44 protein-coding genes and 1 tRNA gene (2 of these 45 cut by a window edge) are annotated in these 57,671 nt (G+C 40.9%); 24 read left to right on the top strand and 21 right to left on the bottom strand.

Features of this window, described 5'->3' with window-relative positions:
- Positions 1-346, bottom strand: partial view of an SDR family oxidoreductase gene (locus JFC10_RS08255; RefSeq protein ID WP_198332443.1) — the 5' portion only. The gene continues 440 nt to the left of window position 1, outside the view; 346 of the gene's 786 nt are visible here — the first part of the coding sequence; it begins with the start codon at positions 344-346; its stop codon lies off the left edge, out of view.
- A 245-nt stretch (positions 347-591) separates the two neighbouring features.
- Between JFC10_RS08255 and JFC10_RS08250 the strand changes: the two genes are divergently transcribed.
- Positions 592-1,968: a DUF2868 domain-containing protein gene (locus tag JFC10_RS08250; RefSeq protein ID WP_198332442.1), complete on the top strand. Its 1,377-nt coding sequence runs from the start codon at positions 592-594 to the stop codon at positions 1,966-1,968.
- A gap of 250 nt (positions 1,969-2,218) precedes the next feature.
- Complete coding sequence (locus JFC10_RS08245) at positions 2,219-3,697, top strand: DUF3482 domain-containing protein (RefSeq protein WP_406947338.1); 1,479 nt, start codon at positions 2,219-2,221, stop codon at positions 3,695-3,697.
- 27 nt (positions 3,698-3,724) lie between these two features.
- Here JFC10_RS08245 and JFC10_RS08240 read toward each other — a convergent pair whose 3' ends face one another.
- From JFC10_RS08240 to JFC10_RS08230, 3 genes are all read right to left on the bottom strand, one after another.
- Complete coding sequence (locus tag JFC10_RS08240; RefSeq protein ID WP_198332440.1) at positions 3,725-4,759, bottom strand: ArsA family ATPase; 1,035 nt, start codon at positions 4,757-4,759, stop codon at positions 3,725-3,727.
- A gap of 33 nt (positions 4,760-4,792) precedes the next feature.
- Positions 4,793-5,086 carry a cory-CC-star protein gene (locus tag JFC10_RS08235; protein WP_045454674.1) on the bottom strand — a complete coding sequence of 98 codons (294 nt, stop codon included), beginning with the start codon at positions 5,084-5,086 and terminating at the stop codon, positions 4,793-4,795.
- Positions 5,087-5,209: 123 nt separating this feature from the next.
- Positions 5,210-6,889 carry a carbon starvation CstA family protein gene (locus tag JFC10_RS08230; RefSeq protein WP_193011344.1) on the bottom strand — a complete coding sequence of 560 codons (1,680 nt, stop codon included), beginning with the start codon at positions 6,887-6,889 and terminating at the stop codon, positions 5,210-5,212.
- Positions 6,890-7,185: 296 nt separating this feature from the next.
- Here JFC10_RS08230 and JFC10_RS08225 point away from each other — a divergent pair, with 296 nt between their 5' ends.
- Together JFC10_RS08225 and JFC10_RS08220 are read left to right on the top strand one after the other, a co-directional pair.
- The gene (locus JFC10_RS08225) at positions 7,186-7,854 is read left to right on the top strand and encodes a hypothetical protein (protein WP_198332439.1); all 669 of its coding nucleotides are present in this window, start codon (positions 7,186-7,188) and stop codon (positions 7,852-7,854) included.
- Between the two features lie 102 nt (positions 7,855-7,956).
- Entirely contained in the window at positions 7,957-8,520 is a 564-nt protein-coding gene (locus tag JFC10_RS08220; RefSeq protein WP_193011342.1) for a hypoxanthine-guanine phosphoribosyltransferase, read from the top strand.
- 80 nt (positions 8,521-8,600) lie between these two features.
- Here JFC10_RS08220 and JFC10_RS08215 read toward each other — a convergent pair whose 3' ends face one another.
- The 4 genes from JFC10_RS08215 to JFC10_RS08200 form a co-directional block, all read right to left on the bottom strand.
- A complete protein-coding gene (locus JFC10_RS08215; protein ID WP_198332438.1) occupies positions 8,601-9,119 on the bottom strand; it encodes a MepB family protein in 519 nt (172 codons plus the stop codon).
- 34 nt (positions 9,120-9,153) lie between these two features.
- Complete coding sequence (gene recD / locus JFC10_RS08210; RefSeq protein ID WP_198332465.1) at positions 9,154-11,361, bottom strand: exodeoxyribonuclease V subunit alpha; 2,208 nt, start codon at positions 11,359-11,361, stop codon at positions 9,154-9,156.
- Positions 11,362-11,433: 72 nt separating this feature from the next.
- Positions 11,434-15,915, bottom strand: coding sequence for a UvrD-helicase domain-containing protein (locus JFC10_RS08205; RefSeq protein WP_198332437.1), 4,482 nt, complete (start codon positions 15,913-15,915; stop codon positions 11,434-11,436).
- A gap of 60 nt (positions 15,916-15,975) precedes the next feature.
- Positions 15,976-20,442, bottom strand: coding sequence for an exodeoxyribonuclease V subunit gamma (locus JFC10_RS08200; RefSeq protein ID WP_198332436.1), 4,467 nt, complete (start codon positions 20,440-20,442; stop codon positions 15,976-15,978).
- 457 nt (positions 20,443-20,899) lie between these two features.
- On the opposite strand from JFC10_RS08200, the gene JFC10_RS08195 reads away from it, so the two are divergent.
- From JFC10_RS08195 to JFC10_RS08110, 18 genes are all read left to right on the top strand, one after another.
- The gene (locus tag JFC10_RS08195; RefSeq protein ID WP_198332435.1) at positions 20,900-21,421 is read left to right on the top strand and encodes a hypothetical protein; all 522 of its coding nucleotides are present in this window, start codon (positions 20,900-20,902) and stop codon (positions 21,419-21,421) included.
- Between the two features lie 67 nt (positions 21,422-21,488).
- Entirely contained in the window at positions 21,489-22,286 is a 798-nt protein-coding gene (locus JFC10_RS08190; protein WP_198332434.1) for a hypothetical protein, read from the top strand.
- Positions 22,287-22,359: 73 nt separating this feature from the next.
- A tRNA-Arg gene (locus JFC10_RS08185) sits at positions 22,360-22,435 on the top strand.
- A 212-nt stretch (positions 22,436-22,647) separates the two neighbouring features.
- Complete coding sequence (locus JFC10_RS08180) at positions 22,648-24,120, top strand: tyrosine-type recombinase/integrase (protein ID WP_198332433.1); 1,473 nt, start codon at positions 22,648-22,650, stop codon at positions 24,118-24,120.
- Between the two features lie 224 nt (positions 24,121-24,344).
- Positions 24,345-25,205: a hypothetical protein gene (locus JFC10_RS08175; RefSeq protein ID WP_198332432.1), complete on the top strand. Its 861-nt coding sequence runs from the start codon at positions 24,345-24,347 to the stop codon at positions 25,203-25,205.
- A gap of 106 nt (positions 25,206-25,311) precedes the next feature.
- Positions 25,312-25,593 (top strand): helix-turn-helix transcriptional regulator, encoded by a 282-nt coding sequence (locus tag JFC10_RS15120; RefSeq protein WP_198332431.1) that lies wholly within the window; start codon positions 25,312-25,314, stop codon positions 25,591-25,593.
- Between the two features lie 2 nt (positions 25,594-25,595).
- Complete coding sequence (locus JFC10_RS08165; RefSeq protein ID WP_198332430.1) at positions 25,596-27,020, top strand: DUF3631 domain-containing protein; 1,425 nt, start codon at positions 25,596-25,598, stop codon at positions 27,018-27,020.
- A gap of 256 nt (positions 27,021-27,276) precedes the next feature.
- Complete coding sequence (gene mads1 / locus JFC10_RS08160; RefSeq protein ID WP_198332429.1) at positions 27,277-27,465, top strand: methylation-associated defense system helix-turn-helix domain-containing protein MAD1; 189 nt, start codon at positions 27,277-27,279, stop codon at positions 27,463-27,465.
- A gap of 2 nt (positions 27,466-27,467) precedes the next feature.
- Positions 27,468-27,851: a hypothetical protein gene (locus JFC10_RS08155; RefSeq protein ID WP_198332428.1), complete on the top strand. Its 384-nt coding sequence runs from the start codon at positions 27,468-27,470 to the stop codon at positions 27,849-27,851.
- A gap of 59 nt (positions 27,852-27,910) precedes the next feature.
- Entirely contained in the window at positions 27,911-30,055 is a 2,145-nt protein-coding gene (locus tag JFC10_RS08150) for an HsdM family class I SAM-dependent methyltransferase (protein ID WP_198332427.1), read from the top strand.
- Positions 30,055-31,596 (top strand): restriction endonuclease subunit S, encoded by a 1,542-nt coding sequence (locus JFC10_RS08145; RefSeq protein WP_198332426.1) that lies wholly within the window; start codon positions 30,055-30,057, stop codon positions 31,594-31,596. Before JFC10_RS08150 ends, JFC10_RS08145 begins: the two co-directional genes overlap by 1 nt.
- Before the next feature lie 2 nt (positions 31,597-31,598).
- Positions 31,599-32,855, top strand: coding sequence for a hypothetical protein (locus JFC10_RS08140; protein WP_198332425.1), 1,257 nt, complete (start codon positions 31,599-31,601; stop codon positions 32,853-32,855).
- Complete coding sequence (locus JFC10_RS08135) at positions 32,852-37,141, top strand: hypothetical protein (protein ID WP_198332424.1); 4,290 nt, start codon at positions 32,852-32,854, stop codon at positions 37,139-37,141. Before JFC10_RS08140 ends, JFC10_RS08135 begins: the two co-directional genes overlap by 4 nt.
- 50 nt (positions 37,142-37,191) lie before the next feature.
- A complete protein-coding gene (locus tag JFC10_RS08130; protein ID WP_198332423.1) occupies positions 37,192-37,992 on the top strand; it encodes a hypothetical protein in 801 nt (266 codons plus the stop codon).
- Positions 37,992-39,140 carry a hypothetical protein gene (locus tag JFC10_RS08125; RefSeq protein ID WP_198332422.1) on the top strand — a complete coding sequence of 383 codons (1,149 nt, stop codon included), beginning with the start codon at positions 37,992-37,994 and terminating at the stop codon, positions 39,138-39,140. The genes JFC10_RS08130 and JFC10_RS08125 overlap by 1 nt, the downstream gene beginning before the upstream one ends.
- The gene (locus JFC10_RS08120) at positions 39,130-40,815 is read left to right on the top strand and encodes a helicase HerA domain-containing protein (protein WP_198332421.1); all 1,686 of its coding nucleotides are present in this window, start codon (positions 39,130-39,132) and stop codon (positions 40,813-40,815) included. Before JFC10_RS08125 ends, JFC10_RS08120 begins: the two co-directional genes overlap by 11 nt.
- A complete protein-coding gene (locus tag JFC10_RS08115; RefSeq protein WP_198332420.1) occupies positions 40,808-41,365 on the top strand; it encodes a hypothetical protein in 558 nt (185 codons plus the stop codon). Before JFC10_RS08120 ends, JFC10_RS08115 begins: the two co-directional genes overlap by 8 nt.
- Positions 41,362-42,831, top strand: a complete 1,470-nt coding sequence (locus JFC10_RS08110; protein WP_227685979.1) for a serine/threonine-protein kinase — start codon at positions 41,362-41,364, stop codon at positions 42,829-42,831. Before JFC10_RS08115 ends, JFC10_RS08110 begins: the two co-directional genes overlap by 4 nt.
- A gap of 1,093 nt (positions 42,832-43,924) precedes the next feature.
- Here the strand turns inward: JFC10_RS08110 and JFC10_RS08105 are convergent.
- The 4 genes from JFC10_RS08105 to JFC10_RS08090 all read right to left on the bottom strand — a co-directional run bounded on the left by JFC10_RS08105 (position 43,925) and on the right by JFC10_RS08090 (position 50,415).
- On the bottom strand, positions 43,925-47,092 hold the full coding sequence (locus JFC10_RS08105) for a tyrosine-type recombinase/integrase (protein WP_198332419.1): 3,168 nt from the start codon (positions 47,090-47,092) through the stop codon (positions 43,925-43,927).
- A complete protein-coding gene (locus JFC10_RS08100; RefSeq protein ID WP_198332418.1) occupies positions 47,085-49,397 on the bottom strand; it encodes a hypothetical protein in 2,313 nt (770 codons plus the stop codon). Before JFC10_RS08100 ends, JFC10_RS08105 begins: the two co-directional genes overlap by 8 nt.
- Positions 49,384-49,953 carry a hypothetical protein gene (locus JFC10_RS08095; RefSeq protein WP_198332417.1) on the bottom strand — a complete coding sequence of 190 codons (570 nt, stop codon included), beginning with the start codon at positions 49,951-49,953 and terminating at the stop codon, positions 49,384-49,386. The genes JFC10_RS08100 and JFC10_RS08095 overlap by 14 nt, the downstream gene beginning before the upstream one ends.
- Before the next feature lie 243 nt (positions 49,954-50,196).
- Positions 50,197-50,415: a helix-turn-helix domain-containing protein gene (locus tag JFC10_RS08090; protein ID WP_198332416.1), complete on the bottom strand. Its 219-nt coding sequence runs from the start codon at positions 50,413-50,415 to the stop codon at positions 50,197-50,199.
- A 250-nt stretch (positions 50,416-50,665) separates the two neighbouring features.
- Between JFC10_RS08090 and JFC10_RS08085 the strand changes: the two genes are divergently transcribed.
- Entirely contained in the window at positions 50,666-50,986 is a 321-nt protein-coding gene (locus tag JFC10_RS08085; RefSeq protein WP_198332415.1) for a hypothetical protein, read from the top strand.
- A gap of 277 nt (positions 50,987-51,263) precedes the next feature.
- On the opposite strand, the gene JFC10_RS08080 is transcribed toward JFC10_RS08085, so the two are convergent.
- Complete coding sequence (locus tag JFC10_RS08080; RefSeq protein WP_198332414.1) at positions 51,264-51,440, bottom strand: hypothetical protein; 177 nt, start codon at positions 51,438-51,440, stop codon at positions 51,264-51,266.
- A gap of 539 nt (positions 51,441-51,979) precedes the next feature.
- Here JFC10_RS08080 and JFC10_RS08075 point away from each other — a divergent pair.
- Entirely contained in the window at positions 51,980-52,297 is a 318-nt protein-coding gene (locus tag JFC10_RS08075; RefSeq protein ID WP_198332413.1) for a hypothetical protein, read from the top strand.
- 69 nt (positions 52,298-52,366) lie between these two features.
- Here JFC10_RS08075 and JFC10_RS08070 read toward each other — a convergent pair whose 3' ends face one another.
- From JFC10_RS08070 to JFC10_RS08035, 8 genes are all read right to left on the bottom strand, one after another.
- A complete protein-coding gene (locus JFC10_RS08070) occupies positions 52,367-52,777 on the bottom strand; it encodes a type II toxin-antitoxin system HicB family antitoxin (protein WP_105245849.1) in 411 nt (136 codons plus the stop codon).
- A gap of 143 nt (positions 52,778-52,920) precedes the next feature.
- Complete coding sequence (locus JFC10_RS08065; protein ID WP_198332463.1) at positions 52,921-53,103, bottom strand: type II toxin-antitoxin system HicA family toxin; 183 nt, start codon at positions 53,101-53,103, stop codon at positions 52,921-52,923.
- Positions 53,082-53,732 carry a hypothetical protein gene (locus JFC10_RS08060; protein WP_198332412.1) on the bottom strand — a complete coding sequence of 217 codons (651 nt, stop codon included), beginning with the start codon at positions 53,730-53,732 and terminating at the stop codon, positions 53,082-53,084. The genes JFC10_RS08065 and JFC10_RS08060 overlap by 22 nt, the downstream gene beginning before the upstream one ends.
- Entirely contained in the window at positions 53,710-53,865 is a 156-nt protein-coding gene (locus JFC10_RS08055) for a hypothetical protein (protein ID WP_198332411.1), read from the bottom strand. Before JFC10_RS08055 ends, JFC10_RS08060 begins: the two co-directional genes overlap by 23 nt.
- A gap of 184 nt (positions 53,866-54,049) precedes the next feature.
- Positions 54,050-54,730: an arylamine N-acetyltransferase gene (locus JFC10_RS08050; RefSeq protein ID WP_198332410.1), complete on the bottom strand. Its 681-nt coding sequence runs from the start codon at positions 54,728-54,730 to the stop codon at positions 54,050-54,052.
- Complete coding sequence (locus JFC10_RS08045) at positions 54,727-56,148, bottom strand: asparagine synthetase B family protein (RefSeq protein ID WP_198332409.1); 1,422 nt, start codon at positions 56,146-56,148, stop codon at positions 54,727-54,729. Before JFC10_RS08045 ends, JFC10_RS08050 begins: the two co-directional genes overlap by 4 nt.
- A 2-nt stretch (positions 56,149-56,150) precedes the next feature.
- A complete protein-coding gene (gene ribA / locus JFC10_RS08040; protein ID WP_227685981.1) occupies positions 56,151-57,209 on the bottom strand; it encodes a GTP cyclohydrolase II RibA in 1,059 nt (352 codons plus the stop codon).
- Between the two features lies 1 nt (position 57,210).
- Positions 57,211-57,671: the final stretch of a glycosyltransferase family 2 protein gene (locus JFC10_RS08035; RefSeq protein WP_198332407.1), read on the bottom strand. The gene runs 2,887 nt beyond the window's last position; 461 of the gene's 3,348 nt are visible here — the last part of the coding sequence; its start codon lies off the right edge, out of view — the gene reads right to left on this strand; its stop codon occupies positions 57,211-57,213.

Below are 57,671 nucleotides of genomic sequence, written 5' to 3'. Positions count from 1 at the left end.
CAGTATCAACCTGACGCAGTGCTTTTTCTGGCTGCTGCGTCGCCGTATGCAACAATCCTGCACAATTGATAATCCAATCAATATGAGGGGTTTGCTGCTGAATGACCTTGGCTGCTTGCTGGATACTTTGTTCGTCACAGATGTTCATGGATATCCAATGCAGATTGTCTGCCTCAAAATCAGGTATGTTTCGATGATAAGTGGCAAAAACATGGATATCTTGTTTTTCACCATTATCGGTCTTCTTATTGTCATTGTCACTGGCAGTGTTATCTACTAATTGCTTGATCATCGCTCTACCAATGCCGCCTGTACCACCAACGATTAGATACGCTCTGTTATTCATAACGATTCCTTTTTTGGATTCTTTTTTAACAGCGTTTTTTACCCTTGTCATTATCATTCTGTGCATTATTTATTTTGGCTGATTTTTATTGTCTTTACCATGATAAAAATGCTTAATCAATGTCCGTTTGCTAACATTTGGCTAGTATCCTCTCAAAATAATAGACGTCATCAGTATTATATATACGCTACAATAATCAAAAATCATCTCCTACATAAACGCTTTTATATGGATGTTATTGCATTATGCTATCACCCCAAGATCAATTGACTGAGTTGGTACGCACGCTTGAGACTCAGCAACATGTCTTTGCCACTGACCCGCTACTTATCACGGAAAAGCTACAAGGTGAGGATGGCAAGCCCATTCAAAAATTGCACCGCCGAGCCTCACGTATCGATAGTAACGGTGAGCTGGCACGAGTATTGGGCAAAATTGACGGTCGTATTAAAGGCCTCATGGTAGTCATGAGCGTGCTGTGGTGTCTATCGGGATTTTTGGGCTTATTTACCTTACTACAGACCAATGTGGTAAATTTCTTTTACGTACTTGTCTGCCTACTAGGGTTTCATACCATTATGCTGTTGGGCTGGCTGGTGATGACCGTGATTAATCAAGGCAAGCAATCCTCGAATTGGTTTGCCAACTTTGTCAGTCCCAGTTATCTCATACGTGGTAAGGATGATGTCACCAAGGCGGCTGTTGATCTGTATGAGCGCCAATTACAGCATAGCGGGATGCGCTGGTATTTGGGGCGATTTAGTCATCAGTTATGGCTGGCAACGTTGACGGGTATGCTGCTGGCGATTATCTTTTTGTTGATTGTCCGTCAGTATAGTTTTAGCTGGGAGTCAACTTTACTATCCGATCAGGCACTGATTACTTTGACACAGTTACTTGGCTGGCTACCAAGTATGGTGGGATTTGATGTGCCGGATAGTACCGCTATTGTACAGAGCCGCTTGGTGACTGATGCGATGCCATTGGCTGTCGCACGGCAATGGGCAGGCTTATTGGTTGGTAGCTTGCTGATGTACGGTATTGTACCAAGAGCGATTGCTTGGGCGTTTTGCGCATTGATGTTTCGTCGCAAAAAAATGCGTTTAGACATCAAACAGCCCTATTATCAAAAGATTTTGAATTTTTGGCAGCGTCAGGTGGTAGATGCTGATGACTTTAATAATGAAGCGTCCGTCCCTATTGCCCCAAAAGCCCAAGTCAGCGCTGGCAAGAAACTGGTGGCTTTGCTTGAGTATCCATCAGAGCAGAATCACTGGTGGCAGTCGGGGCTTAATGCAGATATCAACATGGATAGCGATATTGAAAATTTTGGCATTATTGATGACCGCGATGATATGGCACGCCTCAAAAAATATTTAGATGATCATCCGGTGCAAGTTTTGTTGGGTATTCATAGCAAAGCGCTCCCTGACCGCGGTACGCTACGTAAACTTGATCAAATCGCTAGCCATGCAAAAGACGGACTTATTGTGCAGCTGCTGAGTGATTCAAGCGCTTTAGAGTTAACCAAGCAGGTTGCAAACCATCAAGATGTTCGTTATCAGCAGTGGCAAACCGCCTTGTCTGCCCGAAAAATTGGCTTAGTGAATATGGACTCTTAATATCGATACTAAAGCTGAATTTCCGTAGATTTTTTTACAATAGATCACCACTGTATGTTTTGGCCATTAATAAATATAAGACGCTATTATGAATAATGATAATAAAAAAGAGAATTATGAGCACAATAAGCCTGCTGGTCTCTTTGCAGACAAGGCTTATGAGCCAACTCCTGACAACTCAAATCCGCCTGTAACTCAGGACAATCGACCTTTACCAACTGAGCCATCAACAGCAGCCGTAACGACAAATATGACAAAGAAAACCATCGCCAGTGGTGAAGCACTCAAATTGGCCGTCGTTGGCCATACCAATACTGGTAAGACATCCATACTGCGCACATTACTACGTGATGTGTATTTTGGTGAAGTCAAAAATGAAGCGGCGACCACGCGCCACGTTGAGCAAGCAAGGTTGACAGACAGTCAAACTGGCGAGGTGCTAGTGGCGTTATACGACACACCTGGTTTAGAGGATGCCTCAGGACTCATGGATTGGCTGGAGGACAATACCGCCAGTCGACGTGATGGTATTGAGCGCTTGCAGCAATTTTTGGCCGCTGATATTGCTCAAAGTATAGATAGTAGCAGAGTTTCAGACAGCTACGACTACAGCCAAGAAGCCAAAGTAATTCGGCAGCTGCTGGCAAGTGATATGGCTATCTATGTGGTAGATGCTCGTGAGCCAGTATTGGGTAAATATAAAGACGAGCTGGCTATTTTGTCTTGGGCAGCCATTCCTGTCATGCCTGTTTTTAACTTTACCGACAGTCAGAATGCCAATATTGATGATTGGCAGACCATGCTGGCAAGACGCAATTTACATATTTCCACACGCTTTGATTCCGTTGCTTTTGAATTTGAAGATGAAATGCGCTTATGGCAGAATTTAGCCACCATGCTTACCCACTCTGAGATGCTTGAGAAATTAATGGCACGGCGCACTGAAGACTGGGCGCAACTGTATGACGAGGCCAATATCATTATTGCTGATTTTTTAATCAATGTTGCCGCTTTTGTTCGTGAGATTAGTGAAGATGACGACCCAATGCCAGTCTTAGAACAAATGCAAGAAGCCGTGAGACAAAGTGAACGGGCGATGCAGTACAATCTTCTTAACCTGTATAAATTTTATGATAACGCAGTTGCAGCAACCCCACTTGAATTACAAGCATATCAGCAAGATCCATTCGATCCTGAGCTGCTCAAGAGCTATGGTATTCGTACGACGTCTGGTGCAGCAGCTGGTGCGCTTCTAGGATTGGGTATTGATGCAGCAGCGCTTGGCACGACATTGGGCTTGGGTGCAGCGATAGGTGGTATTGCAGGCGGGTTACTATCTAATACCAGTAATATTGCAGATAGGCTCACTGGGGTAAAACGCTTGTATATCGATCCTGCGACGTTGACATTGCTAGCAACGCGAGCGATCGACTTACTCACTGCCCTACGCCATCGCGGCCATGCTGCTACTCAACTATTATATAAAGGCGAGAAAAACAGCCTTGATGCATCGTCAAATAATGGCAGTTACAATAATAATGCCGATGAAGATAGCAATTCTATTACTGTATGGCCTGCGAATAAATTACCCAGTGAGCTAAAAAAAGCCCGTGGTAAACCGCAATGGTCATCGCTTAGCAGTGGTAAGTCTGAACAGGCGCAGTTACTGCGTGCGGATATGGCATGGTCGCTGTCGGGCAAATTACAGTCCTACAAGCGTGAGTCTTAATTATTCACTATGCTATGGATAATACTGTTACTGACTTACTGTACTTAATAACCTACTTAATGCATCTGTTCCGCGTACGTCTGTTTGCTGCAGATAAATTGGATACAAGGGGTACTTAGAAAAATTCTTTTCGATATCCTGCATTAATTGCTGCTGGCGCTCAGCACGACGACGCCAAAACTCATCTGACTGCGTCGTTGATATCAATTGATTGATGACTATTGCTGCTGGCGTGAGCTTACTGTCTTCTAGCTGTTCGATAGCTCGTTTGGTCTCAGCCAACGGCAATACATCGGCAGTCATAACCAACACAATCGCCGTTTGTGTACGATCATGCAGCAGCAACCCTGCTTGGCGAAACAACTGCTTGCGCTTTTCTAAAACGGATACTGCTTGTTCCCAGCGATCAGATTTTTTTGTCGCAAATGGATTTGCCACATCGTTTTGATGGTTCTTTGTTTGATTGCCTTTTTGATTATGACTATCCAAATGCGTCGCTACCGAGCGCAATTTAGCCTGTCTACGCTGCTGAGCAAGTAGTCCATCTGTCCATGCACCCATCATCTCTGGCAATACCAATAAACGCAATGTATGCCCAGTTGGCGCGGTATCAAAAATTATATGCTCATAGCCAGCATCTGCTGCCGCAACCAAGTGCTGACACATGGATTCAAGCATGGCGGCTTCTTGTGCGCCAGGCGCTGATTTTGATAGCCGTAGATGCTCGCGAATTTTTGGCATCATATCTGGATTGGCATAGGAGGTAATCGTACGCTCAACTTGAGCAAAGTGCTCGTCAACGATTACATCAGGGTTTAGTTCGATGGCATCTAAATAAGGTGATATTGCTGTTTTTGCGTTATTAAGCTTTGTATTTAATACATCGCCCAAGCTGTGTGCTGGGTCGGTTGAGACAATCAAAGTCTTTTTGCCTTGATTGGCGTAATAGCTGGCAAGTGCAGCGGCAGTGGTGGTTTTCCCCACACCACCCTTTCCACCGATAAATATAATAGGCTGCGGCGCCAGTTGCTCTACCAAGCCATGTAAAGGGTGTAATGCCATACTTGTATCTCATTTTAATTAATTAAAAGGAAGTTAGCAGCAACCGACATGGTCGAATGGACATCTATCCATGCCCATACGTGTATGCCATTCGTGAAAATTTTCTAAAAATAATGGCTGTAATTCTAGCGTATAAAAGCTGGCAGGATTGTCGATACCTAAGCTTTCCGCAAACATGAGTAACATAAAAAAATCTTCTTCATCACGTGCGGCGCGTGCCATCGTTTGACGATAAGGCGCATGATAAAACTCATTTAGACCAGCGGCAAACCGTTGCCACCATGGCTCAATGTTTTTTATAGGTTTTGTTATATCCGTGTTTTCCATAATCATTCTTCTTTTTTGGATGCTTATTATCTATCATGCCTATATGAGACAAAAAACGCCAGCAATTGCTGCTAGCGTTTTTATCGTATTTCAGTAAGTATCTAACTATTTATTCGCTATGGCTTAGAGTTTGCTTTTGCCCTTATGTATTGACCATTCTTTACGGAGTACCGATAGACTCTCAAATGTCACTAAAATCGTGGCTATCAAGATAATGATATCCATAATGATAAGCAGCCAATTGCCATCATTGAAAAAGGTTTTTAGCTGAATCAATAACGCAAAAACAGTCATGACCAGTAAGAACGACAATGGCCCTAAGGTATACCACACTGGTTTGCCTTTACGTAACAAGATGACAGTTACAATCATCAAGGTTAATGCTGCCATTAGCTGATTTGTGGTGCCAAATAGCGGCCAAATAATCATACCGCCCGCGCCGTCGATACCACCAGCACCAAACGCTAATAACAGACAGCTGCCAACAGCAAGCAATGTTGCCACCACACTCTTATTCAGTACAGGCAGTTTATAAATCTCACCAAACTCTTGGAAGATATAGCGTTGCAGACGTACCCCAGTATCCATCGTAGTACCAGCGAACAATGCTGCCATTACCGTCAGCATCGTCTGTGATAAAACGATATCAATGCCGACGCCAGCATTCAATATGGTCGCACCACCATCAATGAAGGCACCAATAGAGCCATCGCCAAATTTTTGATAAACTGCTTGCCAGTCGCCAAGGGTTGCAAAGCCTGCCGTTGCGGCAAGTATCGCGCCAAGTGCCAGCATACCTTCACCCATGGCACCGAAGTAACCAACGAATCGTACATCTTCTTCTTTATCAATCTGCTTAGACGTCGTACCCGTCGCCACCAACCCATGAAATCCTGAAATTGCACCACAAGCAATGGTCACAAACAATAAAGGCAGCATAGAGGGTGTGCCAACTGGCAATGCTGTGTTTATTGCTGGCGCGACAATATTCGGCGTAGCAATAAAGATAGCAGCGTATAATAAAATCAGACCGACAAATAACTGTAAGCCATTGATATAATCGCGCGGTTGCAATAGCATCCAGACCGGTAACAAAGAAGCGATTGCCGCATAGGCAAATAAAATAATGATCCAAACGGCATTATCAGGCAACCCTAAGACTGTCTCAGGTAATACGATAGGGAACATAGGACCAAGATAAATAAGCCCATATAAAGCGGTGACCCCAATGATTGATACCCACACCAGATTCATCTTATAGCGATAAATACACTGACCGATGATAAAGGCGACTATCAAAGCACCCCAAACGGGCAGTACAGCAGACGGGGTTTTTATCATCATATTAGCAATAGCAACGCCGAATACTGCATTCACCATTAGTAATAATAAAAATATCACGATCATCATCAAGCTACGTACACGTGTACCCATAACGGTACCAGCAATCGAGCCAATCGACTGACCTCGATTACGCATACTTGCCCAAATGGCAGACATGTCGTGGACACCCGCCATAAAAATAGTGCCCAATACCACCCAAATGATAGCAGGCACCCAGCCCCAAATCACCGCAATGGCAGGGCCAATAATCGGAGCCGCTCCTGCGACTGAAGTAAAGTGATGTCCCCATAACACATATTTATTGGTGGGGATATAATCTACCCCATCTTTCATGGTATGCGCTGGCGTGGGGATACTGTTATCCAATGCCAAGATTTTAGTGGCGATAAATTTTGAGTAAAACAGATAACCGCAAAGCATAGCGGCAACAGCAAACACTAGCACGATTGCACTATTCATCTTATCTCTCCTTAGACAAGTAATAGATAGCCTTATAAGTTCAAGCTTTTTAATTTAGAATATAAAAAATATGTTAAATTAGTCGGCGACTAGTGACTTAGCACACCTGTCCAAAGGCCATTTATAGAAGTACTGTAGTATCATCATCTATTAATAAGGCTTTGCATTTTATAGTTAGCACACGTCACTAGTCAGCATATGGTGAGTCTTTGACTGCAACCCATTTAGATACTAACTGATTTAACGACGAATGTAACGCTAGTTAAACATGAAAAACAACAAATAAAGGAAGCACCATGGCGCATTATTTTGGGTTTGTACCTTCAGAAAAATTAAAAAAGCTAATCATTGACGCTGAGCAAGTGATTTCCTCAAATGAGGAGGTAGAATACTACCCATATCGTGATGCCCTGACGCATCAAACAGCACGTGATCTAATCGATAATCTGCTGATTGGATTAGTGGATATTATCCCAAACCCTGAACGTCAAGCCTCTATGCGCAAAATCGTTAGCACAGTTGAAAAAGCAACAGACACTCTACTTAATATCCTACTCGGTAAAGAGAATAACGAAGAAGTGATGCCAAGCTTTCATTTCTTGAGAGATCGGGCAACTTTTATTGATAATGAAGGTGTAAAACGAGTGGGTTTTAAATTATCTGATGCAGATGCGCAAACCATCGAAAAAGGCTTTGCTGCGATCACACCTGAGCAGGTAGATATGAAAGCATTTAAAAAAGCACTCGAGACCATGAATGAAGAGACATTAACGCATTTTATCAGCCGCTATGCTGAAACGCTAAAACTTGGCATGATTAAACGTAAGTCTGTCCCAGTTGCCAAAGCAGCTATTGATAAAGGCATGAGTATGGCCTTAAATAAGTTGCTACCTGACCTACCTGATCGCTCTTTAAATCGTTTGGCAAACTATTACCGCCCTTTCATCGTAGAAAAGCCGGAATAAATGCCAGTATTTGATTAATTTTGCCTCAAAAGACAGATGGTATTGGGCAAATTCACTAAAATTTGCTAAAATAAGCGGCACTTTTTACCGAAGGCGCACCCGATGACCCAAATCAGCAACCAAGAAATTGAAAAAACATTACGCAACTCAGAGTGCCTTATCAGCAGTATCGAAGTAGCTGCTGCTTATGAGCGCCTTGCCGCCCAACTCAACCTACATTATGCTGGTTTAAATCCAATCGTTATGGTTGTTATGAACGGTGGACTTATTCCAGCTGGTCAACTATTGACTCATTTGACGTTCTACCATCGCATGCATTATATTCATGCATCACGCTATCGTGATAACGAAGGAACCAATGAGCTTGATTGGAAATTCAAGCCTGATGTTAGCATCGAGGGCGAGCACGTCTTGTTAATTGACGATATTTTTGATGAAGGCATCACGCTAAAAGCCGTTGTTGAAGAATTGAGTAAAGAAAAACCTTTATCGCTTGAATCTTGTGTTCTGCTTAATAAAGAACATGATCGTAAAGTTGAAGGTTTTGATGTTGATTTTGTTGGTATCAATGTTGCAGACCGTTATGTCTACGGCTGTGGTATGGATTTCCATGGTTACTTACGTCATCTACCTGGCATCTATGCCATCAAAGAAGATAAAATTTAAATTCTTTGATTTAATTTAAAAAAAGCATCCAAATCGGATGCTTTTTTATTGCTCGGATTTTACGCTTACTGTTAATTTTTCTACTCATATAATGCCCGTATTTTTGCTATAGGTAGTATGCCTGTATCAGCAACCATGAAAAAATAATCGAGCTGCCAACTTTGAGTCTTTAAAGCGGTATGACTGGTTGGCTTATCCCAGCTAGGATACACCCTTATACCCATTTTACCTTTTGTAAAATGAGACTGAAGAATATTATGTCTAAGTAAGACATTTTTTGGAAAAACAAATTGCCCAAATGTATGGCTATCTTTAAATGTAGTGACTACCAATAAGTCTGGCGAGGAATCATATTGGAAAGGTTGATTAATACCTTTGGAACCCTTTTCCCAAAAAGTAACGAACTGCCCTATTTTTGTGGATGTTTGCTTGGCAACTCTAAATCTAACCGTTTTAACAGCCAGTTTATTCATTAGTTCAAATGTACCAGCAGCATATTCTAGATTTTGTTGTTCCTCTTCCATTGAGGCTATAGTTAGTTCGTTAGGCCTATAAATGACTTCATTAATACGCTCTAGCACTTTATAAAATTTATGCAATTTTAGCCCTCTTTTTATGTTTCTGAATATTCATCTATTCAAGTTCAGAAAACTGCAATGCTAAACCCGTATGTCGTTCAGTCGGTGTTTGGACGGCCTGTTCAAAAGCGTGTTTTGTACTGTATATAGTCACTTGTTTTTTGGCACGAGTCACCGCTGTATAAATAAGCTCTTTGCTAAGCAACCTTGCATGACTATTATCAAACGTAATCGCAATATGATCAAACTCAGAGCCCTGCGACTTATGGATAGTCATCGCATATGCTGTGGCAATCACCTCTTCGTTTAGTAGATTGACCGCAATTCCCTGCTCTTTATTCTCAAAAAACACTTCTAATCGGTTTCTTTCATCTCCTGTTTGTAGGCAAAAACCGATGTCACCATTAAATAAGCCTAGCTCATAATTATTTTGTAAAACCATGACAGGTCGACCATGGAACCATGTGTTTTGACCTAGTGGTAGCTTCAGCTCACTAAGATGCCATTGAGTGAGATAATTATTAATATAGTGGTCACCCCACTCACCATTATGGCCAGCACATAGAATTCTGAACTCGTTAAATGTCTCCATTAATGGTGTAATTGTATTTTTTATTGATTCTGGTATGGATTTTTCTATCGTATCATTTGATAGGTTTTTAATCTTTTTTAGATATTTTTGGTAATTTGAGGAAATTTTTGATAATAATATTTTATTACTTAGGCTATTTTTTACTTTATTATCTATAAGTGCGTTTGTTTGCAGTGTATTTACATGTTGAAAACTCAACGCTTCATCCTGCCTTAACAGCTGCCAAATGTCTTGGGTATCTGTCTCTAACTTATTAATTTGATAAGCAAGCTTACCGATACCTGAATCTGCGCTAAATCGGCGACTCTCAGTCAGCTCCGCATGAATGGGTTGTAGAAATGGTATACGGCATAAATCCGCCAATACTGCCCCTGCATCGACTGCTGCCAACTGGTTAGCATCTCCTAACAATATAAGTCTTGCCCCTGGTTTTACCGCACTCACCAGGTAATTGGCCAACTCAACCCCTAGCATTGAGGCTTCATCAACGATGATAATATCTTCGCCAAGTGGATTATCGGCATTGTAACGAGGTCTGCCCGTCCGCCCAATACCTAACAAACGGTGGATGGTTTTGGCTTCTTGCAGCTGTAGATCGATACCCACTGCATCCAAAGCCGCTTGCAAAGACTCTTGCATGCGTTGTGCTGCCTTACCAGTCGGTGCTGCTAATGCTAGACTCGCACTATCCGTACTAAATCTAATATTTTCAGAATTATCACCCCTACTCTCTGTCGCTTGTTGTAGGGCGATAACTAACTGAGCAACGGTGTATGTTTTACCTGTCCCTGGACCACCGGTAATGATACTAAACGCGTTGTTATTAGCGACATTAATCGCCTTTACTTGATTTTCGTGAAGACTTTCAGGTATTGCTATTTGTAAAGGACTTACTTTTTGATTCAAAATATTGTTGATATTTTTTGCTAAATTAAATTCGGCCTGCCATGTACGATGTAGCCAGAAAGTAATAGAGTTTGTCGAATTTTGATTGTTAGTTACTTTGTAAACAATAGGTTGATTATTTTTGCTTAGGCTATTTTCTTTACTGTTACTACTAATGTCAGTACCAACCTCAGCGAACAAATTATGTTCACTAATTAAACGCATGAAAGAAGTGACATCAGTATTTTTCAATAGCTGAAATAACGTAGCAATCGTATCAAAACGCTTGGTTAGCATATCCTTTTCATGATTGCTCAGCGCCAACTGCGTCCATAGCTGATCCCGCTTATTAAATAACGTGTTTAGCAATAAAAATAGCGACGTTTCAGCGGTAGACTCATCTTCTGGTTGCGTATTTTTTTTGGTATCTATGAGCGCAAATATTGGCATTGCTAGCATCTCTAATAACTGTTGCTGCCAAGCGTATAGCGTAGTTACCTCATCATTGATTTGACCTTGCAATGGTACTTCATGCTCAGAGGCCTCAATGATCAATACGGTATGCCCCTCTTCCAAATGAGTCGCTAACATCATGAACAATGCGTTAAATAAATGACCGTCTGCTGTCTTGTCGACCTGTTTGCTCTCATTACTCGTCTTTGCATCCGTCGCGTCGTACGCTATACGCGTTTGCTCACGGCGTAGCAAAATATAATCACTGATATTACTAGCCCAGCTTTCTTGTAAGCCCATTGCTGCACTGCTTTTATTATTATTGCTCATGATATACTTATCTCTATTTTGATCTGGTTGATCTTTCTAGAATCTTTGATTAATGATATTCGTTATGTAGGCTTGCTAATCAGGTACACCAAATAACGCATCTAAACCTTTGATAAAATCGACTGGAATATCCCAAGTCACGAGTCCATAGCGACCGTTGTGTGGCGATTTGCTAGTTCTATTAGCATCTTGCGATACGGTATCAGCTGTTTGATAAGAGGGGTCATATACCCCTCTTAGAAAAACATACTCTACTGCACCTAAATACTTAGCTTCATTGCCTACATAATCAGTGATTCTCATTGAAAGGAATCGATGCAATGCTACTTGATAAATTGCTGCCTGTAGCCAATATCCCGCTTTAGACATGGCTTTTTTAAGTGTATTTTCATTGTAATCGCTTAGGCTATTTCCTAAAAAATTACTCTTATAATCGACCACATAATACTTGCCAGTATGCTCATAAACCAAATCGATTTCACCGCGCAAGTAACGATACAAGTGCGTTCTATTTTGCGGTACAAGATTGACATGTTTGTCCATCTCATCGGGCAGATACTCGTGAAATAGTTTGCTGATATCCTCTGCTTTAAAGCTCTCTGACAACCCCATATTAAACTCTAATTCGGCAAATCGCTGTCCTGCATTCAGAGCACATAAGGGCTGATTGGATGCCAATAGCGGAGTACGTAACACCTCTTCAATCCAAGTAATCAAGGCCTCATGCTTTGTCGTATCTATTGACTCAGAGTCAAATGAGTCACTATCTCCTTCTCTCTTCCCCTGTGACCTACGGCTTTGATGTTCAGCACTGCTATACACCAGCGGTAATTGATAACTACTGACCGCTCTATCAATGACCCCAGACCACTGCAGTTTATTAGTGAAATCGATTTTTTCGAATATCTCATGCAAAAACGTACCTGCATTAGCACCTTTTACAAAGGTGAAGCGAATATCCTCTTCTGACTTAAGACTTAGCTCATCAATTTTTTCAATAGACGCATTACTATCAGGTGAAGGCTCCACCGACATTGCAGCGTCTGCCATATCAATATCTATAGCATCATCAATACGCTCATCAACAACAGCCATTGCCTGAGTTGATTCATCTAGCTGACGGGCCAAAGCCGTAAAGCTGGTCTTAGCCCAACCATAAAAATAATTCGTTTTCATGACCTCAGCAAAAGGAACATACTCAATAGCTTCTGTCATAGGTGCGATGGTAATAGGCTTGGTATCCATTGAAGTCACTGTTTTAGAATAATGACTATCATAGAAATCATTAACCTTATGACCTCTGAGCATACCTATCGTGCCTTTAAGGTTATCAGGCAGTTCAAACTTTGCTTCTGGAGAGTCAAACCAATAAAATACCGGTTTGCGCTTCATATCTCTTGTGTCATTCGGATCTCGCAACACCACATAAAGTTGCTCGCTAGCACGAGTGAATGCAACATAACCAAGTCGGCGTAGCTCATCAAAACCCTCGTTTGTCTCGATATCCGTGTAGTAATCCTCTTTAGTTGCAGAGCTTTGCAATGGTGAGAAACGACGCTGATTACCGATTGACTGATCTTCTATGGATTGCTGTACTAACGCTGAAGGCGCTTGCTGAGCATTATATAGATACAGTCCATAGTCTTCTTTGTTGCCTGACTTCCTACTGGCATCTCCCATACCCAGTACATAGACGATGGGAAACTCAAGTCCTTTTGACTTATGAATGGTCATAAGCTGCACGCCAGACTCTGTGGGTAGCGGATACTGCTTGGCCCAATCACTATTGGGTGCGGCCTCTATATGCTGTCTAAACCAAGCTAATAGCTCATGCTCACCCATGCCTAGGCCATACTGTGCCAATATGTCCATCACATGACGCAAATCCATGATATGTCGATCGCCTTCTGGATGAGATGCCAGCGCTTGCCAAACGCCTTGTAGTTGCATGGGGCTTTTATCTAATAAGTAATGCAGCGCCGATAAGATACCAAAATGCTGCCAGCGCTGTGCGCCTTCTTTTAGATAGGTAATAAAATCTTGATAGCTTTTTTTATTCTCTGTATTTTGAACATCATTATCGTTTAGGTTGATGCCAGTAAGTCTGTTGTCATTCTCAACCACACCTGACTCATAATCCGTCATCATCGCTTTGATGTCTTTAATACTCAGTCCATATAGATGACTGGTCAATACTCGATTGATCATGTCATGACGATACGGGTATAGCATGGCACTGAGTAGCGCTGCGACATCCTCTGCCATAATCGTTTCAAAAATACTGACATCACTGGTGGTCAAGGTGGGTACGCCCAGTTTGACTAGCTCATCTTCAACCTGTTTTAAGTCTTTTTTGGTACGTGCCAGCACCCCAATATCACTCGGCTGAATTGGCTTATCTTTTAATGTCTGACCACTATTAAGCAAAATGGCTATGTGGCGTGCAGTGATTTCATACTCATCATAGTCAAGCTCACCCTCTTTGCCATTCGGTAGGTGTAATACGCTCACTGGCTGAGGAGAGAGCACCTCAGTCACCAAACTACTATCTTGGATGCCCAAATCCTTAAACCAAGACAATTTACTCTGCTCTTTTGAGGCTTTGCTATGCTGATAATAAATACCGCTACCCAGCTGCGCCTGCTTATTTTCGGCAGTCTTTGCTTCTGGCATACCAAACCAGCAGTTGAGTGAATTAATCAAGCTGAGGGTGGAGCGCCGGTTAGTGTTGAGTGTCCAAACAGTACTTTTGTCAAACTGCGCTTTCATATAGTTATAGTTGGTCACGTCACCGCCACGAAACCCATAAATCGCCTGCTTTGGGTCACCAACCAGCAATAGAAACTCATGATTGGATTTCTTAGTGGTAGATTGCTTGTCATTATCTGACTGTTTACCTTTTCGCTTTGGCAAATAGATGCTTTCGATCATAATGGCTTGCTCGCCATTGATATCTTGCGACTCATCAATTAAGGCAATTGGATAATGGTGACGAATATAACGCGCCAGCTTATCCCCCTGCCGACCTGTTAATGCTTGGTTTAAGCGCACCATTTGCAGACTAAAGGTCGTCTCCCCTCGCTCCTCTAAGATAACGGGCAGTCTGTCACGTACTGCAAGCACGATATGACGATTAAGATTAGCTAAAACCAATAGGATATGCTGATTTAGCCCTTCGATCATATCTAAGAGCGCCATCAACTTACTGATGGTCTCTGACTCAAAAAGGGTCTGATGCTCTTTTTCTCGATCTTTATTAAAATTCTTAATTTTGCCATCTTCATTTGGATATCTGGCATCCTGCAAAGAGGTCAGAATCTTATTTTCACGCTCGTTTAAATGACTGTTAAATGCTAGCTGATATTGCGCTACTTTTTGATGGACATCAACAATAGCATCGAACTGTTTATATAAATTGGAACGTCCATTAAACCCTTGAGACTTCCTATAATCAGGATTTAGATAGGTTTGAATGTCTGCTAAATCTAACTGGGCAAAATCATGAATCAGCTTTTCATACGCATCAAAGTCAAACCCTTGCTCTAGTTTTATCTCATCAATCGGCGCAGAAATAAAATTCAGCGAGCGAGAAACGAATTTTTTATGATCATGCACTTCAGTCAGCTTACCTTGCTGATCCATAAGTGCATATAATTTAGGCTGCTCATGATACAAACGGCTTTGAAACTGACGCAGCTCATCATGGATGATGCTGTCAGTAACCTGCTCGATACTGCTGTCTTCGATAATCGCCATGCCTTGCTGATGACCGGTTTCGCTACTGTACTCCGTCAGCCATTTTTGCGCCAAGCTATCAAGCGTACCGACGAAGAGTTTGTCCAACGTGGTTAATACCAGCGCGGTGCGCCTGATCGCCTCTGCCATCGGATAGCTGTATACATGATCTAATAGATAACCGACCAAGTGCAGGTTCACTGGATCTTGCATGATGTCATCTAAGCGTACGTGTTCGGCTTGCTCGATTAACCATTTCTCACGCTCTTTTTTTACCTGTGCGCGCTTTCCCTTAGCCATCTGCTTATCACGGTCAATATCTTGATTGAACCCATCAACGTCTGTCTTAGCATTTAATTCAGTACTTGAATCACTGCCTTCTGGTTTACCTTTGTTGTTATCGTCACTGTCAGGCAGTACCTGCAATATGCTGGGATATAAGTTATCTTTATTATTGGTATTCGCACTCAGGTTATTGACCCATTGTAATAGCTGATAAAACTCTACCAGACGGTCGTGGATGCGCTGACGCATTTCGGCGGCGGCGGCTCGAGTAAAGGTCGTGGCAATGATTTGCTCTGGCGCACGCCGCGCTTCAATCAATAAACGCAGCACAATGCCAGTCAGCGTCCAAGTCTTGCCCGTACCCGCTGAGGCTTCGATAAGATGACGACCCGTTAATGCAACAGCAACCGCTGGTGTCACATCTACTTTGGGCTCGACTATAGCAGTCGAGTCATCAAATTCATTTGGATACTCATCAAATAAATGCGGTTGTATAGAGATATCAACGGTATTGGTTATGTCGGTAAAATCTGTCATATGGGCGTATACTTTTGATTATTATCTATAAGAGCAAGAGGATAAAAGACACACTAAGGGCTAGCTATTCAATCCTTTTAGTGCAGTAAACATCGGCTTATACAGTGGTTGCGCCAAAGTGGTCAATGCCGTGGTTAAAGCTTTAAAGGCATCTTGGTCACGCAATACGTATTGCCAAATAGCATGTTGAGAGCAAGTATCGTATACCGTGTCTGAGTTATAACTAGGTCTTAGCCAGTCTGAGAAGTCTGCTCGTTTTGGCCAATAATTGCCGCTTTCATTATCATCTGCTTGCGATTTTAAGCACTTAGCCAGATAATTTAACGCATACTCAGGCAGTAATGTAATGGGGGTTTGACCTGATAGGTTGCCAAAAATTGCCCACTTTATCAGCTCAAGTACCGCATCTTCATAGACGATTGGACTTAGTTTAAATGCGATGAAATTTTTGTAGGCATCTACTTTTGAGCTAGACTTATTAAAGCGCCAAATACTTGCCCCATCATTTAACACCACCTGCTCAGCAGTGGTACGTCTGGCAACCTGCCAATATAGATGAGACAACCAAAACTTGAGTAGATGTTTTGGACTGGCAGAATTGGGCAGTATATTTAACCACTGCTTAGGTGATTGCTCGGCATAGGTTACGCCTGCCTGAGTATGAGCGCTTTTATCATGGGTATCTAATAGTACTGATGTTGGTGATAGCATTGGCGTTAACAGCGGCACTAGGCCTTTTATCTTAATAGATCTGGGTAGGATTTTGAGCCATGCGTCTGTATCTATTTGACTGCTTGCATCATTATTTACACGATTAATTATAGCTGCCAGCTCTATCTGAACGGGGTACTCTGCGGTGGGTGTCAGTAGATACAAATCTGTAATACCTGCATTAGGTACAATACTCTCACCAAAGCCATTAGCGATTAATTGCTCTTCAAACTCTAGGCACTGCTGCTGTAGTTTTTGTTGTTGGTTGGGCAACGTGGTTTGGCGCGCCACCCCTGCTGGTATGATTTTTTGATACATCAAAGTTGAGCTATCTTGCTGAGTAGTGTTATCAGCTGTCGCTACTGCCATCTCTTTAATCAAATAATCTTTGATTTGGTAGGTTGTCAGGTGATCCAAAAATAATGGCTCTTGATGCGCCATCGCTTCCTCACCTTGTACCACATGCACCTTTTGAGTACGCAAAAACGCTTTGGCAGGATGGCGAACTTGATACACCAGCATACCCTCAATATCTATCTCGCCAATGTTAGATACGGTGTCGCGCATCGCTTGGTTCATATCACTGACATCATTAGCATTAGCGGTATCTAATCCAAACATATTAGCCAATGTAGACACGGTTTGATTGTCTACTTGTCCTAGCTGACCAAAGCTGTGCCCAAACATGTGAGCCATGGCTTCGTACTGTGCTTTTGTGGGTAAGCCAATCAATTGCTGAGTCTTACTAGACACTCTTTCCTGTAGCGTCTCAAACACCGCTTGCCAGAGCGGTGCAGGCGGAAATTGTTTTTTCTGAGCCAGTTTGGTTTTGCGCATGGCTTTATTTAGCAACCTATCTAGCTCATCGGCTGCTGCAGTATCAGGGTTGCTATCTCTAACATCATCAGACGTATTGCTTGGATCAACATTGGCATTAGACGTATTAGTCTTTTGCTCAGAAACCTCTTCAATATCTGCTTCAAACAAGCTCTTGTGAAAAGGTAGTGCTGGATGATCAGTGACCAGCCACTGCTTAATCAGCTTTGGTAAATAACGCTTAAGACTCTCTGTCGTTGGATCAATACTTTCAGGCAGAGTATCAAGAGAGTTGACCTGCCACTGTACCTCACCTTGTAAAAACTGTAGCAGCTCACTCACTGGGTTCGCTGGTAGATGCTCATGAGTGTCAGTCAGGCTTTGGCCATTGTAGAATATCCAGCATGCGCTACGTGCGCATAGTAGCGCATCCAAAAATGCCCCGTTATCATCATCCTCACTGACTCTATCACCGCGCCGTGAATTGGTCGCTTTCATCAAATCATATCGGTTGTCACGGTCGCGCCCAGGAAACTCAGAGAGATCCATATTGAGCATGACCACTAACTCAAATGGTACGTTCCTTAGTGCGCCAAATCGGCCAAAAGTAATCACGCCAGTCGGCTCAGCACTGACTTGCTGGCTCTCAAGCTCAGCTTCGATACTGTCTAGCATAAAGCTCAGCTTTAGTGGCAATTGCTCGACGCCTGCCAGCCTTTGCTCAACTTCTATCCTATTGCTATCACCACTAGAGTATTGTCTATAATGGCGATTGGCACGTAAGCTCGATTTAAAGCCGTTCATCGCATTATAGATAGCGCGCATCGTGCGTGTTTGATCGACATCGCCAAAGTATCGATGGATAACTTGGGTCTCAATCTGATCTAGCCAATCTTCCGCTTTCATTTTTTGTGTGTGGTCATCACGTCGTGCGACTAAGCCAGTATAGATACGGCAAAGCGCTTCTACAATAATGGCATCATTTAGACTCACTTGCGCTAGTGGTAAGCTCATCTCAGGCACAGCCGTACTTGGCCATTCATCTTCATGCAAAGGGTATAGACAATCGCTCATACTCGCCTCTGGCATGATTAACCCCAAGGTCAATCTGTCTAATGCTTGTGCAAAGCTAAAGCGATAATCATAGTCATTGACGTCTAGGGTCTGCTTTAGATGCAGCTCGTCAAACCCGCGGATAAATCCAGCTTCCACCAACAAATCACAACCACGGCTCATTTGCTCATGGGTCAACCCAAAACTCTCAAATAAAGGCGGCAGCATCAGCCAGTCTAAAACCTCAGCCGCTTCAAAACGAGCGCTAGGACTGCCCAACAACTTATAGAACCCAATAATCGCTTCCCATAACTGGCGAATGTCAGCATCGACAACACCAGTCACCTTAGCAGGTAAAGTCAAACCATCTTGTCCTCTGCCATTGACGAAAATAGAGCTAATTAGCGCATGATGACGCTCAACATCAGGTAGCAACACCACAATATCGGATATATGGCGTTTTTTCTCACCAGATTTGATGGGCTCATTTAGCCAGCGTCCAATCATAATGCGCAGTACTTCAAGTTGCCGCTGCAAGTTATGACAAGAATGTATGCTTAGGCTATTATCTTGAGAAGAGATTGCCCAAAAACGATCTTTTTCAAAGTGCTTATTTTCTAGTACCTCATCGTCATACCATGACGTTTCTTGCTCAAAATCCAATGCTATTTGGTTGCTGACGGCCTCTGAGACTTTTGCCGCTGTCGCTTGTTGGGTTGATTGCTCGTCAAGCATCAACACATCGTTTTGCAAACGGCGCAATAAACTTGGACTATTTTGTGCATCTTGGGCACTGAAATCGTCATCATAAATACTCTCATCCACGCCACTATCAAAGTTATCTTGCCACTCCACAAGCGCATCTTGGTATTGCTCATTACCCGACAAATTGGCCAGCATGGCAAAAGTATCGCGTGACTGCTTTCCTAAACGCGACAGCAAACTGTGCCCGTAATCACGCAAAAACACGCTTTCAGGATTAATGATCTGCTGACGCTGTAGCCACGATTTATCAACAATATCTGCCCAAAACAGCTTTGAGGGATTGTAGTGCAATAGTGTAATATTCATATATTTCGACAAGCGCTGCAAAAAGTCGAGCTCGGTCTGTGGCAATTGCTGAATGGTAAAAATACGCAGCACTTTGGGCAACTGCTCACGTTCATTTGCCTTGTTTTCTTCTAAAGCTGACCAAAAGGTATTCTCAATTGCCACACGGTGCTGATGTACATCAGCAAATAGATGCGACCACAAGAATCGCTGTGCAATCTCTAATTCTACATAGTGCGCCACCAACCACTCAGGCGTACCGCGCGCATACTGATCAAAACGTAGGGACAACGCATCTTTATCTGCGATTAACTCATCCACATTGAGCGACTTGTTATGCGACCATAGCGCCAGCCAATCCTCACGGTGAGTCAAGTAACGGTTAAAGACTCTCGCCAAATCACTTGCCAGCTGCCAAATGCGCGCGTCTTGTTGTGTCTTATCTTGTTGTATAGTGTCTTGCCCCGTGCCTTCTTGTGACTCACCAATCAAAGATACCAGCAGTGGGTTCACAGGATGGGTGTCATCATTGACAATCAACGCTTGATAGTAGGTTAGGTAGCCGAACAGGCGCCACTGCATCACCGTGGGTGAAAGTACCGCAACTTCAGGCACATTCAATATTACTGCTTCAGGGTTATGCTCTAACAAAGACGCGTTATGGCGGGTTAACACATCCTGCATGAGCGTCCACTGATATTGACCCCAAAACTTCGTACGCACCAAAGTACTAATCCCAGCGCGACTGGCAATGGTTTTATCCAACCAGTCACCCAATACCATAGAAGGCACAATAACGATAAAAGGCTCAAAAATATTCTGGCTCTTTGATTGATATTGCACGAGCAGTTGATCAACAAGGTTTTCGGTACGGTGCGACTGAATAATGGTAAACATAAAGGATAGTCTAATTGAGGTAATAGTAAGAATGATAAAGTGAAGTGGATGGTCTTGAATACCTGAAAAGGAATAACATTTGCATTAACCGTTCAATGCATATTAATGTCTGCTAAGGAATACCACGAAAGACACTCACCAATCCATATTTCACGGTCGTTACTACAATGTATTTCTGCTAGCATGAACGTCATAAACACTATGAAAATGGCAAAAGTAATTAACCATCAGTGCTTCACTAGCATTTATTTATAATAATCATAAAATAGGCTGCTTATTAGTGTGCCATCGATAGCTATCGTTTACTAGTACGCGTGCCACTATTATAATATCTTGCGACAGATAGTGTCGCATTTATAATGCCTCATATTTATGAATCAAATATTCAGTATTTTTGTCAAATCAACTGTTGTAATTTTTATATCCATAACCCTTTTTAATGGAATAACTTAATACTATGCCCTTGCGTCCCATTGATGCCATTTTCGTTCATCCTAAACGACGTTTATATGTTGTATACTATCGCGGTGAGCTGTGGGCATTGCCGCGCATGAAAATCGACGATAGATCATGGCAAAACAGACAGCCCTATACCGATGATAGTAGCTCGCTTTATTTGAGCATCCATCAAGCCATCAAAGACCCTATACTCGCACAAAAACTACGAACGTTGAATCTGCCTGTCGCGGTGCGTGGTAGCACGCTGCCACGCTTTGAGGCATGGTGGGAAGTCCATGGTTTTAAATGGCTTAAAGACAAGCTTGCGATGGGCGAATCGCCATTGGCCGCACACCAAGTAAAAGCCATTAACAATGATCTTACTTCTCCTTCAAACGAGCAACCTGCGCCATTCAATCAAAATAATACAGTTAGTCATAAGAATAATAACGAGAAAAAAATTTTACCTGATTCAGAAACTGATGTTTTTGCAGATATGCTTGCGGACTTAGCAGATGAAGTGTTGCATCAACAGCTTTAAAACATAAGTCAAATCCCGTATTTTATGTAAACTTGACACAAACCAATTAATAAAAGAGCTGTAATATATGAAAGACTACAAGCTGCTACTGGCTGGGCTAATTTTATTGCTGCTAGTAATCTTTATCGCTATTTTTACTTGGTTGTGGAGCAGTAATCGTAAAAATATAGATCCACTACCGATCATGGCAAATGCAAATGAACCGTCAGCCACCACTCAGGACGAGGTGAATACCCTCACCGACAGTACTTTGTACATAAAGGCAGAAGAGAACTTGCAAGCACCCTTGGACGATATCATCGTTAGCTTCGAATCTCGTTACCCTCATATGCAGGTGTTAGCAAGTTATGTACCCGCCAACGACCTCTTAACATTATCAGATAACAATTCTAGCCATAATAAACGCACAGAATTAGTAACTAATGTAGACATGATCATCGCTAACGACAGTTTGTCTGCAGACCGTCTCACACCGTTACAAACAGAGCTAAAATCCGCTCAAGATAAAACAAACCAAGACAAAGCAAATATCCGTAATACTGATGATGAAAAAGTAGATACTGCTGAGACTGATACTGTTGAGATTGATAATGCAGAGGCACGTACCCTAAATTCTTTCAGTTATGCATTGAGAGATAAGCAAACGCTTGAAGGAGTGATTTTGACAGAGAATACTGCTGCTATTAACTTCCGTAACTTTTTACTATCGAGCACGGGGCAAGATATATTAGAAAAGTACGATTATTATAATATCGAAGGTTATAAAAATAGCGTAGATGACTTATTTAATCCAACATCACGTGCACAAAAAACATCAAATACCAATACTGTAAATGTCGCTGACGCCCTAAGTAATGGCGAGTAACGACAAATTGTCTCTATTTGTCTTTTGTTGATTGCTTTTATAACTACTTTTTCCTACAATGTCACTCCATAATGCGCCTATAGCTCAACAGGATAGAGCAGTTGCCTCCTAAGCGATCGATCCGAGTTCGAGTCTTGGTGGGCGCACCAATCATTGTATTTAGACATAACCTCGCATTACCTCAATCGCTTTAAACACCTATCATACATAGTTTTTAGTCTTTATTAAACACTTGCCATTACCTACTAGCACCTCTAAAATGTTGTTAAATGCGTTGTTAAATAACATGCAACGTCATTTTTTGTTGTTAATTATGCAGTGAGGTTGTTGTTAAACCTCTTAACACCTTGAGGTATAAGCCATGACAAGAAAAAAAGACTACCGATTAACTGACGCTGGCGTGAAAGCAATTGCAAAACAGTCTACGCCTACCAAAGTCACACGCCATGGTGATGGCAACAACTTATATCTAATACAACATCCAAATGGCTCACTGTTTTGGCAGATGACTTATCGCTATCAATCTGACAAAGACCTCAAACCTAAGCAAAAAACGTATCAAATTGGTATTTATAAGCCAGCCAAACAAGCTATTGATTCTACCTTTAAACCAGAGGTGTCGCTAAAAGAGGCGCGGCTAGCACGTGATAAAGCTCAGGCACTGCTCAGTGATGGCGTTGATCCTACTGAATACAAAAGTCATGAAAAGAATAACTTTGAGCAAAAAGATTTATTCAGAGTTATCGCTAAGAGCTATATTAACGAAAGATCTAGCACTACACCCAAGAACGTTCAAAAACTCCATAATTATTTAGATAAGCATATTTCACCTCATATTGGTGACTACCCTATTGCCTCTATTACTGCACAGGACGTCATCAAAACTGGGCTAGCAATCCAAACCTATTTTGAAGAACGAGGCAAATGGACGACCGATACGTCGCACAAGTGCGTTGCCTTGATCAGCTCAGTCTTCGAGTATGCTATCAATACATTAGGCTACGATATCATCAACATCGCTTATGGTCGCAGCAAAGCATTACGACCTCATAAAGCTGAGCGCATGAAAGCTATTGAGCAGCACCAATTCCCTGAGCTACTACGCAATATTGATCAATACGGTGCAGACAATCCAAATGCGCATCAACAGACTATCGCTGGCATGCAACTGATGACATTGTGTTTTGTCAGAACGAAAGAGCTAAGATTTTTTGAGTGGTCAGAGATTGATTATCATAAAAATGTTTGGCGTATCCCAGCGCATAAGATGAAAATGCGTCAAGATCACATTATTCCCTTGTCACCACAGGCAATGGCCATTATCGAGCGCATGCGACCTTTGACAGAAAAGACGGGTTACGTATTTTATAACTTTGAGCGTAGCAAACCGTACAGCGATGTATGGTTCAATCAGGCATTAAAACGTATGGGCTACACGGGCGACCCTTACCCTAAAATGACAGGCCATGGCTTTAGGCAGCTTGCCAGCACAGGACTATACGAGTTGCAGTTTAGTCAAAACCTTATAGAAATACAGCTAGCCCACCTTGAGCAGTCCAGTGTAAAAAAACGTTATGACTTGTCAGCCCATCTAGCAGAACGGCAAATGATGATGAACCAGTGGGCAAATCATTTAGATGACCTTCGAGCTGGCAAGGCTGTTAATTTTGACTTAATGACGCCAGATGAAATTACTAAAAAAATGCGTAGTCGTGATGAGCAAGCGGTCGATATAGCTTTGCATGATAAAGATGTTTTAATAAAAAGCTTACAAGCACAAGGTGTGTCGCCTGATCTATTAATACAGATCGTTAAACAAATTAAATCAAACTAATTACAGCTTTCCTACATGTCAAAATAATATTAAATTAAAGTTGTACGTCCCTGATAAATTTACCAGCTACTAGAATTCTACATGCTTTGTCACGCAGTCACATATAGAAATTTTATTTAAGACAGAACGAATTTACTTTTAAAGTATTAAAAAATTAGTAAGAAAAAGTATATAACTTTCATAAATATCTTCTATGAATCTTAACTATTATATAGGCATAATCGATGAACTCCAGTAATCAATCAACCACCATCTCTTCAAACAAAAAATCTTTTGAAAACTTCTTAACAAAGCAGAATTTTAAAAACGTAAATACTGCTATAGAACAGACTATATCTAAGCCAAGAACTATAGATATAGCTAGACGAATTCTAGAGCATGAAACATGTCATATCCATAAGCAAAGAAATAACATTTTCTTTTTAGATAGCGTAGAAGTTTTTGCTAAAAACTATGTAGATACGAAATTTGAATTTGATGATGAGTATTTTTTTAAAAATATAAAAAAATACTCAGAAGGTTATGACCCTGAGATACATAATGTTGATATAGATCAGTATGCTTTGAACCGATATATAGAAAGCAACTTCATTAAAATTGATGAATCTTTAGATGATATTGAGAATAAACGTGAAATTTTTCATAAAATATTAAATCCTCATTCCATTGAAGAGATTAAAAGAATTGGGATTATGCTAGATGAGATTTTTAGAATATATATTTTTAAGAGTATAGCTCTGATAGCTTATGAGTCAACTGCATACGAATTGTGTTTAAATTACCATGACTTCGCAATGTATCTTTTCGCTGGCAGTGCTGTGCAAATTGGTTACGATAGAAATGATTATTTCGAAAAAATGGCTTCCTTAAACGGCACTATAGCATCTGAAGCTAGATGGGCTCCACAGTCTGAGTATAGACAACAGAAGAAAAAAGAGTATCTTGCAATAATGGAGGAGCAGGGTTTTAAAAAATATGCTGAAACTACGAGGTACATTAAAGAATACATAGATACAGATGAGAAACCTACTTATGAATATGTTTATAAATTGATAAGTGAAGCTGCAAAAGGTAATTTATCATAAAATTTATTATGCGCGCATAACTATACTATTTATTAAATCTGTCGATTATCATTACTCAACAGCACTAGCTACTACTGGCCATAACCATGCTGCGGAGTAAACTATAATGAAAACGAATGAACAATTTCTACGAATGTCAGACCTTGCTAACTGTCCCGAAATCAAGGCACGAACATATACTACCCAGTCTGGTCGCCAGAAAACAGTTACTGCTAAAAGCGCCAAACGAGGTATCGTAGGTTTCTCATCCAAACATATTTATAAGATGATTAGACAGAATCGATTCCCAGCGCCCATCAAAATAGATGGAGCTAGCCTCTGGCGTCTATCTGATATAAACAAATGGATAGAGAAACATTCTGCGTCCTCTAACGATGGGGAGAGATAATCATGAGTAAGAATGATTATATCTCTCTTCCTGAGTTAGCCGATAAGCAATCAGCTGACCCAATAAAAAAGCTGCTCATCTTGCAGGATGACCAGCTCTCAAAAACCACTACAGATGACATTGACGAGCCATCATCGATTATTTTACCACAACAAGACCTAAAAATTAGCTCTGATTTAGCACAAGCTACGATTGACAGACTAGCTACATTATCAGAACTAGAGTATGAACTAGAACGCACTGAAACCGCGAAATCTCTCAACAATATGTCAGTTCGATCACTGGATAAGCTGGTCAAGAGAGCTAAAGGTAGATTGGAGTCTGAGTCCTCTGATAGTTTGGTCGTTGATACTGAGCCATACGCAGAACCAGTAGCAGACATCGCCCTATTAGCTGACCAAATATCCCAGATATTGGACGATCACATAGCTTGTACTGACGCAGTTAAAGTAGCTGTTACACTATGGATATTGATGACCTGGGTAATACCAGCAAGCCATATACTGCCAATTGCCTGGATTAATGCGCCCGAAAAACGTTGTGGAAAAACCACGCTGTTGACGTTGATGAGCAGGATAAGCAATCGGTCACTATCGACATCTAACATCACAGGGCCAGCGCTATTTCGTTGCATTGAAGCCTACAAACCAACATTATTTATTGATGAGGTTGACACGTTTCTCAATGAGAATGAAGGTATACGCGGCGTACTAAATGCGGGACATAGTCGTGATAATCCATATGTTATGCGCTGTTTTGGTGATGATAACAAGTTAATACCATTCAATGTTTATGGCGCTAAAGCCATCTCGGGTATTGGCAAAATCCCTAGCACATTAATAGATCGATCAATACCTCTAACACTGCGTCGAAAAATGAAAAGTGAGACAAAAAAACGGGTTCGCGATCTACCTGAAGATGTCACTAATACTATCCAATCAAAACTCGCTAGATGGTCTGATGATAATATGCTAGCGGTAAAAGCAGCTATGCCAGTGCTACCTGTTTGCGTCAACGATCGGGCACAGGATAACTGGGAAATCTTGCTTAAAATTGCTTCTATACTTGATGATAACTGGCTAGAGCAGGCTTATAAAGCTTGTATCGAAATATCAGGTAGTGATAGCGAGGAGCCCAGTTCAAATGAGCAGCTATTATCTGATATTAGAACCGTTTTTATTTTAACTCAAACTAATAGACTTTTAAGTAGGGATTTATTAACTGAGTTACGTCGAGACCCAGAAATGAGTTGGTCAACTTTAAATCATGGAAAGCCTATCACTTTACGACAAATCGCTAAAAGATTGAGTGAATTCAAAATTTCATCCAAAGATATCAGGGCGCATGACTTACGCGGTAATGAAGTACGAGGTAAGGGCTACGATATTACAGACTTCGAAGATGCTTTTTCACGTTATTTATCGTAGCATTTACCTATATTTTCGATATCTTAAGGTATCAACAAACTTAAGCATTCTCTAAAATATTGAAGCACGCCCTTTCCTAAATGCCCAAGATCTGTTTAACACAGGTCTTGGGCTTTTTTGTCTAGCTGCATCCTTTTTCAAAAATAATGTTAAGACTTGCCTGCTCTTAAAAACTGCGTAATTCATTGACACGGCTAGCCGCTAGTATAAACTGTATTTATATGTACTCTTTCGACATAACTAGGAGCTATTCGTCATGGACAGTGAAGTATTGACTATTAAAGAAGTGGCCGAATACCTCAAAGTCAATGAGAGAACTATTTATCGATTGGCAGCTAGTAATGAGTTACCAGGATTTCGCGTAGGCAATGCTTGGCGTTTTAAACGGAGTGACCTTGACACTTGGATGTTAAAGCAAACTGAACAAGCCATAATCAAGGAATAGCTATGTATCAAGAAACTCAAAACTCACTGCTTAATCAGCTTATTGATCAACTGAAAACGTCAGAAAAATCTGCAGACGACCTTTTTAGTGAACAGCAGGAGCTTTGGCATTCTTTAGGTTTTAATCAAGCCCAAGTAGCGCTATGGCTAGCAGCCTTGCCAGCACGTCATGTATTAAACGAACCTAAATCAGCATATCAAACAACCTCCAATATCACAGAGCATCTAGCTACTCTATTGCGAAATTCTGGTGGGCGTATGCCTCTCACACAAGTTTTAAAGAAACTACCAGCTGGCACGACTATCACTGAGCAGCAGTTACGTAAACTGGCTGAACAAAACCAACAAATGAGCGTCAAAGGACCATTTTTAGTACTTGATACTTAACATTTATCAAACAACCATCTGTGAACCAAAGCACCAAAACTTAGGAATCAAAAAATCTCATGGCAAAAGACAATAAGAGTAATAAACAAGCTCAACTCACTGACCTATTTAACCAACTGGTTAAACAACATCGAAATTTCGACCAACCTGTATTAGAGCTATCATCGCACGATTTTGCCAAAGCAGGCTTAGTACAAGGGATGGTAGAGGGCAATCTAACGCCACCTGTCATGCTACTAGCGCTGGCAGAAGGTCATTGGGAAAATGCTGCTGATACGGCTAAGTTTGATGATTTAGCCTATACGCTACTCAGTGACACTGACAGTGATTGGCCAGTATTCGCTGTTATCAGCGATGGTACTAACAACCGTATCCTGAGTCTATTTGGTTCTGATGGCTCTGATGGTACCCATGGTGTCGATGTTCTTCCTAGCTTAGAGGAATTAAACAGTTTTGATCGGTTAGAGCGTGATCCCACTTTTCGCTGGTCCATGCGTATCTATACGCGCCTAATGCACCGCTTTGATGCTTTTCATGAAAACGTCTATCGCGTTACTAAAGATAAAGTTAACGATAAAAACGATATTATTGAAGAAGTCGCTAAGCTATTGTTTTTAGAAAGCTTCCGTATTTACCACCCTGATATTCAATTCACTGATAAACAGGGCAATAAACACCTATTTAGCTCCGTATTTAATTGGCAGTATGTAAAGAAAGAAGGCGAGAAAGCGGTCAACTTAATCAAAGATGCTTTTAATGAGTTTAAATCACATGAGGATTATATTGTCACCAGTGATGACGGATCGAAAAATGCCATTTTTTCAGACGATACTCATTTGAGACTATCTGTACCGAAAAACTATGAAGATTTACTTGAAGCCTTACAAAACCTTGGTCCCGTTATCAATAATGATGGACGCACAGCAAAAGAAAACGGCACCCTAGGTGATGTCTCTGGTGATTTATTAGGCCGAGTATTCGATGTATTCCTACGTGCTAACTTTGAATCCAAAGGCGGCCTAGGTGTCTACCTCACCCCTAACCCGGTCAAGCAAGCCATGTTAGAGATAGCCATCAATGATATTGCTAAAGACGATGACGCTATCGCACGCTTATCTAATGGCGACTTCAGATTTTGTGATCCAACCTGTGGTTCATTTGGCTTTGGCTCAGTGGCATTAAGTCAATTAGACCATCTTATCGATACCCAGCTTGGTGGATTAGACGATCGTGAAAAAGAAGCACTAAAACAAAAACTACGCAATGAAGGCTTCACTGGTGCTGATGCTGCACCGCGTATGGTTATGCTGGCACGAGTCAATATGGCATTGCAAGGCGCTCCAAAGGCTCAGATATTCTATACGGACAACTCATTGACTACTGCAGCACTTAAGCCTAACAGTTTTGACCTTATCTGCACTAACCCGCCGTTTGGCACACCAAAATTTGATAAAGGCAAGAATGGACAGGCTTCGAAAAAGAACTATGAAGCCAACATGGAGCAAGTACTTGGTGGCTTTCGACCAACAGAACAGATGGCGGATAGTTACAACGCCTATTACGACCATCTAAAAATGCGTTGGGATGATACTGGCGACCTATATCTTGATGAAAATGGAAATCCTAAATGGGCCGGCTACCGTACCGACTTACGTCAGACCGGTGGCACTGATAAAAAGCCAACTTACAGCCTGGCACCTTCCACTGATGGCTTGGCACTTGGCAGTAAGCCTGATAAAAAAGGCAACTGGAAGCCAGTTGGTGCGAGCATTGATCCCGCTGTACTGTTTATAGACCGCTGTTTGCAACTACTTAAACCTGGTGGGCGACTGATGATTGTACTACCTGATGGCATATTATGTAACTCAGGCGATCGCTACGTGCGTGAGTACATCATGGGTAAAAAAGATGAAAAAACAGGTGAGTTCGTCGGTGGTAAGGCCATCGTAAGAGCGGTGATATCACTACCCAGTGATTGTTTTAAACTGTCTGGTACGGGTGCGAAGACTTCAATCATGTATTTACAAAAGCGCCGTGCCAGTCCTGATCAGCCTGAGCAGTTCTTACCGGAACCGCAAACTGATGTGTTTATGGCAGTGGCTGAAACGTTAGGTTATTTGGTGAAAAATAATATCGAAGACTATAACGCCGGCGTGTCAAACGATTTAGATTTAATTGCTTCTGCTTATAAGCGGGGTGAGTAATGGTAGTCATTTATAAACAATCACCGTCCAAGCTAACAGATAGAAGAATAGATCCTTGGCACTATCAGCCGTCTTTTGAAAAGCAGATTAATAAAATAGCTAAAAACCTAGGCAACCTATCTCTTGAATCAGTGATCAATTCAGAACATGGAGTTTCAAGTGGAGCAACACCATTAGGTGCTAACTACCTCGAAAAAGGTCGTGTACGTTTTTACAGAACCTCTGAAGTCGAAGAAATGTTTTTAGTATCAGAAGAAGCTGTTTATATTACCGATGAAGATGATGAAAAATTAAAGCGTAGCAGACTAATAGAGGGTGACATTCTGCTCACGATTACTGGTGCTAAATTTGGTAAGTCTGCCGTAGTAGGAGCTGATCATCTACCAGGAAACATAAGCCAACATTCAGTTCGCTTTAAACCTAGCTCTGAAAAAATAGATTCTCATTTTTTAGTTGCATATTTAAATTGTCCTACTGGACAGATCGCTATTTGGCGCGAGGCTTATGGCGCAACACGTCCGGCAATTGACTTTCCAAGTATCAGGGCTTTAATAATTCCAAAAGTTGAATTAGATGCACAAAAATATATTGGAGATAAAGTTCGTCAGGCTGAGCAACTACGCGCTTGGGCTAAAGAGCTGGAATCAGAAATTGAACAAGTTTTGAATACAAGTGAGTATCTAGTAGCTTGTAACACACCTGACGCCAAAATTAGTCACCCAACATTAAATGACTTATCTAATCGTCTTGATCCTAAATATTATGATAGTAAAGCAATTGCTGTAGAACGTTTTACTAAAAAATCCGGTACATTACTAGGCTCTCTGATTAAATCTATTGCCAACGGCTTTGAAGAGCGTAATTTTGTTAATGAAGGTGTACCCTATATTACAGTAACAGAAGTATCTTCAGGACGGTTAAATGTACAAGATGCTCCCCAAATTGGATCAGATATCAGCATACCTTCAAAAGCTATAATTCATGAGCGATGTGTATTAGTGGTAAGAACAGGCTCTATCGGTACAGCTATCAAAGTAAATATACTAGATAAGGGTTGTGTCATAAGTAGTCATCTTATTCGTTTAGAGTTTGAAGAAGAAGAAACAGCTGCAGCCGTCTCAGTCTTTCTTAACTCTACTGCCGGAAAAATACTTCTTCACAAGATTAGCTATGGCGCTGTACAGCCTCAGATTGGTCAAGAAGAGTTACTTGCATTATACATCCCAGATTATGTTCTAAATAAAAAAACAACTTGTTTAACTCTACTAGAAAATTATGAGCTTACTACTAGAGCGTCAAAATCGCTCATAAGAACAGCCAAAACCCTAGTCGAAGCGCTAATCGAAGGCCAACTAACTGAAGAACAACTGATTCAAGCCCAACAAGCGCTAGAGGATGGCGACAACACACTAGATAAAACTATCTTAAGTAAACTCAGTAGCGAAGGTTATGCTGTAGAGGGTGCTACGCCACTATTCAGTGATATAGATGAGCTTTATCGCTTACTGGCAAGCGCCACTGCTGCTGATAGTGAGGACTAGCGATGATGGCCATCAGCGAAACTTCATTGCTGCTTCAGGCGGAACGTGCCAGCACAACTTGTGCCTTACTTTGGCAAAGAGGCGGCATAGCTGCCGAACCAGCTGCTGAGGTCTTCGCTACTATGCCATTATTACAAAACGGGCTGTTACAACCTATTAGCGACAATGAATATTCAGATACTCCAATTGCATATACTCTGACCGCCCCCCTATTGATAGCATTTAGCACATTAAGCCAACTTGGTGAATGGCAACTGGCTCTCTTAGGCTTAAACCCAAGATACCGTGCACATTGGCTATGCTTGGCTGCTGCACGCTGCCGTGAAGCCGGTAATATGCGCGATCCGCAGATGCTGATCAAAATCATTAGCCAACTTGGTAATGCCAGCGCATGGGTGCTAGAAGCGTTGGAAGACACTTCTGTGAATCCTCAGCTCTGTGCTGGACCATTGAGTGACCTAGAGTACGAGCTGATCGGACATAGCCTGCATGATAACGCAGCCTTGCCAGCCCTACTTAGGATTTTAAAAGCCAGTTATCAGCTGAATAGTATCGCTCAGCGTAGCGCTCACGAAGCCGATTCAACACTAGCCACTCTACCGCCCATTGATAATAATCCTAAAGCTCTTGATGAAAACTGGTGTGCAAGACGTTTACTAGCACTACCTTATTCTCTATTAAATCAAACTAAACCTCATGCATCGTGGATACTTACTGAACGAGGTTCAAGTAGTGACACTTCATCACATTTAACAATATTCACTCAGCAACCTTGGTTATTTCTTCTAAGCTTACTCGTATTTGTACAAGATGCTTGGGCAGCTGAACAACGCGATAGCTTGCTACTTACATTACCCAGTAACCAGAATGCCTTTTCGCCAACAGAAATCAGTGTGGTCGTGCAAGGGATAGAAGGTGATGAAGTCAATGTTGGAAATTTGGCAGCGTTTTTACTGGCATTATTTAACAATTTAAACATCTCGCTATATCCAAAAATACCAAATACTCATGACCTAAACCGAGCGTTAGCACCATTAATTGCCAACCTACTAAGTTACCAAATTTGGCAGTTTAAGGAAGGTGGACGTAACGAAGCAGGACTTTATAGCATTAATCCAGACTTTAGTGATACTTGCTATAGCTTGCCACTAGCACCTATTTTTGGCTATAGAAGCGCGCGTTTACAACAAGCTATGAAACAAACGGCACGAGATATACGAGCAGCGAAGCTTATTAATATTCAAGGAAGTGGACTATGAATTTTGAATTAAATGACCAATCAGTTGCTACGCTTGCCAAGCAACATCGCTGGGCAGCTACTGGTGTTTCTGACTATCCACCGAGTGATCCGTTGGTAGGCCAAAGTCGATTTTTCAAGCGCTTTCAAACCTTTTTACACACCGTAGACCATGAAGAAGACCGTTTTGCCCATGTTTTTGCGATAGAGGCTGAATGGGGCCGCGGTAAATCGCGCTTGGGCCATGAGCTGGTAGCACAAATAAATGACTATTCTAGAGGTTGGTTTGTACGTGATGAAAATGGCAGTCTACATGATCAGCAGCTTTTCGACTCACAAGCGCAAGATAAATATTTAGCGCTCTATATTCGCTACTCTCAAGTTGCCTCGGACTATCAGAACTCTGATAACTGGTTTGCCTTTGGCTTGTATCAGGCATTATTGCCTTTGGCAACGCAGAAATTTGATGGTTCAATTCAAAGTGAAATTGCCAAGCAAGCCTATGAGCGTTTAATGCCGCTTGGTTTCACTGCGCAGGATTTGGCGGATGCTTTAGAGCTCAATGCCAACCATAGCGAAGAAGACTTATATACCGATCCGACATTGGTAGTAGATCTTGTTCAAGCCGCATATAAAGTATTAGAACGCTTTGGCATATCTTATGTGCTTGTAGTCTTAGACGAGCTGGAAACTGTAGCTGAAGCTGCCACCTTTGGATTAGAAGATGATGATAGTAAACGCTTAGATGGTCAAGCTATTCGCTTAATTGGTAAAGCAATCAAGGAAGAGGACCCTCGTCGTAAGCTACATTGGCTGCGTTATGTGGCGCTATGTTCACCCCTGCTGGGACAACAACTTCGGGAGATTCAATCTGTTGCCCGTCGTTTTGAATTGGTTGAGCTAGAGCATAATGCATTTGCCGATGTTTCTGACTACGTAGCAAGCCTAGACGGAGACGAAAAGCTAGCACATAAGTACCCTACTGGCTTGGTAGAAGCAGCTTATGCGATGAGCGGCGCAAACTTTGGTTGGTTTAACGTCATTATGGCTAACGTTGATGCTGTTTTATATCAGTATCAACAAGCAGGCCCTCAATTAAAGGATATTGGAGAGCTGTTTGAAGCGGTACTTGCAGGCTCTGGTCGAGTGGCCAAGCATGTACTAGATAAAGGTGCTATTGAGGGTATTCAAACTCGTGATCAAACGTTATTAGCTGAATGTAAAAACTTACTCTATGGTCAGTTACCTGTTCGAATCAATCAAATAGCAAATGCTCAAGACTTATTAGCGCTTAAAAATGAAGATGAAGAGCCGATTGCCGCTCTTTACCGCAAGTTAAGTCTAGAACGCTGGCAATGTCGAAAAGCTCTAGAAGAAGCCAAATTCCGACGTGAAGGTGAAGAATGGTACTATCCCGCTGTAGAACAAGCCCTTAGCTTAGATACTTTGCTCGATAATATATCTACCTTTTCTATCAAAGAGCAGGTCCAAAGCGAAGATAAACATGCCGTGTTACTACCGCTGTCTAAAGGTGAGTTTAAGCACTTACTGAGCTTACTATATGATCATCCAGCGATTGAATTTGCCGCCGATGCGCTATGGCAAAAACTGGTCGGTGAAGCGACCGAGCTTGATATAAATGAAGCGACCCACATTGGACCCAGCGTTGCGATGCTATTACGACTAGACTTGCGCTACCGCAGCGTACAACAAAACTCGCTTATTTTTAAAGACCCTAGTATGGGTGATGGTCACAAAAAAGCCATGGCTGAGCTTTTACAGGACAGTAATCACAAGCCCATTCTAAAATCTTTGGCTCGTTTGACAGGCTTTATCCGTTTATTAGACAACAACTGGAGATACGATCAAACCCTACTAAGTAATAGTGCTGGTAGTAATGGTCAACCTTTAGTACTGCTTAGCGAACCACGAGGCGGATTGTTTACATTAGATGGTTTCAAACTACATCCCGATGGCAAAGTATTACTAGCATGGATAAGCAATAAAACTGAGTTGGACCAATTGCACGACTTTGCATCTGATTACGCACGCAAAAATGGTCGCACACCTGTGTTGGCACTAACGGCTTCTGCTCACTTAATGGAGCAATACAGCCGTTTAGAGAATGGCTCTCTACTGCGTGATGCAGTACTACTACACTATGTGAATTCTAGCGAAACAGATCAGTTAGAGCGTATAGGCTTGAGCTTAGCGCTGTGCGAAAAACACAGTATTACTTTAAACACTGAGAGCTTTACTGCAAAATTTAGGAATAAGCTAAATGCTCTAACAACATTTGCAACCAATGCTATTCAAAAATGGCGACATCGTTTGCATGAGCGGGGTTTAATTGCTTGGCCATTTAAAGCGGATGGCAAGCTATCAACGAATGATCGCAACTTATTATTTAAAGGCTGGTATACCTTAGCCATCGACTATCCCAACCTCAATGGTCTGATGGATTTACAACGTGAACATGGTGTTGCATCGGACGAACTCGGGAGCTTACTAGACAAATTAAAAGTTCCTGGTAGCTCTATATCTAAAGGCTTTACTACTGATGAACATGCAGAACTGTTTACTGAGCTTAACAATCCGCAGCGTAGTCAGGCACAAATCCCACTATTTTTATCTCGTATCGCACATCCCAATAAACAATGGAATTGGAAGTTCGAATCTTTCAAACAGAAATTTTATTTTGGCTATGTTTCTGATACCAACAACACCGCGAAGAGTGTATTTGATGAGTGGATGTGGTGGTGTGGTGAACTAAACCTTCTAACTTTGGAAAACCCTAACGATAGACAAGCTTTGTGGCAAAACTATCCAAGATCCCGATTAGATAATGCGATTATCGAAGCCAATAACTGGTTTAATGACGATAGCATCGATGGGTACAAAGCCAAAGTTGAGGTGATGAGCCGAGTCTATGGTCAAGGTCGTATAGACGATATATTTGCACCTATTGGTCGAAACTCATTAGGTTACGCTACCGTGGAAGCCAAAGAGCAACTTGAGAAAGCTCGCCAGCTTTTTATAGACCTGAAACAAAAAGAAGAGCAATTACAGGATATCTCTCACCTCAGTGATACAGGTGTACTTGCTAGTTTAATCGCTAAACGAGCTAAGATATTAGCACTAGTAGCGAAAGTAAAACCTATGCAATGCTCTGAAATAAACTTAAAGAGCTCACATGACTTAAACTTAGAGGATAAGACTACCTCATTATTCCAGCGTGTCGAACAAGCCTGTTTGTTTGCGGAGTTCGTTGAAGATAGTGCTGAAAAAATTAATAGACGTTTAATCGACTTAATCGCAGACATTGAGAACGATGTCTCTACTCTAAGCAATTTTCCAAAATCTCTTTATACTAATTCTTTACGTACCATAGGCCATATTCTTGATGGAGCCTTGAAAGAAGATAATACAAGTGTCACAGGTAAAAGAGAGCAGCAAGCTGGTAGCGATACACTGTTACATTATTTAAGAAAACTCGATTTACCTCATTCACAGAATAAATTGAATGCGTTAGCATTTGAAGTCGGATTGAACCTACAAAGCGAACAACAACTGCCTCTTGCTGAGATTCAAGGCTATATTCTGACGAGTTACCGTGATTTTAAAACACGCTTTGAAAAGCTATTGGACAACTTAACTGAACAGAAGACTCAAGCCGCGAGCCTGCACAGGCAGCTAGCAGATGCTCCTGCTGCTTACCCCCATCCAGACGATATAGCAGAACTACCTAAATTGATTAATAAACTACAGTTAATCGAAGACGCAATAGAAGATTTGCCTTCTGATGCTGAACAAAAACGACAGCTGATACAAGCCAGCCTTCGTAATGGTCAGTTTACTGCCCTTCGAGATTTGCCAGATGAGCTATTAAAGCCTGCCCGTGGTCAAATCGCCCCCATACATGGCGATCTAATAAAAATCAGTCAACATTTAAATCAAATGAAAGATAACTCTATTAAAGAGGTTAATGCCTGGCTACCCATGCTAAAGCCTTTATTCATCTCGCAGCAGCATTCTAGCCCTCATGCTACTGTATTGAATCTCTCAGATATGAAAGAGCTTATGGTAAGTGAGGTGCTACTGATATGTGATAGAACAGTACATGACTGGAAAGAAATAGCTAATAAAGCACTTAGTGGGACTGGACTTTCATTAGATGAGTGGCAACGTATCTATGAGTCCATTAATCAGAATGAAGAGCCAAAGCTGAACATTCAGCAACAACAAATATTGGTAGATAAAGGCATCCTAAAAATGCGTTTAACTTTTGCAGAAAGCTTGGGGGCTTAGTGACAATATATATATCAGCTAAACTGGGTAGTAATCGCAAAGGGCGTTTTTTGCATAGTATTGTACAAGCGCAGCCATTGACGAGTGACTGGCAATCCAACCCACCCCAACAAGGTTTACTACTGGTGCAAGGTGATGAGTTAAACCAAGTAGAAGATTGGCGAACCTTGTATCATTGGTCAATGCAAACTGGTTGCGCAGCATTAGTAGTGGATCCGTTAACCAGTAAAACTGACTGCTGGCAAGCACCTGAACTTGAAATTGATTGGCATCTGGCAGCCGCTCCAAATATTATCGATGCTAATACTGATGGCCTAACAAAATTACTAGCCGATGAAATCACCCAAAAAATTATAGGTTTTAGTGGCAGCTCGAACGCAACCCTTCATCAGATAGCTGATGTAATTCATACGCGATATATTCGTAAACACAGTAACAGTGGTCTATTTGCGATGACTACCTTACCCCTTTGGTCTCTAAACCTACTAGATCATAGCGATATATTATTGGATTGGCTAAATTGGCTAATTACTCATTCGGGAGATACGACTCCCTCTATAGTTGAAGTTAATAAGGCTGATTTTATTCCTGACAAAAAAGATGAGGTAGTATTACTCCTAATCTATGCCATCCCAGGATTGACAGCGAAAGAGATTTGTCAGCATCAAGCGGTTAAAATGTTATTTGATACCTCTACCCTAGCAATTGATCAACGCTGGCTAGATCTATGCCAATACGGCTTTATTAGTGAAAATAGGCTAACTGAAAAAGGTACCACTATACTCATGAATTCTGACTATTGGGCTTATGCTGAGTTATTATGCGAACAGTTAAGAACCGGGACGCGATAATGAAAAATATGAATTTAGCACAGTCTTTAGCGATAGATAGCCAGTTACGTCTGCCAGGAAGTGCTGGTAGATTGCTTAAGCAAATTAGAGACATTGAGCAAGTGGCTCCATTGTTTCATGATGCTGGATTGGTTAAAGCAGTACCAAAGTCAACTGTGGTTAATCTCCGTGTATCAGGCATTGCAACTAAATCTTGCATAGATAGAGCGCTTGGCGGATTTATTTATGCTAGTGCTGCTGTCCGCACGGACTTGCTGATTGAAGACAATAAAGTTAGCACACAAGGTAGCGACTCTGTTTCCGAACTCGATGATATTGATTTTGAAGCACAGCGTAAGCGTCTAGACTTGATAGAGATTCGTCAAGCTTATCAATTAGTGGAAAAACAACTACTAAGTGGGGAGCCCTGTGATTTAATTTTACTAGATACTCCGCTATTTTTGGCAAGGGATATGGCACCACTCGATCGAAATATTCGCCATAAGCAAGAATATGAAAATACCTTACGGGCTATTGAAACATTTTGGCAAAATAACCGTGCAAAACTGTTTCCATGGAACCAGAAAGGTGTAGTCCTCGCCAGCATACTAGCAGAACGCTTTAGTGCTATCGTTAGCATTGCCAAACAAGATTTACGTTCAGAAAAAGGCCGTCAACAAATACTTTTAAGTGATGGGTTCTCTGAAGAGCGTATGATGAACTTAGCTGATTTAGATGAAAGCCTAGCTGGAGTTGGCGATCTGCGCTTTATCAATGGGGTTTTAGGAAATTATTCACGTACTATTGCGTTTCGTTTGTCTGAAAAAGAAAATCGTATAGAGCCAAGTATAGAAGTTCAACAAGGCTTAATTGGTTTTCATTATCGCAGTGCTCGTGGTGGCCAAATAAAGATGGTACAGCTTGCTGGCGACGAGCCAGACTGGGAAACGACAGGCCTAGACTTAGTAGCAGCCCGCTTAATGGTGCTTGATATGCAAAGCAAGGCTAACGCTATGCCACTACCTCAGCTTTTAGGCTATCAGCAACTGGGGGTTTTGCCCAAATTTACTAAGTTTTATCGCCAAAGCTTACATGGTGCACTTAAAAATAATGATATTGAAACTCGCTGGTTGTCTGGCTTAGATGAGGAATTGAATAATGGTATATAAAGTTTTGGGAAAACTCGTTGGTAATACAGGCGACGCAAACCAATTAACCATGGTCGTACAAGACTCTTTTGCTGTTCGTCGCGGTGAATTTGTGCGTATTATGCATCAAGAAAGAAAGGATGAAGGTGAAGTAGCCGTATTAGGAAGAATAACTAAAATAAATCGTAGCAATATGCTTTACAACGCTGGATTTGGTGATGGCGTTACTGAATTAGAACTACTACCAAGTGCAAACGTTACTGGCGAGAATATGTTCGCACAAGTTGAGTTAGTCGGCTATCGCGACCCTATTTCACGACAAATAAAAATACCACGTAGACCTTTAAATCCCGGTACTGCTGTAGAAACCGTTGATTTCCAGTTTTTAAGTGATTTTTACGAATTTAATGAGCATACAAGCCTCCATCTTGGTAATTTGGTTGGATACGACAAGGGCGAAAATACAGTTCCAGTTTTTATTGATGTGAACAAGTTAGTGACTGAGCATATGGCAGTATTAGCTATGACAGGTTCAGGAAAGTCATACACTGTGGGTAGAATTATTGAACGCTTGGTAACTCTCAATAACGGTACTGTTGTAGTGTTTGATCCTCACGGTGAGTACGGCAAGGCACTTGCTGGTGGTAACTTGCAGTTTGCAGACGACTTGAATATTAGTGAAGATACGCGTGATAAAGAAACCCTACCGCTCATAAAACAAACTTTTGAAAAGCTGCAAGCTGCCGGTGCTGGCATTCAAATCTATACGCCGCAAAATGAGTCATTCAAACACAAGTATGCTAGTAAAAACACACCTTTAGCTTTGCAGTTTGATCATTTCGAGATGGATGACATCGCTGAAATTCTTCCAGGACTCACTGAACCACAGCAACGTGTCTTAGACGTTGCTATTCGTTACTGGCGCTATGCTGATAAGACGGAACCACGAGATATTAACCGCTTGAGACACTTTTTAGGCGATGGACTCGAAGAGTTAAAAGAATGGAGCGACTTGTCTGAAGCAGAAGCTAAAGCACTCTCTGGTAGAAGTGCTGCAGTCGCTTCTATGAAGCTCTCTAGAGTGCTTAATGAAGGCAAAAGCTTTTACAGTGCCGCCATGTCAGAGCCCACTGACATCTACAAAATGATTGGCCGTCCTAACAACCAACAAGGACGCTTAGTTGTTGTCGACTTGCAAGGTCTCAGTGATACAGCGAAACAAGTCGTTTGTGCTCTATTATCCAGTGAAATCCTTAAAGCGGCCTCAAGTAAAACAGATCCACTTCGTCCTTGCTTTATCATTTACGAAGAGGGCCACAGCTTTGCACCTGCAGGCGGTAAAGCTGTTAGTCATCGCATTATTAAAAAAATTGCCGGAGAAGGACGTAAATTTGGTGTGGGATTTGGAATTGTTAGCCAACGACCATCTAAACTAGATCCTGACGTAACCTCACAATGTAATACTCTAATTACTATGCGACTAAAAAATCCAGACGATCAACGCTTTATTGCTAAGGCCTCAGATATGATAAGTAAAGCTGATCTTGATGAGTTACCAAGTCTATCTACTGGTGAAGCATTAGTATGCGGACGTTCAATCCCTGCGCCCCTATTAGTTAAAGTTGGTAGTAAAGCTCTCATTCATGGTGGTGAATCGCCAGAGGTATTACGTGTTTGGGGCTCATTTAATGGCTAATATGACTTTGCCCAACTTTGAGTGGGTATCAAACAACTTTCCATTATTAACCAGTGCAAAACTTATAGATCAAGATGTTCTAGTACATAGCTTAGGTTGTAGTGTTTGGAATACCTTCGGTCATGATCAAGGTTACATGGCAGTTGTTGAATGTCCAGCGCCTGGGACTTCTGGTGCAGATATACGCTCAGATTCAGGATGGTTTGAGATGCACGCAACAAAACCGCTGTGCTTAATTGAATTTGAGCGATACGATGGGTCAAAACCTAGTCAGCTTAAGCTAGAAGAGAAACTGAAAAATCTACTTGAATCAGCGCAGCGATGGCAGCACTCCCCAATACAACTTGTACTCAGTACTTGGAGCCAAGGATTGGTAAACGCACCTGATGTAAAAAGTCTAAAAAATATCTGTAAATATGGCTTTACCTCTTCAACTGGTAACCGTGTTTCTGCTCATCATAATCTAGAAGTTACTCTTAGCAGGTTTATATTTATAAAAAGCCTGTCAACAATAGCATTAGACCGAATTCACAATGAGGTGTTACTGTGAATATAAAGTCAGCACATTTCTTACCAGGCACAAATAAGCGCTTGGGTGATAAATACTTACTTCTAGAATGTTTGGGTGATGGTAGTCATGGCTGGGTATGGCGCGCTGAGCGCTTACAAGACAATCAAATTGTTGCAGTTAAAATACCTAAAGATATGACACGTAAAGATAGAGAGTTAGCTGAAGGAAAAGAGCTACTGGGGATCGAGGCGCATTCTAATATAGTACAGATATTTGATATGGGCCGAATCGAGAATGAATGGTTTTATATTGAAATGGAATACTTTCCCAGTCAAACATTGGCGCAAAAGTTAGATGACCATCAGAGAAATTTTGGTCAAACTTACGAGCGACTTTTCAGTATCTATCGGCAAGTACTTGACGCTGTACACTACTTGGCTAATCTATCAGTGCCAATCTCTCATGGTGACATCAAACCACATAATATTTTGGTGGGCGAGCAAGATTTAGTGAAGCTCACAGATTTCGGTAGCTCAGCTTTACCTGATGAGATTTACGTTCGCTCTAGGGAAAATGGCGGCACCGTGCTCTATTCAGCACCTGAGTTCTCTAATGTGTATAGCCGGAAAGGTAGCTTGGAAGAGTTGCTACTGGGAGATATCTACAGTCTAGGAGTACTACTATACCAACTAATTACAGGGCAACTACCACATAATACGCCGGCACAAGTTCAACGCCATGCACCTTTTAGGCGACCTACAGAAATTAATAACTTTATTCACTCAGATTTAGAGCAAGTAGTGCTGACTTGCCTTCAAAAACAACCTAGACATAGGTATCAGTCAGTATCGCTATTAGTTGAAGCATTTGATAGTGCCGTTGAGAAACAACTTAAATCAATAACTATCAACCCTATATATCAAAGTAAACCTGAGCAAGACTGGTCTAGTGCAGTAATAGCTGCCATGTCTGAGCAAGCCTATCAAAAAGCCGCTCTACTCTCTGCCCAAGAATACAATCGTAGTAAAGATCTACAAGCATTACACCAACAACTCATTGCACTATATAGAGCGAACCGCTTGTTTGAGTTTGAAAAGATTGTTGAAGAGAACAGAGCAGTTTTGTTAGAGGGCGAATTGCAGCATCCATTAGATCTATTCGAATTAATCATTAAAGCAAATCTACAAATTCGTGATATTAATCAGGCTAAATATTGGCTATTAAAGCGAAAGCAAGCTGCAGAAGAAAACACTACTACAATGTATCTCGAATCCTCAATACTTGGTCTTGAAGCCAAGTATCCAGAAGCAAGAGCCCTCTTGGAAAAAGTGAATCAAAAGACGCCAATGAAATTTAAAGTGCTTTGTCAATTAATACTAGTTTGCGAGCAAATGCGTGATTACTCAGGTGCAGTAGCCTACTTAAAAGCTGCATTACGTTTAGCTCCATTAGACGCTAATATGATAAGCAAAAAAGCCTTATACACAAAATTAGGTGTCATGTGACTGATTAATTTTAAAAAAGCATTCTCAAGGGATTTTAACTATTTAAGTTGGGCTAGCCAACTGCACTTAATAGGACATAGTATAACTATCCATTAAAGAGCTATTAACTTTCATAAAATTCGCATTATTGTAAGCGTGACACCGGGACAGACCTTAGATAATATGGCTTTGCATCTATCCTTTATTCTAGTAGGCAACTATGTTGTCACAAAGATAAAATGCCTTTAAGCTATATAGAATAAGACTTGTCACGGTGTCACGCTAAAAACACCTGTCCTACACCACTCTATTATGATCAAAGACTGGATGTCCTAAGAACATATGGAAAACGCTGACAGTAAAAACTAAGTAAAGCTCGTAAAATACTTTGAATAACTTGTTAATAATCATCTTATATACAGTGATAATATTTTTATGAAAACCCTATTTCAAGCATTAATCAAGTGCCAAAAAATTTATTATCAATGCCTTGTGTTAAGCAAATAACCATTCAAACTATCGGGCTCAGTAAGGATGAATACAATGTAAATTATTATTCAATATTATTGACATACTGTATGCAGGTTCATATTAATATTTATTCATAATGCAAGCTCTCGCATGATCAGATAATTTTCGGTAGATAATAGGAAATAGTTGCCTATAATTTAAATATTTTCCCACTAAAATTGAACTAAATTTACGTAATACATGCTTTGTTTTAATTTTCCCATTTAAACTTAATTTAGTTTTACTCCTAACCTAAATCAGCCCTTCATAACATGCTAGCAAATGCGTGAGGCACGCGTTGTGATTATCAACTGCAATACTTAAATAGGTAGAGTGTTTTAGCCACCATACATCCCTCCTCCTTTTTTACCGTGACAGCGTGACAACCTTTATATCTTATAGTGTTCAGAGCAATATTATCCGTGACAGCTTCCTCGATCATACAAGTCGAAAATCAGCTTACAACCCTTTCAGCTTATGACTTGTCGCTCTGTCACCTTATTGATATGCTTATTAATGCTTATATGACCTATTTAAATGAGTCAGCTCGATGACGATTGCAAATTATATTAAGGAAAATAGTCGTTCAGAATTGTGAAAGGCTCTAGTTTTCAACTAATATCATAAGTAAGTAGCCCACGTATTTCAGAAGTCCTGAAGAAGCATAGTAGCTATCCGCCTTAGCCAAGTTTTTATCAGAATGTCTACGTTTTCTCTGTACTACTCTGACTTCATAACCTTTGTAGTTTTCACGAGATCCAGTACGTATATTGCTGTCCAGCTTTAGCTCCTTTTTAAGATGACTAACCGTCTTCTCGCTATCAGCACGAATCTGCCAATACAAGCTATCAACGAGTCTAGTTCCTATACTTACGAACTGTTTTAGTATTATTAATTGTGATTTTTTTACCCCAAAATGTAGAGAGGATGTCTTTATATTATGTTTATTAGAGAAGATTTCTACGAATTCTGTTAACTGCAAAGGCTCTTCAATAGACATCTGATAAACCCTATCAAGCGCTTTAATAAGTAGCTCTTGATTCTTACGTCCTCTCGGTGCGCCTAACAGCAATCTATCGCTTGTCAACACTTGCTCTGCCTTGTGATAGATACATTTTGCTTCGGTTATACTAATACCATGCCTTATAGCAACTTCTGCTAGCTTTTCTTGTCTTTTTTCAACTTTTAGTTCCTGTATTTCTTCTAAAAATGCAATCACATCATGATACTTTGGATGGATTAAAATAGATTTTACTTCTGGTTTCTCTGTGTCTTTAGCATTTTCAGTTGCTTGCTGGCTAGATTCAGAGCCTTTCTTTTGTTCTATACTTTCAACAAACAAAGATGTTTTATGACAAGCTAGCTTTTTTATAAGATACAAACGTAACTTACTCAAGGCGACTAGCTTAGTTTTAGCGTCGTAGGCACTAGCATCCTCTCTATTTACTGTCTGGTAGTTTATCTTTGTGACTGCATCTATAACGGTTAATGGTAGCGTTAGTTTTGCTTCACTCATTTGCCAGCCCGCGAGCAAATGAGCGATATGAATGTAGTGCTCAAACGTAGTATCTGGCGTTAGATGCCCAGCAAGACTAGCCAGCCCAAACCACACCCCCTTTTCTTTATTATTAGCAAGAATAGCTTCAACGATAGCGTCGCTATGAGCTATATCGTAATCTGTCATCACCTGCTTAAGTGATGAGCCGCTTAACACCAGTGCCAATTGGCTAATGGCGGTATGCCGAAAGCTATGAAAGGTGAAGTCATGATTATTTAATAAGCGATCCCATATTATTTTCATCATATTGCTGAAAAATATAGATGGTAGTGGTTGATCGCCTGACCCTTGTGAGAATAAATAGCGGCGCTTTAACCTTTTTTGTTGATAATAGAATGCGATGAACGGTTTCAACTCATCAATCTTGAAAAGCTTATCTATCGGTATCACTCGTTTGGCACTACTGCTTTTAAGACTACGATAGCGGTTGGGTTTGAGAATTATTTTTGGCGCTTCAATCACTTGGCCATTGATAAACCCTATATCTGTAATGTCGTTAACCTTAGTACCAATAATTTCATTGATACGCATACCGGTGCGATAAGCAAGTGCTAGAACCACAAAGCATAATTGCTTTTGCTCAAAATCTAAATTTGATGACTGAATATAATCTTTCATCGCATGATACACATGCGGTGACACCATCTCAGATTTTACTACCTGCCGATTATTGCCCCATGGAAAATAAACGTAAGGCGCATCAAAGTGCATACGCTGGTGATCGTGAAATGCTTTCAGACGCCCATAAGTAAATTTCTGGCTGTCTTTCAGGCGGTCAAGATGAGATAGCTGTTGACCAGTAGCATTGTTATCATTATCTATACCACTAGACGTATCATCAAACTCTGATGACTTGCTCAGCACAGATACCCTGCGGCCATTTTTTACCTTACTTTGAATAATCTGCTCGTAAACGTCCTCAAAGTCACTGCCTTCCCATTGATCAACGTCCTCATCCATCGTTAGCATCAGCCAGTCGCGGCCAATGCAGCCCACATACTTACTGATAGTATTTAGTCTAATGCTAGTATCACCGAGCAACGACAAAGTCCAACTAAGCAAGCGCTGTGCATTAGACTGGCTAGCGTCTGTCTTTAATGTTGTGATAGTAGAAATAGCGGCGTTTCTAATCAGTTTGAGTGCATCTTGTAGCTCTTTGATCACATTTTTACTAAAGCTTGGATAAGCTGTGGCATTTCTCTTGTCTTGTGATTTTCCTGCCGTCTGATAACTGGCATTAAACAGTTCAGACCACGTTAGTGGTACAGGATTTGACTTAATGTCCTCTCGGTTATAATGAATGAGCTTATCAGTCGGCAGTCCTGTGGTTTTGAGGTTACCCTGTTTAATCACGGCAAGCGCCCCATCAATCTGGTTATCTTCCAGTTGCCGCCAGTGGTAGTTCGCATATTTGATGAGCAGTGAGTGCTGCGGGCGATTGATATCTTTATTAGTGAGTTTAAGCGTTTTTGAGATATCGTTGATTATAGTATTAAATGGCTTTATCTTGGCAGTATTTAACTCTTTGTTCTTTAGAGCGTATAAAAAACACAGGCTCATATCATCGGGAATATAATCAACGAATCGATGTAGGTCATTATCCTCATCAATCGCGCAGCCATAGTTAGCATCATGCACCTCAAGCGATATCACAGCCAAATGCTCTACCCTGCTTTTTTCATCAGTCGCTGGCATGTCAATTTTATACACACGGCGCTCACCAAACAGCCAATCATAGAGCGCTCTTAACACCTCAATATCATTAATACCGCCATACATTATGCTGCAATACAGCACCCCTTCAACCAAGTCGTTTACTGAGAAACGCCGTTTTCGTTGCCAAACCTCTATCATTGTTGCGCTATTGTCTGCCACAGCGCGTCCACTCACAAACCAATCATAGTTAATGGTCAAGCGCTCACGAGTTGCCAGTATCGGTACCACAGGCTCATCAAGATATATCTGGTGAGTTTTATTATAATCACGAACAAACTCTAAAAACCCGCGCCGCGCCAATTGGAAGTTTTGAGCGGTATCGAACGTCCCTTCTAGTAACAGGTTAATTGCTTCGTAGTGATGCTGCAGCTCACAAGGCAATTGCATAGAATTTTGATTGATATATTCTTCGATTAATTTTTTAGCGTCACGCTTAACACTTTTTTTGGATTCTTCTCTATTCAGCTGTCGCAGTTTATGAGCGCTAATATTATCCATATAGACGAACCTCAATTTGTTTTAAGTGAAGATCTGTAGCGATCGCATCTAAATGAGGGCTGAGCTGGTGCAGCTGATTGATAGAGCTTGATGACATCGGGTGCATGAATTCCTGATCAGCATGTTCGTGACCGTAAAGGGTGCAAATCAGATAGTCAGGCACGCGCCCTGTGAGCATAGACCTCAGCTGATGACGCAGCCAGTTATCCTGATGACTAAAAAAATCTTGCAACTGATAGCGGACTCGGCTTGGCGTAATACGGGCAAAGCCTTTTGGATTTTTTTGGTAAATTTGAATGAGGGGTTGTTCTGATTGCAAGATGGCATTGATGGGATAACGCGCTGCTGGATATAATGAATTATAGATAGCGGCAAATTGCTTAATATAAATAATGTAGTTTTGAATAGCCATTATCAAAAACTTGCTAAGAGGAATAAGCCTGCCATCAGATTGCGCATGACGCTCTTCTTTATCAGATACCCATAATATGTACCGATGAAAGTCAAACTGGTGTAGCAAGCCTGGTGCATGCTTGACTGGGCGAATACCGGTTTGGATCATAACAATGTGCCATAGCCAAATGCTATAGCTATTGAACTGCGCAATATAGCGATCCATGTGGGATTTTAGCTTGCCATTAAAGCTCTCGGCACTGACAGCCAGTTGATTAAAGAACTGCTGGCACATTGTGGTCTTTAGTGCCATATCACTACCAATGTAGCTTCTATGCCCGTTCATCGGTATGCTACACTCATCTATTAAAAGTGCTTTTTGCTCATCATTGCAGTATTCAGTTATCAGCTCTATCGCTTTTATATAAGTTTGCTCTAGCTCTACCATTTTAGTGCTAAGGTAATACAGCGCAGAGCTATGCCGTACATCAACACCTGTGATCAGGTCAGCATATAAGGGCTTATTAAGCTCGTTTTTGATCAATATAAACAGGCCTGCTTCAATATATTGAGGACTCAGTGCTGGTAGGTTAAGTATATCTTTAGCGTAAGAGATAGCGGCTTTAACAGTATCGGATGAAACGGTAATTTTATCCTCAAGCATGATTTGCAAAGCTTCAGGCAGTGCGCGATAAAAGGTACTGCCGTAGCTTTGTCTGTGGGCAAGCAGATGACTTCGAGTATTGGTCGTCACATCAATCGTGATGGCAATGCTACTAACTTTACGGACACGGTCATAGACAAAATACTGCCGTTGACTGCGACTGCATTGCCAATCAGCAATGATGCTATCAATACTAAGACCGCTTAACAGTGATAGTATTAAAACGGCATACCCAGTGCTACTCTGTTTATCAACACTCATAAAGCGCTGCCAAAGCGTGGCAAATAGCATCTGGTATCCGGTAATGCTTAGCTGACGATGATTGGTTGGGAAATGAAATTGATTACGGCGGGCGTGTTGATGGTTGTTTTTTAATCGCCATTGCTGCAACTCAGAGGATTTAGCAATTTGTGTGGCTGGCTTAAAGTCATTGTCTAGCAAAGGTACTTCGTCGTCATCAGCAATATTTTCAGCGATTGCCACGTTACTGTGCTTTTTTGATTTTTTCGTACCAAACACTATTCTTTGTAGCGGCTCACCATCGATATGCGCCACTGTCTTGGTGACGGTTTGAGCCGACTTTACGCGTTTAGTATTTTCAGTATAGGTTTTACCAATAAAAGCTTTATTATCAATTACTACCTCATAACCAAGTCTGATTTGACCGATTTTACTAGCAAGATATTGATTGGCTGTTTTACCTGTTGCCTCTTCCTGTTTAACACTTGCTTCATGTTGTCTGATAGCAGATAAGCATGAGGACAAGCTGTCGCACTGGGCGTGAATGTTGATTAACTGGTCGAGAATGCTACGCTGTGGATCAGTAGGTCTTAGTGCCATACGAATACGCACGCCAAGCTTATCTATTTTAGCAAAGTGCTTATCATGGCGTGCTGTGATCATAAATATAACTTTTAAGTAGCCGCTCATAAACCGCCAAGCATTACTGTTAATATCAACTTTTCCATACGTCTGATAAAAGACAATTAGCATATAGCTGACTGCCCACTCTCCAGTTTTACCTTCCCGAATGATTTGTGTCGTTACCTCAGTGCAGTCTATGCCAGTAAAGTCTGCGAAATTAGATTCTGATGTTGAGTGCAATAAATCAATATCATCATCTTGCACCAGACTAATCACATCGATCATAAGCTGAGACATTTGTATGTGATGTGGTGAACCTACTGGGATAAGCTTATCAAACACTCGCCTATCGATTACTTCATTAAGTAATTTAGTGTGATCCATAAGAAGTGTCCATCCAACTCAGGTTTTTGGGCAACCCCAGCATCGCCTCATCATTGGCTACCTTACACTGCTGATACTCATAAGCACTTTGGCTGATACCAGCAAACCTACAATAATTGTCTACCGTCAGACGCTCAATATTCATGAGTTCGCAAATAATACTTTTCGGTGCACTAGAGCTTAAAGCCTTTAGAAACTCAGGATGATTAATTCCCCTTGAGAAGGCCAGCTCGACAACCTCACTCCAAGCTAAGCGCTTAATATCTCTCAGGCTTTCAGCGGCAACTAAGCAAGGCTGACGTAAACTAGTCTCTTCTATTAGAATTTCATCAAACCTTCTAAACTCATTAAAAAAATAATAAGTCGAATCTTTACCAACTACCAATCGTAGCGGTGGGCGATAATAATCATCCAAGCCACCTATATTTATACCTCTCATTCTTGGCCTAAATTGATGCCATATCAACAATGCCTTTTGCGCATCTTGATGAATAACCAGATTATATTTACTGAAAGTTATGAACTTCTGAGTAGGCTTTAGATGAATATTATTCATTTTAATATTATTAATAGTGAAATATATTCATCATAATATGTTATAACTTATTGTTTGTAAAGCCTTTAATATTGCTGTTATATTTTTATCTTTGGATAACTCAAATACTGATTCATAACCATTTCTTAGACAAAAAAATACTCCCTAACCCCTGATAAATAAAGGCTAAAGAGTATTTTAAAATTTCAATTTTAGTTGGGTGAGAAGGTTAACGTTTTATATCAGTCCACCTTCCTATCAAACTTAGTTCTTTTCATTCTCATCGGGAACATACTTTAAAACATCCCCTGGGCTGACTTTTAATACTTGGCACAACTTACTCAAGGTATCGAATTCTATACGAGTTGTCTCATCGTTATAAATTCTATGAAGCGTTGACTTGCTGATGTCTGTCATTCTTACTAAATCTGCAACTCGCAATCTTCTTTCCGCTAAAAGCACTGGTAGATTACATGAAATCACAATAAAATCCTTATTGGTAAGTAAAAAATACTTGCCAGTGACTACTTTTCTGTTAAAATAATACTCGTTGGCAATAACTAAGTTCCTGTCAAAAACTATTTTGTGCTGACTAACGCTTTATTATGTCATAGACTCATCTTGCTGCTCAATAGCTGGCTAACTATGATGGGGGCGACTTGTTCGATAGATATAGTGACTATAAAAATGTGACACTAATCATAGTCATTCTGCCATTAAAAAGGAGTATATTGTGGGCATCAGGATTGAATGGAGCATGACACAAAATGCTTGGGACAAACGGGTCTGTGAAGATTATTGGGCCTATAATCATAAAATCAGCTATATAGATTATGTACGTATGCTTTGTCAAAAATATAATATTAGCTCTCAAACATTATTTGAAACTATAAGCCAATGCTATGCTTGCTTAGATGATGTTTGCTGTGAATATTGTGGGAGCGCCTGTCCTATTGAGGTACCTGCTGATATCGCCTATATGCGGGCAAAAGAGAGTTGGTTTTGTGCAGTATGTGAGCATGCTATGTGGAGAAGTGACTTTATTAGCAAATAAATAATCAAATCTACTTTCAGCTAAAAACTCATATTTTTATCTGACATAATCAATCCCTCTCACTCAAAGCGCTAACTCTATTCGTATTCATGACGATTTGGTTTTCGTTAACTTTATCCCAGATAGTTTGCGAGTAATTGATTAGGTCTCTATCAGCCAGATTTTCAGTATCGAATAGATCATTTAACCTTGCAACTATTTTTGATAGCCAGTCCTCTTGTTTATCCTTAGCATGGCCAGCTCCACCACTACCAGTATTCAGCGGATAGAAACTACCTTATTGCAGCTTTAAATCCTGTTGACGTAGCTTAGAAAAGCGGTAGTGACTCATGATAATATTACTGAAATAAATCTCGTCATCATCGAGCCTCTCACGTAGCATAGGTTGCAAATAGCGAGCATAAAAACTTAGTTTCTCTGTATCCTTATTATCGTAATCGATAATCTGCGACATAAATTCATACTGACTGGCTTAATCATGGTGATCTTGCACTAGGTCGCTTCGGCGCATTAGCAGCCCTTTTAGTATTTATCATTGTGTTTATTGGTCTTTAAACAGCTGGCTAATGCTAAAGCTCACTGACGATTATGCTTTTAATAAAATTATTTTATAGATTAAGTAGTAATTTCTTAGATGCTTATAGCCTTGTTAACGAGGGTTTAAAATTATTAGCGTGATGAATAAATATCGATAATTATTAGATATAAGTAGTAGCAAAAAAAGATGCTAACGCTATATACGGCATATTGTTAGCACCCTTTTTGGGTTCGAAAATTTACTCAGGTGAGTTTGTCAAAATTGGGGTTTGATAAGGCTATTGTGACAAGGATAAATTAAAGGCTTGAGGCGTGTTCCGTGGTTTAAGTAGCAGTGAGAGTTTTTACAAAAAAAGGGCTTAGAGTATATTTACTACGATATCTTTATGTAGTGTTATTAAACTTTTTTTTACTAAAATTTAGCACAAATACAAATATCCACCACGAGGAAAAAACATGAAAAATGAAGTAGATTTCACAGGACTTGAGCAGCTAAGTAAAAACGCTTCAGAACTATCAGGGGAGCATAGTGTTCAGATGGGTGAGCTTATGGATCCCAAATTCATCTCAAACTGTAGTCAATACTCCAATCTTGATGAATTATTTAATGCTTCTGGGTTCAAGATTGAATCAAACGAAGATTTTGAGGCTATTCCAGACGAAAAATGGGAGAGCTTTATCCAAGAAAATACTACTTACGAAAGCTGGCAAGAAATGCAAGAGGCTGCTGGCGTAGAATACGCAAGAAATATGCTACTTAAAGGGTTAAAATAAAATGTTTGTATTTTTTACCATTAATAAAAAGCCCCGCAAATGCGAGGCTTTTTTATTAGAACACTAATATCAATGTGCAAAAAAATTCTTTTCTGCCAATAATGCAATAAAATTACTTCTACTCTTATAACGTTCTTTATTGCTTGCAACTTTCTCATCAATCATATGAATCAGACGACTTGGTAAAGTTACATTGATTTTTTCAGTTTTTCCGAGATAACGATTTACATCGACTGGCGCTAAAGCCCAAGTTACACCTTCGTACTCTGGATTATCCATATAAGCACCGATATCAGAAGGAAGTGGGATTTGTTCTCCGTCTTCTACCAAGCCTTCTAAATGCAGCTCGATAGCTTCAATCGCCATATCAACAGCATCTTGATAGTTATCAGCAGCAGAAAAGCATCCTGGTAAATCAGGTACACGGATACCATGCGCTGTATGACTATCTCCTCTCTCGATTGCGATAGGATAAAACATGGCTAGACTCCTTTATATAGGTTTTATTAATTCAACGGTATAGATTATTTCAAAACAGATTTTTTATTAGTACTTACAAGTTAGCTGTAGTCAAACGTTAGCTTCGTTTGCAAACAAAGCTAACTATTGCTAAAGCCACTGGATCATTTCAATCCAGCTTGTTTGAAAATACTATTAACAGTACCTTTCGGTAGGTCTTTTTTAGGGTGTGGGACAGTAACCCTGCCCTTTTTAGTTTTATGCTTGTACTGAAAATGACTACCCTTAGTGGCGACCCAATACCATCCATCTGCTATGAGCATATCTATAAGCTCGGATGACTTAATAAAAACCTCCTATAATCAAAATTCATTTCTATTGTAATAACCATAACCCTAGGGTTATAAATTATTAAGTACAATATAACCCTAGGGTTATGATATGTCAAATTTATTCTTAAATATTTCAAAAAAGGGGAAAAATCAGCTACTGCGATAACCTCGCCAGCCACCGCAACTTTGACGTCCATATTCTGAGTTGATGGTGGGTTAACCGCAATCTCTGGCACAACCTGCCACGGCACAAGCCGTGATAATGTAGGAGCAAGCTCTGACAGCTCGCAGATATTTACCACTGCATCAAGTTTAATACAAATACGACTGGTCAAAAACCTATCTGTACGCGCGGTATCGGTCAGATATGAGGGATATTTGTGCGCTAAGGATTTAGAGTGCCAAAGCCTCATAATTTCATTTTGTTTGGGGTATAGCATATCAAGAACAAACTGCAAAAATCCCAGCCCGCGCTCACTTGCCAGCGCTTGCCAATTGGCATAGATAATCCGCATCAGTGTATCAGATAGCCCGTCATCATCACGCCTGAATACCACCAGACCGTTTAGCTTAGTAAAGCACTCTACGACCGACTGACGACCCTGGCACGGCACGCTATAGTTAAATATAGTTAAAAATACCATTGAGCGCATTAAGAGAATAATCATCAACCATTTGTGCAAATACATCCGCGATCGCTTGCTCAAGCTCGACCACTTTGTGGCTTTTTACAATCGAACCAATATACTCACTGGTCGGTAAGCTGGCTCGCTGCATATCTACCCACTATATCGGTCATACTGAATTGCCGCTATCAGTGGTTTGCGTTACCCTGACAATGATTGTATCTTCAGGAGGATAGGCCCACTGACGTGGGACCTATGCCGTCAAATCCGTACACATCAACTTGGGAGATAGTAGTATTACATGTGGAATGAAACTATCAGATCAAATTTTATAATTAGTTTGTATCGCTAAATTGAGACTCGATTGGCTTAATATCATAGCCAAAGTATTTCTTTATAACGTCTTGCAGATTACTCATACTGATGTTTAGAACCTCCTCGTAGCCACTATTGCTGTAAATTTCTAATTGGGTATCGCGAATAAATAAAAAGCGTTTACCAACAACCATCGAGAAACGTAACTGGCTACTAAATGGATAGATAATATCGGCAGAAAAGCGGTTTTCAATACTGTGATAGATTTCGGTTTCAGACTTTGCGGCAATATCAATTTCCATTTGTTTTTTTTCTACATTACGTTTTCGGTGGTAGACTGTGATCACATCGTTTTCTATCGTAGTCCTAAAGCGCATGCCGTAACACTCATATAAAATGGGGGTTTCGGCTGGGATAAGTTGAATGGATGGCCACCCATTGCCAATATCTGCAAAGTAGCGCTGGTTGTTTATTTCCAGTCTTACTAGTCGGTGGATATCTTTTCCACCAATGCGAGCAGAGTGCAAGTATGCATCTAACCCAACTGCTTTGGTTGCATCTAAGTAGCTTAGAGCTTTGTCTGAACAGGTACCACCATATGCCATCGTTGCAGGGTGTACGTTGTTGAGTAGGTATAAATTATGGAATGGCTCTTGCTTAAATTTAGCGAGTAGTATTTGTTGAGCTAAATGCACTGTCATCTGTGAGATGCTCCTCGTTTAGCAATAGCAGAATCAAATGTTGGATAGCTAAAAAAGTAAGGATCGTCTACATCGTATGTGAATGTATCTTTCCATATTTCCTTAAGTTCTACCATTTCTGTATTACCGTTACGGGTTAAATAGTCCACTACCAACTTTCGAATGCCACTACCAACATCAAGCGAGGTCTTTTTTCGGTTTGCGATCTCGGCAGGCAATAAGTGCCTAAAGGCGTCCCTAAGTGCTATTTTGTTGTAACCGGGAATATAGAACTGCTTATGCTCAAGGTCATCGGCAACCCTCTTTACTGTACGATCTAAAAATGGGCAACGAGCTTCAATACTGTGTGCCATGCTGCACTTATCAAGCCTACGAAGTTCTGTAAAGTGCATATCGGTTATCAGCTTGGTACGAATAACTTGCCACTCTTGTTCAGATAGTTGCTCATGGTAACCAGCAAACAGCTCATCTGCCCCTTCTCCGGTTAGTACTACCTTTAAGTCTTTCCTCTGTGCTGCTTGAGCTAATAAATAAGTCGCAAGACCATTACTAATGATCGATGGATTGTAACTTTCAGTTGCGTAAAGTACTTTATCAATCAATCCGGGTAACTTTTGCTTACTTGGTAATGGCATGTAGATAACTTGCTTTAATCTTAGGTGTTTAACAAGCATTTCAACCATAGCAACATCAATACTATTGGAATCTCCCAGAGTAAAATAAGTTACATCTTGGCGATGCTGACAAGTTATAGCCGCAATAATCGAACTATCTAGACCTCCGCTCAGGAAAACACCGAAGGGCTGTTTAGGTAAGCGTTTAATAACTGCTTGTTCCATTGCTGAAAGCAGATTAGATGTTGTACTGGTTAACTGTTGGTGGCGTGCTATTTGGGTAAGCGTGCCCGTAGCTAAGTCAAGCTGACTAATACCAAGGGGCACTTGCTCGAACCAGTCAATATTTTGTAGGGCTTTAAGTTCACTGACAACAAATAGGTTGTTATTGGCTTGACCGTAAAACAGTGGCTTTTTACCCATATGGTCGCGAAACAATAGAATCGTATTTGTCTCCAGTTGATAAATAACCCCTGAATAAAATCCGTCTAACTCGCTTAGTACCTGCTCACCCAGTTGAGCGAATAGTGGCGCGATTACATGTGTATCGCAGTCGCTATTACGAAGGAGGTCATATTGTTTTGCAAGTAAATCTGCATTGTAAATCTCGCCATTAAAAGCTCCTATCATACAGCTGGATTTGTAAGGTTGGCGTCCTTTAATGCTTTCATCATTAATTGCCAAACGTGCAAACCCAATAGCTAACTTCCCCTTGATCCAATAGTGTTGGTCATCAGGACCTCGATGAGTAAGGCGAGTTAAAGCAGCTGATATATTCTGTTCGGCGGTATCACCGTGAAGCACGACTATTCCGCACATAGTTGCGCTTCTTTGTTGAACTGTAGCTGATTACGCAATTGCATTAACAGTTCACCTAACCGATTCAAGCCACTACCATCTTCTGCATCGCCCCAATAACTGTCATTGAGTGTATGTTCGGCTATGTGATATTGCTGGGTTGATAATAATAACGCTTCAAGTTCAGGGTTCTGAGTAAATTTGGCTGTAAGTGCTTGCAGCATTATCTCTTCCTTCATGTTATGCCAGTTAGGTTGTAGGTGTTGTGATTCTAACTGCTTAGCCATTTGTTTGGCTAACATAGGACTTGCTGCACAGCGTATGCGCTCTTGCAATGTATGATCTCTAAATTTTTGTGCTTGGTAAAAGTGCTCTGTTGTCGGCCAAATTTTATTATGCAGATATATGGCATGTTTTGAAAAGTTAGAAAGCTCTCCCCAAGTTTGATCTGAATGGTAAAATAAAATAGAGTTAATATTGTCATACTCAAAACCTAAAGGCAGGCAGTGCCCTAATTTTTCGTTTTTACTTTTCAAGTAATCTATATTTTCAGGCCGTATTTGTGGGTGTGTATTAAGTAGCTCTACTTCGATTCCTGCTTGTTCTAGTGCGCGTCGCTTACGTGGGTTGTTTGATACTAAGCGCACTTGTTTTATTACCATTTCTTTTAGCACATTTATAGCTGGTGCATAGTCGCGAACGTCTTGTTCTAAACCCAGTGCCTCAAATGACTCTGCTGCATCTAAAGCTTCACTCTGCATTTTGTATACTGCTTGAATCTTATTAGAAAGGCCCTGACCACGGCCTTCTTGATGTAAGTGGAAAATGATCCCACTTCCATTGTGTGCCATTATCTTCATGGATTCGCGCAATTGGTCGGCACAGTCACAGTCCCTTGCTTCAAATACTTCAGAGGCTAGGCAAGAAGAATGTAATCGCAGTATTGGTTTACTCTCTAGTTTATTGATATCACCAAAAGTGACTACTCGTAACATTTCGTTGCCAGTATCGTACATTCTAAATGTGCCGTGTAGTGTTGGGAGTTCGCAGTAATCTTTAAAAGGCATTTTATTCTATTCTCTCAAGGGTTTTCTGATGTGCTTTTGCAAAGCGGTTACTCTGCGGCACTATTTGATTTAAAAATTCGTAAATATGGCACTCGTTCATTTGTTGAACTTGGGTTTCTAATTTAGTAAAAGTATCTGGGTTAAACGAGCTAGCCAAGTATTTATACAACTCGCTTAGTTCTGGATATTTGGATAAAGCTTGCGTTAAACCATTGATTCGGTAAAAACTGAGCCTTAAACGTGAAAGACGAGTGTTGCATTCTAATTTGGTTGCTTTCCATACCTGGCTAATCTCAATATCAGTAAAGACCAAGTTATGTCGTTCGTTGTTTCGTAGAAATTCTTGCAGACCAGCATACAATGCCGATCCCATGATTTCATCCTGTACTTTACTTAAATTCAAAATTGGTTCGTGCTGTATGCGCCCAGTATGTTGAACAGGAAATGGCGCACTTTTAATAG

This window comes from Psychrobacter aquimaris (genome assembly GCF_016107525.1).
In the GTDB taxonomy this organism is placed as follows: domain Bacteria; phylum Pseudomonadota; class Gammaproteobacteria; order Pseudomonadales; family Moraxellaceae; genus Psychrobacter; species Psychrobacter aquimaris.
This window is presented reverse-complemented; position numbering and strand designations above follow the sequence as displayed.

Excerpts from the sequence above, each read along its gene's own strand:
- JFC10_RS08175 (WP_198332432.1), top strand. The coding sequence starts at position 24,345 with ATGAACTCCAGTAATCAATCAACCACCATCTCTTCAAACAAAAAATCT.
- JFC10_RS08120 (WP_198332421.1), top strand. The coding sequence starts at position 39,130 with ATGGTATATAAAGTTTTGGGAAAACTCGTTGGTAATACAGGCGACGCA.
- JFC10_RS08100 (WP_198332418.1), bottom strand. The coding sequence starts at position 49,397 with ATGGATCACACTAAATTACTTAATGAAGTAATCGATAGGCGAGTGTTT.
- JFC10_RS08240 (WP_198332440.1), bottom strand. The coding sequence starts at position 4,759 with ATGGCATTACACCCTTTACATGGCTTGGTAGAGCAACTGGCGCCGCAG.
- JFC10_RS08225 (WP_198332439.1), top strand. The coding sequence starts at position 7,186 with ATGGCGCATTATTTTGGGTTTGTACCTTCAGAAAAATTAAAAAAGCTA.
- JFC10_RS08205 (WP_198332437.1), bottom strand. The coding sequence starts at position 15,915 with ATGACAGATTTTACCGACATAACCAATACCGTTGATATCTCTATACAA.
- JFC10_RS08195 (WP_198332435.1), top strand. The coding sequence starts at position 20,900 with ATGCCCTTGCGTCCCATTGATGCCATTTTCGTTCATCCTAAACGACGT.
- JFC10_RS08050 (WP_198332410.1), bottom strand. The coding sequence starts at position 54,730 with ATGACAGTGCATTTAGCTCAACAAATACTACTCGCTAAATTTAAGCAA.
- JFC10_RS08075 (WP_198332413.1), top strand. The coding sequence starts at position 51,980 with ATGAAAAATGAAGTAGATTTCACAGGACTTGAGCAGCTAAGTAAAAAC.
- ribA (WP_227685981.1), bottom strand. The coding sequence starts at position 57,209 with ATGCCTTTTAAAGATTACTGCGAACTCCCAACACTACACGGCACATTT.
- JFC10_RS08180 (WP_198332433.1), top strand. The coding sequence starts at position 22,648 with ATGACAAGAAAAAAAGACTACCGATTAACTGACGCTGGCGTGAAAGCA.
- JFC10_RS08080 (WP_198332414.1), bottom strand. The coding sequence starts at position 51,440 with ATGTCGCAGATTATCGATTACGATAATAAGGATACAGAGAAACTAAGT.
- JFC10_RS08220 (WP_193011342.1), top strand. The coding sequence starts at position 7,957 with ATGACCCAAATCAGCAACCAAGAAATTGAAAAAACATTACGCAACTCA.
- JFC10_RS08095 (WP_198332417.1), bottom strand. The coding sequence starts at position 49,953 with ATGAATAATATTCATCTAAAGCCTACTCAGAAGTTCATAACTTTCAGT.
- JFC10_RS08250 (WP_198332442.1), top strand. The coding sequence starts at position 592 with ATGCTATCACCCCAAGATCAATTGACTGAGTTGGTACGCACGCTTGAG.
- JFC10_RS08125 (WP_198332422.1), top strand. The coding sequence starts at position 37,992 with ATGAAAAATATGAATTTAGCACAGTCTTTAGCGATAGATAGCCAGTTA.
- JFC10_RS08115 (WP_198332420.1), top strand. The coding sequence starts at position 40,808 with ATGGCTAATATGACTTTGCCCAACTTTGAGTGGGTATCAAACAACTTT.
- JFC10_RS08190 (WP_198332434.1), top strand. The coding sequence starts at position 21,489 with ATGAAAGACTACAAGCTGCTACTGGCTGGGCTAATTTTATTGCTGCTA.
- JFC10_RS08070 (WP_105245849.1), bottom strand. The coding sequence starts at position 52,777 with ATGTTTTATCCTATCGCAATCGAGAGAGGAGATAGTCATACAGCGCAT.
- JFC10_RS08145 (WP_198332426.1), top strand. The coding sequence starts at position 30,055 with ATGGTAGTCATTTATAAACAATCACCGTCCAAGCTAACAGATAGAAGA.
- JFC10_RS08105 (WP_198332419.1), bottom strand. The coding sequence starts at position 47,092 with ATGGATAATATTAGCGCTCATAAACTGCGACAGCTGAATAGAGAAGAA.
- JFC10_RS08245 (WP_406947338.1), top strand. The coding sequence starts at position 2,219 with ATGACAAAGAAAACCATCGCCAGTGGTGAAGCACTCAAATTGGCCGTC.
- JFC10_RS08060 (WP_198332412.1), bottom strand. The coding sequence starts at position 53,732 with ATGGTATTTTTAACTATATTTAACTATAGCGTGCCGTGCCAGGGTCGT.
- JFC10_RS08150 (WP_198332427.1), top strand. The coding sequence starts at position 27,911 with ATGGCAAAAGACAATAAGAGTAATAAACAAGCTCAACTCACTGACCTA.
- mads1 (WP_198332429.1), top strand. The coding sequence starts at position 27,277 with ATGGACAGTGAAGTATTGACTATTAAAGAAGTGGCCGAATACCTCAAA.
- JFC10_RS08155 (WP_198332428.1), top strand. The coding sequence starts at position 27,468 with ATGTATCAAGAAACTCAAAACTCACTGCTTAATCAGCTTATTGATCAA.
- JFC10_RS08235 (WP_045454674.1), bottom strand. The coding sequence starts at position 5,086 with ATGGAAAACACGGATATAACAAAACCTATAAAAAACATTGAGCCATGG.
- JFC10_RS08055 (WP_198332411.1), bottom strand. The coding sequence starts at position 53,865 with ATGCAGCGAGCCAGCTTACCGACCAGTGAGTATATTGGTTCGATTGTA.
- JFC10_RS08140 (WP_198332425.1), top strand. The coding sequence starts at position 31,599 with ATGATGGCCATCAGCGAAACTTCATTGCTGCTTCAGGCGGAACGTGCC.
- JFC10_RS08200 (WP_198332436.1), bottom strand. The coding sequence starts at position 20,442 with ATGTTTACCATTATTCAGTCGCACCGTACCGAAAACCTTGTTGATCAA.
- JFC10_RS08230 (WP_193011344.1), bottom strand. The coding sequence starts at position 6,889 with ATGAATAGTGCAATCGTGCTAGTGTTTGCTGTTGCCGCTATGCTTTGC.
- JFC10_RS15120 (WP_198332431.1), top strand. The coding sequence starts at position 25,312 with ATGAAAACGAATGAACAATTTCTACGAATGTCAGACCTTGCTAACTGT.
- JFC10_RS08165 (WP_198332430.1), top strand. The coding sequence starts at position 25,596 with ATGAGTAAGAATGATTATATCTCTCTTCCTGAGTTAGCCGATAAGCAA.
- JFC10_RS08135 (WP_198332424.1), top strand. The coding sequence starts at position 32,852 with ATGAATTTTGAATTAAATGACCAATCAGTTGCTACGCTTGCCAAGCAA.